This window comes from Halorarius halobius (genome assembly GCF_024298865.1).
In the GTDB taxonomy this organism is placed as follows: Archaea; Halobacteriota; Halobacteria; order Halobacteriales; family Haloarculaceae; genus Halorarius; species Halorarius halobius.
The window spans coordinates 163,591-220,944 of record NZ_CP101161.1 but is presented as its reverse complement, the minus strand read 5'-3'; the positions used below and the strand labels follow the sequence as shown (position 1 = coordinate 220,944).

Sequence of the window (57,354 nt, the reverse complement as noted above, 5' to 3'; positions counted from 1 at the left end):
GGACCTGGAGTCGATAGTCCACTGTTCGGAGTGCGGCGAGAAGACGAGCCACGGCGTCGAGCAACCGGACGAACACGGCATGATGCAGGTGTACTGCAACGAGTGCGGAACCGACCTGTTCTGAAGGCGGGACCCCCTGGTTGCCGGCCCGGAGCAGGACGATTATAATGCCGGAGATACTAGGTGCGCGCCAGAGACGGTGGGGTTGGTTTCGATCGTCCGCGAGCGAGTGGTCCGTCGGGCGGGCCCCAGCCCCGACCGACTCGCCACGAACAGCTCATGGACTCCAACATCCCCGCGACGGAGCAACCACGACTGTACGAGCGCCTGCTGTCGGCCACGCCCGATCTCATCTGGATGTTCTCGGCGGACTGGGACGAACTGCTGTACATGAACGACGGCTACGAGGAGCTGTGGGGTCGCCCCCGGGAGGCGGTGCGCGAGGACACGTACGACTTCGTCGAGGGCGTCCATCCCGACGACCGCGACCGGGTCATCGAGAAGATGGCCCAGCTCTCGGAGGGCGACCCCGCCGAGATCGAGTGCCGGGTCAACGAGAGCGAGGACTACCAACGGTGGGTCTGGGTCGAGGGTCGGCCGCTGGTCGACGACGGCGAGGTGACGGCCGTCGCTGGGTTCTCCCGCGACATCACCGAGCGGAAACTCCACGAGCGCCGGCTCACGGCGCTGAACGACGCCGTCGAGGGGCTCATCGGTGCGAGCTCGGTCGAGGAGGTGGCCGAGACCGCGGTCGCCATCGCCGAGGACGTCATCGACCGACCGCTCACGGCCGTCTGGTGGGCTGACGACGAGCGCGACGGTCTGGTCCCGCTGGCGGCGACCGACGCGGCGGGCGAACTCAGCGAGTCGTCCACCGCGGAGCACGACGCCGTCGGTCCGATTCCGCCGGACACCGCCGAGATGGCGGCGTTCCGGTCCGGCGAGCCCAGGATGCTCACCGACTACGAGACCGCGACCGACCCGGCCCGTCCGGAGACGCCGCTCGGGTCGGTGTATCTCGTCCCGCTCGGCGAGTACGGGCTCCTCGCCGTCGGGACGGCGACCGTCGAGTCGTTCGACACGCCGACCCGGACGCTGATACAGATACTCGCCCGGAGCGTCGAGGCGAACTTCGAGCGGGTCGAACGCGAGCAGGAGCTGGCACGGAAAAACCGGAAGCTCGAGGAGTTCACCGGCGTCGTGAGCCACGACCTCAGGAACCCCCTGAACGTGGCGCTGGGTCGGGTGAATCTCCATCGCGAGGACGCCGACGGCGAAGAGCTCGACCGGGCCGCGGCGGCCCTCGAGCGCATGGAGTCGCTGATAGAGGACACGCTGGTGCTGGCCCGGGCCGGCGACGCCATCGACGAGCGGGAGCCGGTCTCCATCGAGCGGCTGGTCCACGAGAGCTGGGTCCGGACCGCGACCGACCGCGCGGAGGTGCGCGTGGCCGACGACATCCGGGTGTCGGCCGACAAGAGCCGTCTCCGTCTCGTGTTCGAGAACCTGCTCCGGAACGCGGTGGAACACACCGACGACGACGTGGCGATAACGGTCGGTGAACTCTCCGACGGCGACGGATTCTACGTCTCGGATACGGGCTCGGGCATCCCGGCCGAGGAACACGAAGACGTGTTCGAGTCGGGGTACAGCACGAGCGACGACGGGACGGGTCTCGGGCTGAGCATCGTGCGGGAGATCGTCACCGCACACGGCTGGACCGTCTCCGTCCACGACGGCCCCGAGGGGGGCGTCCGGTTCGAGGTGGCGGGCGTCGAGACGCTGTAGCCGTTCGTCGTCGGTCGACTGCAGGACCGACACCGCCTTGGGGCGGACCGCCCGAGTCCCGCCAATGACTCGTCGTGCCGACTTCCTCGAAGGGGTCCGAACCGTCGCGCCCGTGCTCGTCGGGGTCGTTCCGTTCGGGCTCGTCGCCGGAGCGGCGGCGGTTGCCGCCGGTCTCGCACCCGTGCAGGCCGTGGGGCTCTCGGTCGTCGTGTTCGCCGGTGCCTCGCAGTTGGCGGCCATCGACCTGCTCGGGTCCGGTGCGCCGCTCGCGGTGGTCGTCGCCACCGTTCTCGTCGTGAACCTGCGGATGACGATGTACAGCGCCTCCATCGCACCCCACTTCGAGGAGCTGACCGCACGGCTCCGCACGCTCGTGGCGTACCTGCTGACCGACCAGGCGTACGCGCTGTCGGTGACCCGCTTCCGGGGACGGGAGGTGTCACGGGTCGCTTTCTATCTGGGGACGGCCGTGCCGCTGTGGCTCGTCTGGCAGGTCTGTACCGTCCTCGGCGTCGTCGTCGGCGCGAACGTGCCCGGCTGGCTCCCGCTCGGGTTCGCCGTTCCGCTGACGTTCCTCGCGCTGTTGGTGCCGACCATCGAGGACGCGCCGACCGGTGCGGCGGCGGCCGTCGGGGGTGGGACGGCGACGCTCGGAGCCGGCATCCCGTTCGAACTCGGCCTGATGCTGGGTGCGACGCTGGGCATCGTCGCGGGGCTTGCCGTCGAGGAGGTGCGGGCGTGACCGCGAGCGACGCCGTCGTCTGGGGAGCCATCGTCCTCGGGGGACTCGGCACGTTCCTCATCCGGGCGTCGTTCCTCTTTCTCTACGAGCGGCTGGACGTGCCGCCCCGCGCGGAGCGGGCGCTCCGGCTCGTCCCCGCGGCGGTGCTCGCGGCGCTGGTCGTGCCCGCGCTGTTCGAACTCGGCGGGACGCCCGTCGTCGAGACGGAACTCGGACCGGTCGCGGCGGTCCGGGCGCTGGCGACGAGCGACCGGGTGCTCGCGGGCGTCGTCGCCGCCGGCGTCGCGTGGTACACCGAGGACATCCTCGCCACCATCGTCACCGGGATGGCGGTGTTGCTGGTGCTCGGGCTGGTGTGAGAAACTTCTAAAAGTTACAATCTACTGAATTAGGAACTGCTAGTGGTTTCATAACCGTGCGCGTGGTGGGTCGGACATGGCGCTTGCCGACCACGTTCGCGCGCCGGTGCAGGCCCGCCGCCGTGCGGTCGTCAAGACCGCGTGCTACCGGCTGGTGATGGTGGTCGTCTCGGTCACCGTCGCGTACCTCGTCGTCGGCGACGTGACCGACGCCGTCTCCATCGGTCTCGTCACCAACCTCGTGAAGACGGCGACGTACTACGGCTACGAGCGGCTCTGGGACCGCATCGCGTGGGGGGTTTAGCGGTCGGTCCCCGGGAGCGTGCCGACTGCTCCGTGAGGGCTGGTCCGGCGTGAGAGGCCGTGTCGAACCGTCGGTAGCGTTAAGCCCCGCCGCAGACACGGGTCGGGTATGCGTGACCGCACCCGTTCGGTCGCCCGCTCCCGCCCGTTCCCGCCGGGTGGCCCGTAGGCCACCCTTTCCCCTTCTTCCCGCGAGCGAAACGCACCGTGTTTAAACCATCCGTGAGACACAACAGAGTATGAGCGACACAGAGCAGGAACAGGAGCTCGGTATCACCGAGTCGAAGGCGCACAACACCGGCGAGTGGTACGCCGAGGTCGTCCAGAAGGCGGGCCTCGCGGACTACGCGCCGATGGGCGGGTTCATCGTCTGTCGTCCCCGCGGCTACGCGCTGTGGGAGCGACTGCAGAACTACCTCGACGGCTGGTTCAAGGAAGAGGGCGCACAGAACGCCTACTTCCCGATGATGATTCCCGAGTCGTATCTGGAACGCGAGTCTGACATCGTCGAGGGGTTCGACCCCGAGGTGGCGTGGGTCACCCACGGCGGTCACGAGGAACTCGAGGAACGGCTCGCCATCCGCCCCACGTCGGAGTCCATCATCACCCCGTACATGGCCGAGTGGACGCGCTCGCACCGCGATCTCCCGCTGAAACTGAACCAGTGGTGTTCGGTCGTCCGGTGGGAGGCCACCGACACGAAGCCGTTCATCCGCACCAAGGAGTTCCTCTGGCAGGAGGGTCACACAGCCCACGAGACCGAACAGGAGGCGTGGGACGAGACGATGACCCGGCTCGACCAGTATCACCGGCTGTACGAGGAGGTGCTGGCGATTCCGGGGCTGAAGGGCCGCAAGCCCGAGCACGACAAGTTCCCCGGCGCCGACACCACCACGACCGTCGAGGCGATGCTCCCCGACGGGAAATCCCTGCAGGCGTGTACGAGCCACTACCTCGGCACCGGGTTCGCGGACGCGTACGACCTCACTTACCGGGCCGAAGACGAGCAGGAGAAGGTCTGTCACACCACCTCGTGGGGACTGTCCTGGCGCGCGCTGGGCGGGCTCATCATGACCCACTCCGACGACCAGGGGCTCGTCCTGCCCCCGAAGCTCGCACCCGAGCAGGTGGTCGTCGTCCCCATCTGGCAGGAGGAGACGCGCGAGGAGGTGCTGGAGTACGCCGCGGACCTCGCGGCCGAACTCGACGAGGCGGGCGTCCGCGTCGAACTCGACGACCGCGAGGAGCGCAACCCCGGCTTCAAGTACAACGAGTGGGAGCTGAAGGGCGTTCCCGTCCGCATCGAGGTCGGCCCCAACGAGGTCGAGGACGGGGAGGCGACGCTCGTCCACCGGCCCGACGGCGAGAACGAGGTGGCCGACCGCGACGCGCTCGTCGAGGCCACGGAGGACGCGCTCGACTCCGTGTACGCGAAGCTGTACGCCGCCGCGGAGGAGAACCTCGAGGAGCACGTCCACGAGGCCCACGGCCGCGACGAGATTCTCGGCACCATCGGCCGGCACGGCGGCTACGTGAAGACCGGCTGGTGTGGCGACGAGGCCTGCGAGGACGAGATAAAAGAGCAGATTTCCGCCGAAATCGTGATGCTCCCGCTCGACGACGACGAGGAGCCGATTCACGACACCTGCGGGGTCTGTGGCGACGACGCGGCGGAGACGGCGTACTTCGCGAAGAACTACTGACTCCACCGTTCTGCACGGCGGTGTTTGGCCGCCGGCCCAAATCCGGGCCAGGAGACGCGGCGAGTCTCCCGTCGCCGCGCTCCCCCCGTTCTCGGCGCTTCAGGCCGTTCGCATCGAGGGGATCGCGGCGCTCGAACCGAGCCCCGTTCGCTCGACGGATGCTCGTGTAGAATCGTGAAGGCCACGTTTCGTGTCCAGAATCGTGAACGTTCGGTGTGCATATCCGTGCGAAATTTCCGAATCTAGCCTTCTTCGAGCGAAACGAGAAACGGAAGTCCACGACTCCCATCGCGACGCGAACGTTCTTAACCCACTATGGTAGTTGTTGGGAATGATATAAGGGGCCTAATTGGGGGTAAATCGACCCTTAGTCCTTGAGGGGAAGCCTCTTATGTGCTATTCGGCCACGTACCGGTAATGTCTGAGCGCACGCAGGCGTCCGCGGGCGAGATGCTCGCGGACCCGGACGATTCCCGGGCGAACTGCGGCGTCGGTGTCGTCTTCGACCTCGACGGCGTACGCTCGCACGACCCCATCGCGGACGGCCTCCGACTGCTCGAGAACCTCGAACACCGCGGCACGACCGGTGCCGAGGAAGCGACCGGCGACGGCGCCGGCATCCTCCTGCAGATTCCCGACGAGTTCTACCGCGAGGAACTCGACGTCGACCTCCCGCCGGCCCGCGAGTACGCGGTCGGCACCCTGTTTCTGCCGACCGACGAGGAGGCGGGCGCGAAACTCGCCCGCGTCGTCGAGGAGACGTTCGCCGACCACGGCCTCGACGTGCTCGACTGGCGCGACGTGCCGACGGACAACGCCGACCTCGGGCAGACTGCCCTCGACTCGGAGCCACGGGTCGTGCAGGTGTTCGTCGCCCCGGACGGCGAGTTCGAGGCCGACGAGTTCGACCGCCAACTGTACGTCGGCCGCCGCGCCGTCGAGAACCGCATCGACGAGGAGCGGCCACCGGGCGCCGAACGCTTCTACGTCTGCTCGCTCGACCGCAAGACCGTCGTCTACAAGGGACTGCTGAAGGCCGACCAACTGCCGACCTACTACCCCGAACTCACCGACGACCGCGTCGCATCGACGTTCGCCATGGTCCACGCCCGCTTCTCGACGAACACGCTCGGCGCGTGGCATCTCGCGCATCCGTACCGCAACATCATCCACAACGGCGAGTTCAACACCATCAAGGGGAACATCAACTGGATGCGGGCCCGCGAGACGGACATCGCCGCCGAGGAGTTCGGCGACGACATCGAGACCATCAAGCCGATAATCGACGACCCCGAGCAGTCCGACACCGCCTCCGTCGACAACGCGCTCGAGTTGCTGATGCAGGGCGGCCGCGACATGCCCCACGCCCTGCGGATGCTCATTCCGGAGGCGTGGCGCGGCGAGGCGAACCGCGTCCCCGAGGAGCGCCGCGAGTGGTACGACTACCACGCGTCGCTCGTCGAGCCGTGGGACGGGCCCGCCTTGGTGGCCGCGACGGACGGCGACCGCATCGGCGCGGTGCTGGACCGCAACGGTCTGCGCCCGTGCCGGTACGACGTGCTGAAAGACGACACGCTCGTCATGGCCTCGGAGGCGGGTGCGCTCGACCACGACCCCGCCGACATCGAGGAGCGGGGTCGCCTCCAGCCCGGTCAGCTGTTCCTCGCGGACCCCGAGGAGGGTCGGGTCGTCCCCGACGAGGAGGTGTTCGACGGCCTCGTCGACGAGCAGTACGGCGAGTGGGTCGAACAGGAGCAGGTCCACCTCGACGAGGTGGCCGACCGCGACGACGACACCGCCCACGCGGAGGTGCCGGAACTCCGCGCCCACCAGGCGATGTTCGGCTACACCCACGACGAGATGGACCACCTCATCGAGCCGATGGCCGAGAGCGGCAAGGACCCCGTCGGTTCGATGGGCGACGACACGCCGCTGTCGGTCCTCTCGGAGTTCAACCGCCCGCTGTTCACCTACTTCAAGCAACTGTTCGCGCAGGTGTCGAACCCGCCGCTCGACTACATCCGCGAGGAACTCGTCACCTCGCTGGAGACGCGGCTGGGCCACCAGCGCAACCTGCTCGACGAGACGCCCGACCACGCCCGGCAACTCGTCTGTGACTCGCCGGTGCTGTCGGACGCCGAGACGGCGGGCATCAAGCAGTTGGACGGCGACCTCTCGACGGGCGTCGTCGACATCACCTACGACCCCGAAGAGAGCCTCGAAGCCGCCGTCCGGGAGGTCCGCATGGACGCCACCAGTGCCGCTCAGGAGCACGACGTGGTCGTCCTCTCGGACAAGGACGCCGGGAAGAACCGCGTTCCCATCCCGAGTCTGCTCGCCGTGGGCGGCGTCCACCACCATCTCGTGCGCAACGGCCTGCGGAACCGCGTGGACCTCGTCGTCGAGTCGGGCGACCCTCGGGCGGTCCACCACGTCGCCACGCTCGTCGGCTACGGCGCGGGCGCGGTCAATCCCTACCTCGCGTACCGCTCCATCGCGGACCTCGTCGCCGGCCCGGACGGCGCCGACGAGGAGGAGGCCATCGCGGCCTACCAGCAGGCGCTCGAGGACGGCCTGCTGAAGACAATGGCGAAGATGGGCATCTCGACCGTCGAGTCGTACCAGGGCGCCCAGATTTTCGAGGCCGTGGGTCTCGATTCGGACTTCGTCGAAGAGTACTTCGAGGGGACGCCCGCCCGCACCGAGGGCATCGACATCGAGGACCTCGAGCGGGACCTCCGGAACCGCCACGCCGTCGCGTTCGACCGCACCGACGAAGTCGACCTCGAACGCCAGGGCGAGTACGAGAACCGCTCGGACGGCATCTTCCACGAGTGGAACCCCGCCTCGGTCGGCGCGCTCCAGCAGGCGGTCCGGCAGGGCGACTACGACCGCTACAAGGACTTCGCCAGCCAGATGAACGAACAGCACGAGCAGTTACAGAGCCTCCGTGGCCTGCTCGAACTGGAGTCGGACCGTGACCCGGTCGACGTCGAGGAGGTCGAACCCGTCGAGTCCATCGTGAAACGGTTCTCGACCGCGGCGATGAGCCTCGGGAGCCTCTCGCCGGAGGCCCACGAGAACAACTCCATCGCGATGAACCGGCTGGGCGCGAAGTCCAACACCGGCGAGGGCGGCGAGCCGCCCGAGCGGTTCGACACCGAGAAGGAGTGCAACGTCAAGCAGGTCGCCTCCGGCCGGTTCGGCGTCACCTCCGACTACCTCTCGAACGCCGAGGAGATACAGATAAAGATGGCCCAGGGCTCCAAGCCCGGCGAGGGCGGCCACCTCCCCGGCAAGAAGGTCAACGAGATGATAGCCCACGTCCGGTACGCGACGCCCGGCGTGGGGCTCATCTCGCCGCCGCCGCTTCACGACATCTACTCCATCGAGGACCTGAAACAGCTGATTCACGACCTGAAGGCCGCCAATCCGGACGCGAACGTCAACGTGAAACTCGTCTCTGAGGCCGGCATCGGCACCATCGCGGCGGGCGTCGCCAAGGCGAACGCCGACGTGGTCCACATCTCCGGCCACTCGGGCGGCACCGGCGCCTCGCCGAAGACCAGCATCAAGAACGCTGGCCTGCCGTGGGAACTCGGGCTGGCGGAGGCGAACCAGATGCTCCGGTCGACGGACCTCCGCTCGCGCATCCGCGTCAGCGTCGACGGCGGGATGAAGACGGGCCGGGACGTCGTCGTCGGCGCCCTGCTGGGCGCCGAGGAGTACGTGTTCGGCACCGCCTCGCTCGTCACCTCCGGCTGTGTGATGGCCCGACAGTGTCACGAGAACACCTGCCCGGTCGGTGTCGCCACGCAGGACGCGGACCTGCGCTCGCGGTTCCCCGGCGAGCCACAGCACGTCGTCAACTACATGACGTTCATCGCCCAGGAGGTGCGGGAGCTGATGGCCGAACTCGGCTACACCGAACTCGAACAGCTCATCGGCCGGCCCGAGCATCTCCGCCAGCGCGACGACGTCGACCAGGAGAAGGCGAAGAAGCTCGACCTCTCTTCGGTCATCGCACCGCCGCCGGGCGACCAGCGGGTCAAGACCCGCGAGCAGGACCACGATATCGACGAGTCGCTCGACTGGGACCTCATCGACGAGGCGGCCCCCGCACTCGAGGACGGCAAACCCGTTGCCGTCGACACCGACATCGCCAACCACGACCGGGCGGTGGGTGCGACGCTCTCGAACCGCATCTCGAACGCCTACGGCGGCGACGGCCTGCCCGACGACACCATCTCGGTGGACTTCGACGGCACCGCCGGCCAGTCGTTCGGCGCGTTCCTGCAGGACGGCGTGACGATGAGCCTCACCGGCGCCGCGAACGACTACGTCGGCAAGGGGCTCTCCGGCGGGAAGATAATCGTCAACACGCCCGCGGAGGCCACGTACGAACCGGAGGAGAACATCCTCGTCGGCAACGTCGCCATGTACGGCGCCACGCAGGGCGAGATGTACGTCAACGGGATGGCCGGCGAGCGGTTCGCCGTCCGCAACTCCGGCGTGAAGGCCGTCGTCGAGAGCGTCGGCGACCACGGCTGTGAGTACATGACCGGCGGCGTCGTCGCCGTCCTCGGGGAGACGGGGAAGAACTTCGCGGCGGGCATGTCCGGCGGAATCGCCTACGTGCTGGACCGCGAGGGCGAGTTCGAGGAGAAGGTCAACTACGGGATGGTGTCGACCACCCGCGAGTTGGACGAGAAGGACCGCCGGATGCTGAAGCGACTGGTCGAGAACCACGTCGCGTACACCGACTCCGACCGCGCCGAGTACGTCCTCGACAACTGGGAGTCGGAACTGGAGAAGGTCGTCAAGGTGATGCCGGACCCGTACGCCGGCGTGCTCGCGGAGGGCGCCGAGGACGTCCGCGAGGACCTCCCGCCGTCGCCGTCGCCGTCGGCCGCGGCCGACGCCGACACCGGGTTCGTATCGGGCGACGACTGACGGGTGTCGGCGTCGTGGCAACCGGCGACGACTGACGGGTGTCGGCGTCGTGGCAACCGTCGACGACTGACGGGTGTCGGCGTCGTGGCAACCGGCGACGATTGGCCGACCACGCCCCCCGTAGCAACCACCGACGCCGGCCGACCGTTCCTGCCGGATAGCTACAATTCCCGTTGAACTGACTGCAAGACATTTACTTGTTCGCCTGAAAGCTCGGGTGTGGCCGCCCTTCAGGAGCTGTTCGCGACGCCGCTCGGTCTGCTCGCGCTCGCGGCCGTCGTCCCGCTCGTCCTCCTGTATCTCGTACGGCCGGACCCACGCCGACTCCGGCTCCCGACCGTCGAGTTCCTGACGGAGGGCGAGGGCACGGCCAGCGACAGCCCCGCGCTCGCGCGGCTCAAGCGTAGCCTCGTCCTGCTCGTGCAGATACTGCTGGTCGCGGCCGTCGCGCTCGCGCTCGCGGGTCCGTACGTCACGGTCGCTCGCGAGACCAGCGTCGCCGAGACGGTGGTCGTGGTCGACACCAGCGCCAGCATGACCGTCGGCGACGGGGAGACGCGGTTCGACCGCGCGCTCGCCGAAGCGCGGGAGGCCGTCACGGAGACAACCTCCGTCGTGACCGCCGGCGCCCGCCCGCGGGTCCGCCTGCGCGGCGGCGGGCCGCCCGACGCTCGCGAGGCGCTCGACGAGGTGACGACGACGGACGCGCCGGGCGACCTGTCGGCGGCCATCAGACGCGCCGCCGCCGTCGCCGGCCCAGAGTCGCGCGTCGTCGTCGTCAGCGACTTCGCCGGCGTCGACGGCTGGCGCGAGACGGTGGCGACGGCCCGCGCCCGCGGGCTCACTGTCGAGTTGCGACCGGTCGGTGAGAGCGTCGACAACGTCGGCATCGTCGCCGCCGAGTACGGCCGGACGTCGGTGACGCTGTCCGTCCAGAACTACGGCGACGAGCAGGTCACGCGCCGCGTCGGCCACGGCAACGCGACCCGCACCCTCGAGTTGGCGCCGGGCGACGCCGCGACGGTGACGCTCCCGGTGCCCGCGGGCGAGACCCGCATCCGGCTGTCGGGGAGCGACGCGTTCCCCGTCGACGACACGCTGTACGTCGCCGGCCCCGACACCCGGACGGTCGACGTGCTGGTGGTGACCAACGACGAGGACCGGAACTTCCTCACCGCGCTCCGGGTGCTCGACGAGGTGGACGTGACCGTCAAGAACCCGCCGACGACGGTCGGTGGCGACTACGACGTCGTCGTGTTCGGGAGCGTCGCCCCCGACCGACTGCTCCGGTCGACCGTGGAGTCGGCCGGCGACGTCGCCCGCTCGGGCGGCGGGGTCGTCGTCACTGCCCAGTCGGGGCTCGGTGCGGTCGCGTACCGTGACCTGCTCCCGCTCCGGGTGACCGGCAACGCCTCGAACCCCTCGGTTCGGGTGCGAAGCGACCGGCTCACCCGCGGCATCTCGTTCCCGCCACCGAACGAATACGTGACCGCAGAACTCACCCGGGGAGCCGCAGTGGTGCGGGCCGACGGGAGCCCGCTCGTCGCCCGCGCGGGTCTCGGCGATGGGCGCGTGCTGTACTACGGCTACCCCCCCGACTCGTCGTTCCGCTACAACTACCAGTTCCCCGTGTTCTGGAAGCGGGTCGTCTACGAGACGGCGGGCCGTGACCCCCTCCCGGCGACGAACCGTGAGGCGGGCACCACCCTGGAGGTGAGCAACGACACGACCGTCCGGGGCCCCGACGGCGAGACGACCGGCCCCACGTCGCTGGATGCGGTGGGGTTCTACCGCTACGGCGACCAGCGGGTCGGCGTCTCGCTTCTGGACCGCGCGGAGTCGAACGTCTCGGCGCCGGACCTCTCGGCGGACGCGGACGGCCCGGTCCGGGAGCGCACGGAGACCCGGCAGGTGCCGAAGGACCTCTCGATGTATCCGGCGCTGGCGGCCGTCCTGCTGGTCGTCTGTGAGGTGGGTCTGCTCCGCTACCGGGGTGACCTCTGATGGCGGGGGTCACCGTCGCCGGCATCGACCTCGCGGTCGCGCGGCCGCGCTACCTGCTAGCGCTCCCCGTCGCGGTGGCGGTGGTCGCGGCGCTGGCGCTCGTGCGGGCCCGCGGCGACTGGCCGCGACGCAAGCGGGCGCTGTTTCTCGCGGCCCGCATGCTGGTCGTCGTCTGTCTGGTCGTCGCCGCGGCCGGCCCGTACACCGTCCAGACGATGGAGACGGCCGGCGACCCGCGGGTCACCATGCTCGTCGACGAGTCGACCAGCATGGCGGCGACCGACGCCGACCCGGACGCGCTGGCGGCCCGCATCGAGGAGCGGGGCGTCCCCGTCACCAGTCGCGTCGTCGCCTCGGGCAACAGTTCGCGGGTGGGCGACGGCGTCGTCGCCAACGTCGAGCCAAACGGCTCGTTGCTCGTCGTCTCCGACGGGCAGGTGACCGGCGGGCGCTCGCTGTCGTCGGCCGCCGGCGTCGCGGCCCGCGCGAACGCCACCGTCCACGCCGTCGACGTGGAAGCGACCGCGACCGACCGCCGCGTCTCGCTTGCCGGTCCCGCCACCACGAGCGTCGGCGTGAGCAACGCCTTCCTCGTGTCGGTCGGCGGCGTGAACGCCGACGCCTCCGCCACCGTCACCGTCCGGACGAACGAGACGGTCGTGTTCACCGACACCGTCGACGGCACCGGCCGCGCGCAGTTCACCTACGCGTTCGACGAGGTGGGAACCCACCGGCTGACCGTCACCGTCGAGAGCGACGACCGGTTCGGCGTCGACGACACCTACCGGCGGACGGTCCGGGTCGTCCCCCGGCCCCGCGTGCTGTACGTCGCGCAGGGGGAGTACCCGCTGGGCGGCTTGCTCGACCGCCTCTACAACGTCACCCGTCGCGAACGGGTCCCGTCGGACCTCTCGCCGTACCAGACGGTCGTGATGCGTGACGTGCCGGCCGACGCGGCGGGCAACGTCTCGGCGCTCCAGCGAGCGGTCATCGACGGGACGGGGCTCGTTGTGGCCGGCGGCGACGACGCCTACGCGGCCGGCGACTACGGCAACTCCTCGCTCGGGTCGATGCTCCCGGTGTCGACGGGCAACGAGAGCGGGCGCACCGCCCGCATCGTCCTGCTCGTCGACGCCTCCGGCAGTTCGAAGCGTGGAATGGCCGTCCAGAAGTCGCTCGCGCTGGACGTGCTCGACCAGTTGGGCGGCGGCAACCGGGTCGGGCTAGTCGCGTTCGACTACGCCGCCTACGACGTCGCGGACGTCCGGCCGCTGGAGGGCAACCGGACCGAGCTCTCCCGGAAGATACGCCGGCTGAAGAGCGGCGGCGTGACGTATCTCGGCACCGGTCTGCAGGGTGCCGCGGACAAACTCGACGGCCCGGGGACGGTCATCCTGCTGTCGGACGGCGTCACCGACGGGAGCGAGGCCCGCGCCGTGGCCGAACGGATGGCGAGCAACGGCGTCCGAATCGTCAGCGTCGGCGTCGGACAGGACGTGAACGAGCCGCTGTTGCGTAGCATCGCCGGGACGACTGGCGGCACGTATCTGCGGGCCGGCCAGACGAGCCGGCTCCGCCTGCTGTTCGGTGGCCCCTCGCGTACGTACTCGGGCGACACGCTCACCGTCGTCGACGGCTCGCAGTTCATCACTGCTGGGCTCGAGCTCACGGCCGACCCCGCGAAGGCCAACGACGTCGCGGTGAAATCCGGCGCCGACTACCTCGTGGCGACGAGCGACGGCCAGCCCGCAGTCGCGCAGTGGCGCTACGGGCTGGGTCGCGTCGTCTCCATCACCGCCTACGGCGCCGACGGGACGCTCGACGGCCTGCTGGAGCGACCGGACTCGCTGGTCGTCTCGAAGTCGGTCAACTGGGCGGTCGGCGACCCGACCCAAGGCGACGGGGCCACCGCCGCCGACACGCGGGTCGGCGCGGCGACGACGGTCCGCTACACGGGGAGCGAGCGGCCCGCCCCACCCCCGTCGTTCCGCCGGGTCGCCCCCGACACGTACGCGGCGACGGTCCAGCCCGATAGCGTCGGGTTCCAGGAGGTGGCCGGCGCCACCTTCGCCGCGAACTACCCCCGCGAGTACGGGGCGCTCGGGCAGAGCGACGCGCTCGACGCCGCCGTCGAGCGGACCGGGGGGCGCGTGTTCGCGCCGAGCGAGGCCGCCGCGATAGCGCGGACGGTGACCGAGCGGGCGCGGCGGACCCGCGACGTACGCACGGAGTGGGGGTGGGCGTTCCTCCTGGCCGCGCTCGCGGCGTTCCTCCTCGAGACGGTCGCCAGACGACTCTCAGCGATTCGGAGCCAACCATGAACATCGGAGACAGCATCAACGGCGTTCTGCTCGGACTCCTCTGTCTGTCGCTTGTCGGCACCGCCGGCGCGACCATCTACTACCAGGACTCGATGGAGGAGCTCCGCCAGCAGAACCAGAAGCTCGAACAGCGCAACGAGCAACTGCAGGGGAACCTCGACGAGGCCCAGCAACGACTCGACTCGACCCAACAGCGGCTCCAGGAGCTGAACGCCTCCATCCAGACACGGCAGACGGACCTCCAGTCGGTGACCGAGAAGCTCCGGACCACGGAGCGGGAGCTGGCGACGGCGAAAAACCAGCTCGCGGACGCCCGCGACGAGCTGTCGAGCACCGAGCAGGAGCTGGAGTCCGCTCGCCAGCGGGTCTCGGAGCTCTCCGACGAGGTCGACCAGCTCGAACAGCGGCGTCTGGAGCTCGAAACGCGGGTCGAGGAACTGGAGTCCAAACAGGAGGAACTGCTCGACGAGCGCGAACAGCTCCGCGCGGAGGTGGAGATGCTGACCGAAACCGTCGAGGACCTCCGCGAGGAGAACGACCGACTCCGCGAGGAACTGGAGGAGTGCCGCGAGTCGACGCCGACGGGGGGGTCGTCGTGAGCGAGGACGTGCCGGCCGACCCCGCCGAGCGCCGCGCCCGGGTACAGGAGGCGGTGACGGCGGTTCGCCGCGAGGGAGTGAAGGCCGCGGTGCTGTACGCCGTCGTCGACGGCGCAGTGGCCGTGCTCGTCGCCAACCTCCTGCTGTCGGCGGCCAACGGCGTGCCCGTCGTCGGCGGGTTCCCCGAGCGCGCGTTCGTCGCCGCCGGCGTCGGCCTGCTCGTCCTGCTGGTCGAACTCGGCGTGCGCATCCGACGGCCGCTCGTCGAGCGGTTCGAGGAGGCCAACCCCGAGGTGGCCGAGGCGCTCCGGACGGCTCGGGACGCCGCCGACGCCGGCCTCGACTCGCAGGTCGCAAACCGGCTGTACGCCGACGTGCTGAGCGAGTTGCGGGCGGCGTCGAGCCGCGGCCTGCTCGACGGCCGGCGGCTGGCCGGTACGGTCGTCGTCGCCGTCGCCGTCGCCGCCGTCACCGTGCAGGCGACGGTGGCCGGCATCACCGTCGCCGCGCCGCCCGCGCCCGCCCCCGACGGGGGTGGGGTGGGCGATGCGCCTCCCGACGACGATTACGGCGGGCTCCAGGACGGTGACGCCGTGCTCGGGACGCCCACGAACGTCTCCGAGGGGAGTCAAAACGAGTCCGCGTCGGTCGGCGGCCAGGCCGGCGACGGCGAGCGTTCCGGCGGCATCGACGAGAGCTACGACACCGGCGGCTACGCCGGCGAAGGGGCCTACGAGGCCCAGCGTGCGGGCTTCTCCGAATCGGACGACGTGGCGAACGCCGACATCATCCGCGAGTACAACCTCGAAATTCGAGACGATGACGACTGACGACACCACCACCGACCTCGACGTAGAGACCCTGCAACACCGACTCGACGCGGTCCGCGAGCAGGTGGGCCGCCGGCTCATCGGCCAGGAGGAACTGCTCGACCGCCTGCTCGTCTGTCTGCTGTGTGACGGCAACGCCCTGCTGGAGTCGAACCCGGGGCTGGCGAAGACGCTCACCGTCCGCACGCTGGCGGCCGTGACGGACCTCTCCTTCTCGCGGGTGCAGAACACCCCCGACCTGATGCCCTCTGACATCACGGGCACGGAGGTCATCCGCGAGACGGATTCGGGTCGGACGTTCGACTTCGAGGAGGGCCCCGTGTTCGCCAACGTCGTCCTCGCCGACGAGATAAACCGCGCGACGCCGAAGACGCAGGCCGCCCTGCTGGAAGCGATGGAGGAACAGCAGGTGACCGCGGGCGGCGAGACGCGCCCGCTCCCGGAGCCGTTCTTCCTGCTGGCGACCCAGAACCCCATCGAGCAGGAGGGGACCTACCGGCTCCCGGAGGCGCAGGCCGACCGCTTCCTGCTCAAACTGCTCGTCGACTACCCCTCCCGCGACGAGGAACTCGAAATCGTCGACCGGTACACGACCCGCGTGGACGAGGCCATTCCGGTCGAGCAGGTGCTCTCCGCGGAGGAACTGCTCGCGGCCCAGCGGCTGGTCCGGGAGGTACCCATCGCCGACGACATCGAGGAGCACGCGGTCGACCTCGTCAGGGCGACCCGCGAAGCCGACCGCATCGACTTCGGCGCGAGCCCCCGCGCGAGCATGGCGCTTGTCGTCACGGCGAAGGCGCGTGCCCTGCTTGAGGGCCGGTCGTACGTCAGCGAGGACGACGTGGAGGCGATGGCGAAGCCGGTGTTCCGCCACCGCGTCGGCGTCGACTTCCGGGCCGAGCGCGAGGGGGCGACGCCCGACGACGTCATCGACGACCTGCTATGACAATCGACCCGGGGTTTCTGGACGAGTTGGAGCGGTTCGCCAGCGCCGGGCCCGAGGTAGCGGCCCGCCACCGCGGCGACCAGCGCTCCGCGGACCGCGGCGAGGGGCTGACGTTCGCGGACTACCGCCGGTACGCGCCCGGCGACGACACCGGCCTCGTCGACTGGAAACTGTACGCCCGCACCGAGGAACTGTACGTCAAACAGTTCGAGGTGGAGCGGTCGCGCACCCTCCACGTCCTGCTCGACGCGACGGGGTCGATGGGGTACGGCGACCCCCCGAAGTTCGAGCGTGCGGCGAAACTCGGACTGGGGTTCGCCTACCTGCTCGCGCGCGAACACGACGAGTTCCGGGTCGCGCTGTTCGACCGCGGCATCGACCGACTCGACCGCGCCCGCTCCTCCCGGGGCGAGGTTCTCGCGCTCGTGGACCGCTGTAACGACGTGGAGCCGTCGGGCGAGGGCGCGGTCGGCGCGGCCCTGGAGTCGTACGCCGACCGCGTCGGCTCCCGCTCCGTCGTGCTCGTCTGTAGCGACTTCCTGACGGACCCCGACGACCTCGAATCGGGGCTGGCGGCGCTCGCGCGCAACGAACTCCTGCTGGCGCAAGTGCTCACTCCCGAGGAGCGGGAGCTACCGGTGTCGGGCGACGCCCTCATCGAGAACCCCGAGACGGAGTCCCGACTGCGTACCCACGTCGGCCGACGCCGCCGCGAGCAGTACCGCGACCGCCTGGAGGAGCATCTCGACGACGTGGCCGAGCGTGCCGAACGTCTGGGCGCACGGCTCGAACCCGCCGACACCGACGAGGAGTTCTTCGACGCCTTCGCGCGGCTGTGGCGGTAGCCCGACGAGCAACCGTTTTCCCCCCGGCGGCCGCAGGGCGAGTATGTCCGACCACGCCTTGGTCATCGGCGGCACGCGGTTCATCGGCCGCCACACCGTCTCGGAGTTCCTCGAGAACGACTATACGGTCACGGTGTTCAACCGCGGGACCCACGACAACCCCTTCGCAGACGACGACAGGGTCGACCACTTCGAGGGCGACCGGAAGGAAGAAGGCCGCCTGCGACTGGCCCGCGAGCGCGTCGACCCCGACGTGGTCGTCGACTGCGTCGCCTACCAGCCGGTCGACGTGCGCACGGCGACGGACGTGTTCGCCGACGTCGACGCGTACGTCTACGTCTCCTCGGGGGCCTCGTACGGCGCCGAGCGCATCCCCAAACGCGAAGACGAGACGCCGCTCCACGACTGCACGACCGAGCAGGCGACCGACGACACGATGGAGACGTACGGCAACCGGAAAGCCGAGGGCGACCGCGCGGTGTTCTCGGCGGCAGAGCAGGGGGTGAACGCGATGGCGGTCCGGCCGCCCGTCGTCTACGGCCCCCACGACTACACCGAGCGGTTCGACTACTGGATAGACAGAGCCGACAGCCACGACCGCGTGGTCGTCCCGGGCGACGGGACGAACCTCTGGCATCTCGTGTACGTGAAGGACGTGGCGAGCGCGCTCCGGACCGTCGCCGAACGCGGCGAGGCGGGCGAGGCGTACAACGTCGGCGACGGCCACGCGCCAATCCTGCGCGAGTGGGTCGACCTGCTGGCCGAGGCCTGCGACACCTCCGTCGAGATAGTCACCGCCGGCGCGCGGGAACTCGCCGCCGCGGACGTCGAACTCACCGACTTCCCCATCTACCGCGAGTATCCGCATCTCCTCGACACGAACAAGCTCCGTTCGCTCGGCTGGCGGCCGACGCCCCACGAGGAGGCGCTGGCCGCGACCGTCGCGGACCACCGGGCGAGCGACCGCACCGGCCGCGAGAACGGCCCGGACCGCGAGGCCGAGGAGCGCGTACTGGGGGTGCTGGAGACGCTCTAACCGAAAGGGTTTGAACGCCCGGGTCGACTCGGGGGTATGTTCGAGAAGTCGACGTGGATTCGGCTCCCCCGGAACGTCGTCGTGGGCCACGGCGTCCTGGACCGGACCGTCGAGGCCGTCTCCGAGTTGTACCTCGACGGCCGACCACTCCTGGTCACCTCGCCGACGCCGAACGACATCGCGGGCGACCGGCTCCGCGCCCAGTTCCGCGAGGCGGGTCAGGAGCCGGTCACCGAAGTCGTCGAGGAGGCGAAGTTCGAGACGGTCGAGCGCGTCGTCGACACCGTCGAACGCGAGGACGCGGGCTTCCTCGTCGGCCTGGGCGGCGGCAAGGCCATCGACATCGCGAAGATGGCCGCCGACACGACCGACCGGGGGTTCGTGAGCGTCCCCACCGCCGCCTCCCACGACGGCATCGTCTCCGGGCGGGGCTCCGTCCCGGAGGGCGACACCCGCCACTCGGTCGCCGCGGACCCGCCGCTGGCGGTGGTCGCGGACACCGAACTCGTCGCGGACGCCCCCTGGGAGCTGACGACCGCGGGCTGTGCGGACATCATCTCCAACTACACCGCGGTCAAGGACTGGCAACTCGCCAACCGGCTGAAAAACGTCGAGTACAGCGAGTACGCCGGTGCCTTATCGCAGATGACCGCCGAGATGCTCGTCGACCGCGCCGACTCCATCAAGCGCGGCCTCGAGGAGTCGGCGTGGGTCGTCATCAAGGCGCTCGTCTCCTCGGGCGTGGCGATGTCGATTGCGGGCTCCTCGCGGCCCGCCTCCGGCGCGGAACACCTCATATCCCACCAACTCGACCGCATCGCGCCCGACGCCGCGCTCCACGGTCACCAGGTCGGCGTCGCCAGCGTCGTCACCGAGTATCTCCACTCCGGCCAGCAGGGGCAGTGGCGCAACGTCCGCGACGCGCTGGAGAGCATCGACGCGCCGACGACGGCCGCGGAACTCGGCATCGACGACGAGCAGTTCGTCGAGGCGGCGACGACTGCCCACGAGATACGCGACCGCTACACCATCCTGGGCGACGGGCTCAGCCACGAGGCCGCGCTGGAGGCGGCGACGGTCACCGGCGTCATCTAAAACGGGTCGGCGGGCGGGTCCTCGCGCCACTGCGCCGGCGGCCGGACCGACCCCGCCTCGGGCCGGGCCTCGAACAGCGCGTGAAGCTGGTACAACTGGTCGTCCGTCTCGCAGTTGACACAGACGATGGAGACGCGCTCCAGCGAGTCGACGAGCGGCACCACGCCCGTCTCCTCCTCGACGAGCGAGACGGCGGTGTCGACGAGCGGCTGGCTCGTCCCCACCGACCCCCCGGGGTCGGCCCACCCCTCGCCGTCGGGCACCACCAGCGCCCGGCCGTCGTCGTCGCGGACCCGGACCGCCACCTGTGCGACCACGTCGCGGTCCTCGGCGGCGCGCTCGAACTCCGCGGGGTCGACGCTCACCGTCGTCTGGCGGACGTCGAACCCGTCGTAGGCGTCCTGCAGTTGCGCGAGCCGCGCGGTCACGCGCGCTCTCGACGGTCCCGCTGACATGTCTATCTCCAGAAGTGGCCGTGGGATAAACGTACCACATCGTTCACGCCGCTCTCGGACCGAGAATCGCCATACTGCGGTGTGTCACGCGGCGTTTATATGTCGGGATGACACCTCAGTTTCGGCTGGAGTTTCGGACCGCCGACGTGACCGTCTCCGGCAGGTCGGCGAGGCGTGCACGGCGGTCGGCCAGCGGCGGGTGCGGCGAGAACAGCCGGCGGAGGCGGCCGCTCGGTCCCGGCCCGGTCAGCCGGCGAAGTCCACGCGCGAGTGCCGCGGGGTCGGTACGCTCGGCGGCGTACCGGTCGGCCGCGAGTTCCGTGTAGCGCATCAGCCGGAAGACGGCGAGCGAGTACGGGACGGCGAGCAGACAGCCCGCGAGGAACGCGCCGGGGACGCCCTCGGCGGTAGCCGCGAGCCACGGCAGGACGAAGACGGCGACCGCGCCGAGTCGGACGGCGACGTGGTTGTGCCGGTGGTGGCCCACCTCGTGGGCGACGACGGCGCGCAACTCGGCGGGCGGGAGCCGCGCGAGCAGGCCCTCGGTGACGAACACGGCCCGCAGACCGGGCACCAGCCCGGCCGCGAGCGCGTTGGGCCGACCGCTGGACAGCACCCGGACCGGCACGTCGACCTCGCCGATGCGGGCGCGTTCGGCGGGCGTCGGCCGGCGAGCGGGCACGAGTCGCCCTACCAGCAGGGGCGTGCCGGCCGCCAACAGCGCGCCGACCGCGGCGACGCCGGCGACGAGCCACCAGCCGTCGGGCGCGAGCGGGGCCGCCGACAGCGCGGCCAGCGCCGGCCCGACGACCAGCGCGTAGCCGCGGGCCACTCGCCGGAGCGGGAGCCCGCTCGCCGTGCCGGCCGCCAGCACCGCCGCGGGCACCGGCATCGCGTAGACGGAAAGCGTCGCCAGCGTCGTCGCGACCTCCCCCTCGGCGGGGAGCGCGACCGCGATGGCGCCGACGGTCCCGGCCAGCGCCGCGGTCAGTGCGGTCCCGACACCGGCGGCCAGGACGGCCGCGAGCGGCGACACCCGACCACGGCCGGCTCGCGCGCCGAGGAACGCCAGCGGTGCGGGGAGCACGACGGCGACGTACGGGAGCAGGGACACGCCCGTACGTACGACGGGCGCCGTTGTCAACCTTCAGGCCTCAGACGTGCTTCGGCCTTCAGACGTGCTCGTCGAGGAACTCGACGATGCGCGTGTACGCCTCGATTCGGTTCTCCAGCTTCGAGATGCCGTGGCCCTCGTCCTCGAAGACGAGTTTCTCGACGGGGACGTGCTCGCTCGCTTCCTCGGCAATCTGCTCGGCCTCGCCGACGGGGACGCGGGGGTCGTTGGCGCCGTGGAGGACGAACAGGGGCGCGCGGATGCGGTGGGCGCGGTTCAGCGGCGAGATGGACTCGAGGAACTCCCGGTCCTCCTCGAGGGAGCCGTACTCCGCTTCCCGAAGGGAGCGGCGCCACGACCCCGTGTTCTCGAGGAACGTGACGAACGAGGCGATGCCGACGACGTCGACGCCAGCGGCCCACAGTGTCGGGTACTCGGTGAGGCAGGCGAGACAGACGAACCCGCCGTAGGAGCCACCCATCACGGCGATGCGGTCGGGGTCGACGGCGGGGTGGTCGTGGAGCCACTCGACGCCGTAGCGGACGTCCTCGACGGCGTCCATCCGCTTCTCGACGTCGTCGAGGTGGGTGTACGCCTTGCCGTAGCCGGTCGACCCGCGGACGTTCGGTTCGAAGAACGCGTAGCCGCTGGCGACGAAGTACTGCTTCAGCGCCGAGAACGAGGGCCGGCGCTGGCTCTCTGGGCCGCCGTGGACGTCGACGACGACGGGGACCTCGCCGTCGGCGTCCTCGGGGAGCGTGAGGAACGCGGGTATCTCGCGGCCGTCGAACGTGCCGTAGCGCACGAGGTCGCTGTCGACGAACGACTCGCGGGGGATGCCCGCGGTGGCGGCGTGGGTCCAGCGGGTGTCTTCCCCGCTCGATACGTCGACGACGTGGACGTTCGCGTTGTGCGTGTCGCCCGTCGCGGTGACGGCGAACCGCTCGCCGTCGGGGCCGAAGGAGACGCCGCCCGCCACGCCCTCCGGGAGCGCGGGCGTCGGGAACTCGTCGAGGCCACCGTCGAGAGCGGCGGCCGTCAACTCGGTGTAGCCGTCGACGTTGCGCGAGTAGACGAGTCGCCCCGACTCCTCGTCGACGGCGACGCCGTCGATGTTCCAGTCGGGGTCCTCGCGGACGGTCTCGAGGCTCCCGTCGAGCGAGAGCCGCGCGAGATACAGCAAATCGCGGCCCTCGTCGGTGACCAGATACAGGTCGCCGTCGGGCCCCCACGAGAGGCTCTGGTAGCGGACGGTGCCGTCGTGGGGCGTGAGGTGGGTCCGCTCGCCCGTCTCCACGTCCAGCGCGTACACGTCGTGGTCGAAACTGGAGTGAGCCCGGTGGAGCGCGAGCGTCGAGTCGTCGGGCGACCATCCGGCGACGGAGTACCAGCCGTCGGTCTCGTGGATGCGGGTGGCGTCCTCGCCCGTCTCCTCGCGGCCCTGCACGTACACGTCGAACGCCGACTCGTCGCGGCGGTTCGCGGCGAACGCGAACCGGTCGCCCGTCGAGTCCCAGCCGCCCCACCGGTGTTTCGCGCCGGGCCGCTGGGTCCAGTTCGTCACCGTCCCGTCGGCGTCGAGGCGGAACAGCTGGATGCGCTCGTTGCCGCCCTCGTCGGTGCCGAACGCGAGTTCCTCCCGCTCGGGCGCGTACGAGCAGAACGTCACCCGCTCGTCGAAGAAGGTGCGCTGTTCGGGCCACGCGCCCGGCGCGTCGAGCGTCCACACCTGCGGCGTCCCGGTCGTGTCCATGAGGAAGGCGAGCGTCCCCGACGGCGAGAGCGACGCCGAGTGGGCGCTCCGGACGTTGAGATACCGCTCGATGTCGGCCATGCCGGCACCAGGGTCGGGGAGACGTTAACCGTTCCCCGTCGGGTTTTTGAGGCCCCCCTGCGCCGTGCCTGTATGCGCGTCGCCGTCGTCGCCAGCGAGACGACACAGCTGTCGGACCGGCAGGGCGTCGCCCGGACGGTGGCGCTCGCGGAGGCGCTCGCGGCCCGCGGCCACGAGGTGCGCGTGTTCTGCACCCAGTGGTGGGACGGCTACGACACCGTCCGCGCGGAGGACGGCGTCACCTACCACGCCGTCACCGTCGCGCCCGCCCGCACCTCCTTCGTCGCTCGCGTCGGCGCGCTCGTCGCCCGCTTCCGCCCCGACGCCGTCCACGCGACGCCCGCACCGCCGGGCGGGGTGTTGTCCGCGCGACTCGGCGCGTCGCTTGCCCGTGCCCCGCTCGTGGTCGACTGGTACGGCGACGAGCCGCTCGACGACTCGCGGACCCGCGACGCCGCCGCCCGCGTCCCCGACCGGGTGCTGTGCCCCTCCGAGTTCGTCGAGTCGCGGGTGTGGGAGCAAGGCGTCCCCGAGGACGCGACCCAGGTGCTTCCGGAGTTCGTCGACTTCGATGTCGTCCGTGCGACCGACCCCGTCGCGGACCCGCCGGAGGTGGTGTTCGCGCGCCGCCTCGACGACGACTGCAACCTCGAGTCCCTGCTGTTGGCGCTCGCGGAGCTTCGCGACCGGGACTGGACGGCCGCCGTCGTCGGCGACGGCCCCGAACGCGAGGCATACGAACAGCAGGCCGCCGACCTCCGCATCGACGACCGGGTCGAGTTCCACGGCTCGCTCGACCGCGAACGGCGGATTGCGCTGTACCGGGGCGCCCACGTGTTCGTCCACACGGCGCTTCGCGAGCAGTTCGCCAGCGAACTGCTGTGGGGGCTCGCCTGCGGCTGTGTCGGCATCGTCGAGTATCAGGCGGAGTCGGCGGCTCACGAACTCGTCGAGCGCCGCGAGCGGGGGTTCCGGGTGACGACGCCCGAGGAGATAGCCGACGCCATCGTCGAGGCGGGGGAACTCGGCCGCCGAAGCGTCGACGAGACGATGACGGAGTACGGCCGCGAGCAGGTGCTCGGCGACCTGCTCGACTGCTACCGGTCGCTCGGCGCGGGCGGGTAGCTCAGCCCGCTTCCGCGGTTCGCTCGGAGACGAAGAAGAACTCGTAGTCCGCCTCGTCGTCGGCCGGGTCGAGCCCGACCGCGACGCCGTACGTGCCGGCCGGGGTCTCCGGTTCGGCGAGCGCCTCGTGTCCGCCCGCGCCGTAGATGTCGGAGACGGTCGACCCGTCCGCGCGGGTCGCCGTGGCGTCGGTGACGACGACGGCGTGGCCGTCGGTCGACGCGGGCGCGGTGAACGGGCCGAGCGTCCGGGCGCCGTCGGCCGATAGCTCGACGGTCGTGGACTCTGTGCGGTGACACTCCCCGCGCGGCGTCGGGAGCGGCGTCAGCGAGGGCTGGTACGGCCCGGTGAACGCCTCCGGGTAGCAGGGGCCGAGGTCGTCGGGGTGCTCCACGAACACCACCCGCAGGGTCACCGTCACCGACTCGACGCCGTCCGGGAGCGTGCCCGTTCGGAGGTCGTATTCGACGGGCGTCCCTTCGGGTGTCGGAGTGGGGGAGGGCGTCGGGGACTGGTCGGGCGACGAGACGCCGGGGCCGACGGTACAGCCGGCGAGCAGGAGGGTCGCCACTGCGAGGAGGGCGGGGACCGAGCGTCGCATGATCGGGCGTCGGGCGGCCGACGGTAAATGTCTTCTACCGGTCGGGCGACTACTCGCCCTCGGCCGTCACCCGGACGAACAGGAAGTCGCCGCCGAGTTCGTCGTTGACGAGTTCCTCGCGCTCGACGGTGAACCCGGCGTCCCGGAGGAGGTCGCGGTTCCGCTCCGGGCCGTAGAACGACCAGAACATCTCGGTGCCGGTGTCGAGCCAGTCGGGGTTGCGCCCCTCCCAGGCGTCGCTCCCGACGACCACCAGCGCCTCCCCACCCGGCCGGAGGACGCGGTTGAACTCCGCGAACACGTCGCCGTGTCGCTCGCGGGGGACGTGGATGACCGCGAACAGCGACGCCAGCCCGTCGAACGCGCCCGCCGAGAAGGGGAGGTCGGTCAAATCGCCCGCCACCGGCGCGGCCGCGGGGACGTTCTCGCGCAGGTGGCCCAACTGCTCGGCCGAGAGGTCCATACCGACGACGTCGTGGCGCTCCGCGAGGACGGCGCTCGCGGGGACGCCCCCGCCACAGCCGGCATCGAGCACCCGACCCTCGGGCAAGTCGGCGGCGAACGCGCGTACGAGGTCGGTGCCGCGGCCGTCGAGCGTCCGCTGGGCGGCGTAGTCGTCCGCGATGGCGTCGTAACCGTCGCGGACCGTGCGCTTCTCGTCCATCGTCGGCACCGACGCGGGGGCCGTGAAAAGCTCTTGTGTGGCCCCGACAGCCGGTGACAAGGGGCGTCCGCGATGCCGGACCGACGTCAGGCGCCGTCGGGGTCGTCGGCCGCCTCCGCCACCCGGACGGCGGCGACGTTCTCCGCGACGTCGTGGACGCGGAGGACGTCCGCCCCGCGGTCGGCGGCGACGGCGCTGGCCCCGACCGTCGCGTGGAGGCGGTCGTCGGCGTCGTACCCCAGGAGGTCGAACAGCGACTTGTGGGAGTGGCCCACCAGGACGGGACAGCCGAGCGCGTGGAACTCGTCGATGCGGCCCAGCAGTTCGAAGTTCTCGCGCTTGGTCTTCCCGAAGCCGATGCCGGGGTCGACGAGTATCTGCGAGCGGTCCAGCCCCGCCTTCTCCGCGAGGAGGACGCGCTCGACCAGCGCGTCGATGGTGTCCTCGACCACGTCGTCGTACTCGACGGCCGTGGCGGGGTCGACCGGCGTCTCGATGGAGTGCATCACGACGACGGGCACGTCGTGCTCGGCGGCGACCAGCCGCATCTCGGGGTCCTCCAGCCCCGACACGTCGTTGAGGACGTCCGCACCGGCTTCGAGCGCGGCGCGGGCCACCTCCGCCTTCCGGGTGTCGACGGAGACGAGCGCGTCGAGGTCGCGCAGGCGCTCGACGACCGGCACCACGCGCTCCGTCTCCGCTTCGACGGGCACCGGGTCGGCGCCGGGCCGGGTCGACTCGCCGCCCACGTCGACGATGTCGGCGCCGTCCGCGACCATCCGCTCGGCGCGGGCGACGGCGTCCTCGACGGCGTCGTACTCGCCACCGTCGTGAAACGAGTCGGGCGTGACGTTGAGGATGCCCATGACCGCGGTGCCCTCCTCCCATGGGTAGCCGTGGGTCTCGGGGTCGGTCCGGATGTCAAGCGTCTCGCGCAGGCGCTCGCCCAGCGGCTCCAGGCCGTACGGCTGGCCCGCCAGTGTCTCGGTCAGCCGCTTGAACTGGGCGAGGGTGCCCATCAGCACGATATCGACGAGTTCCCGGTCCTGGTCGGAGAGCCCGGAGGTGGCACACTCGCCGCCCTCCGCGAGCATCTCCTGTTTGAGATAGCGGGCCTGCCGGGGCTGGACGCGGGTCCGGAGGACGCGGTGGACGCCCTTGCCGCGCATCCGCCAGACGCCCGCGTCGGTCACGTCGGCGTCCTCGAGGACGGCCTCGGCGGTGTCGAGACCCGGGACGCGTTTCGGCACGTCGACGGCAGTCCAGCGCCGGCGCGCCTCCGCGACGACGAACAGCGACCCCGCGACGACGACGGCGTCGTCCGGGCCGGCGGCCTCGAGCGCGTCCGCGAGCGCGTCCGCGACGTTGCCCGCCGCGCGAACGTCGTCGGCACGTGCCTCGAACGACTCCGCGAGCACCGCCGGCCGTTCGGCGCGGTCGAAGTCCGGCCGGCAGGTGTAGACGGTCGCCGCCTCGGGGAGCGCCGCGGCCATCCCCGCGTGGTCCTTGTCGGCCATCGCGCCGAAGACGAGATGGAGGTCGTCGTAGTCGAACTCCGCGAGCGCGTCCGCGAGGCCGGCACACCCCCCGGGGTTGTGCGCCCCGTCGAGGACGACCAGCGGGTCGCGGTCGAACACCTCGAATCGGCCGGGCCAGTGGGCGTTCCGGAGACCCCGCGCGAGGTCGGCGTCGGAGACGTCCGCGACCTGTCGGGCCAGCGCCGCCGCGACGCCCGCGTTGCGCGCCTGGTGGGCACCGAGCAGTGGGAGCCGCGTCTCGACCGCCCAGTCGTCGGCCGACAGCGACACCGCCCCCTCCAGTCCCTCGCGGCCACCGTACTCGACCTGGAGGTCGCCGTCCTCGCCGACGCGATACACGTCATCGACCGACGATTCGATGGCGTCGAGCGCCTCCCCGGTTGCGGCGGTGACGAGCGGGCGGTCCGCGGCGACGTGGGCCATGTCGCGGGCGATGTCGGCCTCGGTGTCGCCCAGCAGGTCCGCGTGTTCGATGGTGACGGAGGTGATAGCGCCCGCCGCCGGGTCGACCGCGGAGGTGGCGTCGTGGCGGCCGCCGATGCCCACCTCGAGGACGGCGACGTCCACCTCCTGACGGGCGAACTCCCACAGCGCCATCCCCGTCACGGTCTCGAAGAACGTCGGCGACTCGTCGGCGGCCGCGCGGTCGGTGACGTACCCGTCGACCGTCTCGACGAACTCGCAGACGGCGGATTTGGGCATCTTCCGGCCGTTGACGCGGACCCGCTCGCGCACGTCGTCCAGATGCGGGGAGGTGAACAGCCCCACGTCGAGGCCGGCCTCCCGGAGGACGCGCTCGAGCATCCGCGCGGTCGACCCCTTCCCGTTCGAGCCCGCTATCTGGACACAGCGGAACTCCTCGTCGGGGGAGTCGAGCGCGTCGAGGAGGTGGCGGGTGTGCTCGACGCCCGTCCGCGGGGAGTAGCGGCGGAGGTCGAACAGCCAGCTCGCCGCCTCGTGATACTGCATACTCCGAGAACACCCCGGCGCGCGCTTATCGTTGTCGGAACTCGCTACTGTTCCTCGAACCCGCTGGCGTGTTCGGCCAGCTGGACGGCGTCGGTCGCCACCTGCGAGACGGGAACGTCCGTCCGGTCGGCCAGCCAGCGCATGTGGGTGGCGATGAGTTCGAGCTGTGCCTCGACGGCGTCGTCGGTGTGGCCGGTGTTCGCGCACAGCTCCGGCCCGCCGTCGGCGTTGACGAGCGTCGCGCTCGGGTGATCGGCGTCGGCGTCGTACAGCAACTGGATGCCCTCGGCGTGGGGATGGTCGGCCATACCCGGCGTTCCGGGGGGAGGGGGAAAAGCGCCCGGACTCGTCGACACCGAAACGGTTATGCGCGACCGTCGTCGAAGCGTGGATGTGATTCTCCGGACGCACCGGTGGTAGCCATGCAACTGTCCACGGTGCGGCATCGGCACAGGAACGTCCTCTTCGGGCAGGAACCGGACGAGCGAGGGGGTGGCGAGACGTGATTCCGCTCACACTCGATACCCTGCCGGATCACTCCGAGTGGGCGCGGCACCTCCTCGACCCTGTCGGCGACCCGCCCGAGGACCCCGAGGCGTACACCGATGTCGAGACGTACGAGGCGATGTACGGCGGCATCCTCGCGGAACACCGCGAACGCGGAGCCGACCCGGAGACGACGATTCGCCGGGTGTACGCGGCCGGCCGTGACGACCCCGGCGCGGTGTCGGTCCGGGAACGGCTGTTTCTCGCCAGCCCCGACGAGTTGCTCGCGCTCGACCGGTACGCGCTCCGTGCGGCGCTCGCGGGCGTGTCGGCCGACCCCGACACGGTCGTCGACCTCGGCTGTGGCTACGGCGCGGCGCTGGGCTCCCTCGCGGCGGCGTTCCCCGACGCGGCGGTGGTCGGTGGCGAGTACGCCACCAGCGGCGTCGACCTCGCCCGGGCGCTCCACGCGGACGAGGAACGGGTCACCGTCCACGAGTTCGACTTCCACGGCGACTGGACGCTCCTCGACGGCGTGGACGACGCGCTGGTGTTCACCCGGGGTGCCGTGACGACGCTCCCGGACGTCGACGAGGTGGTCGACCGGTTCGCGGCGCTGGCCGCGGCGGGCGACGTGGTCGGCGGCGTCCACCTCGAACCGGTCGACGCCCACCCGGAGACGACGCTCGGACTGCTCCGTCGCCACTACGCCCGCATCCGCGGCTACGGCGGCGAACTGCTGGCGGCGCTCGAAGCACGGGACGCAATCGAGGTGACGAGCGTCGAGTACGACGCCGTGGGTGCGAACCCGCTCCACCCCCACACGCTGGTCCGGTGGCGGCCCGCCTGACTACAGCAACTGCTCCAGTTGGTGGCGGCGCCGCTCCACGTCGAAGTGGAGGCGGACGTTCCCTTGCGAGCGGAGGCGGTCCACGAGCAACAGGGGGTCGACGCCCTCCTGTTCGGCGGCCGTGACCAGCCCCTCGATGTTCGCGCGGTTGAGCGCCAGCGAGTCCAACATGCCGAGCGCGAGCGCCATCGCCGCGCCGCCGGTCCCCTCGGGGAACTCGTCGGAGACCCGCGAGAAGTCGGGGTCGCCGCCCGACTCAGCGGGTTCGAGCGCGAGACACCGGGTGCAGGTGGCGGCGTGGTCGTGGTCGACGTACTCGCGGAGCGACTCGGGGACGGCGTAGGTGACCATCGGGCCACCGCAGTGGGGACAGTCCATACTCGCGGGTCGACGCGGGCGGGGAAGGGCGCTTCGGATTCGCCGAGAAACAGGGTCGTTACACTCCGGTCGAGTACCGCAGGATGCCGGCGACGCCGCCGAACGCGGTCAGCAGTTGCTCGCCTTTCTCGAAGTCGGTGGAGATGAACTTCGCCTCCGTGCCGCGTTGCTCGGCGATGTCGATGAGGTGGTCGATGACGTCCTCGCGCTCGGCCTCTTCGGCCGAGACGGTCGCCCCGCACTCCGTGCAGTCGTGCTCGGGCGTGTTCTTCCGGCGGTCGACGACCTCGCGCTCCTCGTGGCCGTTCTCGCACTCGTAGGTGACGACGTCGCTCCGCAGGTCCTCCGAGAGCAGCAGGCGGTCGACGGAGCCCATCACGAGGTTCTGGCGGGTCTGCTCGAACCCGTAGGTGGCCTTCTCGCCGTCGTGGAGCTCCTTGAAGAACTCCTCCATCTGCTGTTTGTCCTTCATCACCTCCGTCTCGGCGAGCACGTCCTCGGCGGCGTCGACGAGGTCGTAGAGGCCGGACTCGTCGGTGTAGGAGACGTCGAACTTGCCGAGCACGAGGTCCTGGAGTTCGTGGTGGAGGTAGTCGCCGTCGAGGAACTCGTCTTTCGTCGGCGAGGGGCCGCCCACGAGGATGCCGTCGAGTTCGTGGCGCTCCGGGACGAACAGGTCGTCGGCCATCTCCGCGACCTCCTGGTAGAAGTTGTCGATGGCCTCGAGCCGCAGGCGCGCGAACCGCTGTGCGGACTGGCCACCTTTCCGCTGTTTGCCCGGCACGAGCGAGGAGGCGGACTTGACGGGTTCGACCCGCTTGCCCTTCAGCCAGCCGACGTTGGCCTCGCGGCGGTCGAGGACGATGAGCCCGAACAGGCCCTTGTCCGCGAGCATGTGCTCCAGCGGTTCGGTGAGGAACGCCGAGTCGCAGTGGTAGCGGAACGACTCGACGGGGTCCGGCGGCGACTCCAGCACCTTCGTCACCATGTCGGTCTGGCCGCCGCCGGCGTCGATGGCGCCCGAAAAGAGGACCATCCCGTTCTCCGGCGGCGTCTTGTAGTACTTCAGGCGGTCCTTCAGCGACGTGAGCGCGTCCTGGACGGCGGTGCGGGTCTGCTTCGACTTGATGTTCGACGCCTCGGAGTGCTCCTGGGTGATGTGGGCGGCGACGTCCGATATCTGTCGGTCCTCCGGGACGTAGATGCTGACCAGTTGCGTTCCTGATCCCGAGTACTCCTGTAGCTCCTCGATGACGCGTCGGAACTCGTACTTCTGTTTGTCCGACTGTTCGTCCTGCTGTTGACTCATTGGCGGGGCTAAGCCTATGGGAGGTAAGTAAGTGTTGACCGCGTGAGCGTCGGTGTCACTCCGCCCTGAGGCTCCCCGACCGCGGCCGAACGTGGCGACGACGTCCCGGAGACGGGGTCGAACCGCCCGAAATACCGGGGTTCGACGCCGGTTATCGACGGGGGATTTTTACGTTCGTTCCCCCACAGCATCGGACATGGAGGTACTCGGGGTCGTCGGCGCCGCCGACACGGGGACGACGACCACGGCCGTCGATCTCGCGGCCGCGCTCCGGCGTGAGGGCCATCACGCGGCCATCCTCGACGCCACCGGCGACGCCGCCGAGTGGTTCGACGTGACGACGGACGCGACCCTCGCCGCGGCGGTCCGGGGCGACGCCAGCGTCTCCGGGGCGACGGCGACGGTTCGGCTCCCGCACGGCGACGTCGACGACGCGCTCGAGGCGTACATCGACGCACAGCGGCGCGACGAGACTGCGTTCCGGTCGGGAGGGGACGACCTCGACCCCGGCGAGGCGGAACCGGGTGAGCTTCCGGTGGTGGTCGGCGGCGAGCGGTCGGCGTTCGGCGACGCCGACGCGGAGTCGCTGTCGGACGTCCGTGGCGACCTCGCGTTCGCCTACGACTATCTCATCGCCGACGCGGGGACGCTCGGCTCCGCCGTCGCGGCGTTTCTCGACGGCGTCCTCGCGGTGACCGACACCCGCGACGAGGCGGTGGAGACGGGCCGGCAGGGAATCGCGGCCTGCCGCGAGGAGGGGCTCGGCGTCGTCGGCGCGGTGCTCAACCGCGCCCCGGAACACGCCGACGTGACGGCGTTCGCCGACCAACTCGGCGTCGACGTGCTCGCGGTCGTCCCGGACGACGACCGGCCCCCGGCCGTGGAGCCCGTTGCGTTTACCGCGCCGGAGATGCCCGCCGCGCTCGCGTACGGGCGACTCGCCGACGCGGTCCGCGACTGGGAGTCGGACGGCGCCGACGACCACTGGAAACAGCAGGCCGTGGCGGCCGACGGCGACGGCGGCGACGCGCCGGCCGACGCGCATGCGGACGAGGAAGCGGACGACGGCGGCGTACTCGGGCGCCTCGCTGATCGCTTTCGCTAACGTTTAACCGCCGCGGAGCAACCCACCGGTATGAGCAACGCAGAGACGGACTCGTCAGTACCGCTCTCGTGGATCGTCGTCTTCCTGCTTCTGGTTCTGGGCCTCGGAGCGGCCGTCATCGTCGCCGTCGGCGGGGGCCTCGTCGCCGGTGGTGCCGGCGTCCTCACGCCGCTTCTCGGCTGAGCGTCACATCGAGTTCGGCGCCTCGACGCCGAGGATGTCCAGCGCGTTGGCGATGGTGTGGCGCGCGGCCGCCACCAGCGCCACCCGTGCCTGCCGAAGTTCGGGGTCGTCGGCCGCGAGGACGGGACACTCGCGGTAGAACGCGTTGAACATCTCCGCGAACTCGCGGGTGTAGGTGGCGACGCGGTGGGGTTCGAGTTCGTCGGCGGCCGACTCGACGACGCCGGGGAACCGCGCGATGACCCGCAGGAGGTCCCGCTCCTCGGGCGCATCGAGGAGGGAGACGTCGACGCCCTCGGGCACCGCGCCGGCCTCGTCTGCTCGCGGCTCGCCGCCGCTTGCGGGTTCCGAGCCGCTCCGCGCCTCGTCCAGGATGCCACAGCACCGCGCGTGGACGTACTGGACGTACGGTGCCGACTGCGCTTCGAAATCGAGCGCACGAGACCACTCGAAGGTGATGGCCTTCGTCGGCTGTTTCGAGACGATGTCGTAGCGGACGGCGCCGATGCCGACCTGGTGGGCGATGCGCTCGACGTCCTCGTCGGTCAGGTCGTCGTCGCGGATGCGGTCGTCGAGCCGGGTCTCGACCTCCTCGCGGGCGCGAGCGATGGCCTCGTCGAGCAGGTCGTCGAGGTCCACGCCCGTCCCCGCGCGGGTCGACATCTTCCCCTCGGGGAGGTTGACGTACGAGTAGATGACGCTCTCCAGTTGGCTCGTGTCGTTGCCGAGCAGGTCCAGCGCCTCCCGTAGTTGCCCGGCCTGCAGTTTGTGGTCCTCGCCGAGGACGGTGACGGCCCGGTCGTAGTTGTCGAACTTCCACTCGTGGTGGGCCAAATCGCGGGTAGTGTAGAGGCTCGTCCCGTCCGACCGCAGGAAGACGAGGTTCTTCTCGAAGTTCGGGAGGTCGAGTTGCCACGCGTCCTCCTCGTAGACGGCCTCGTCGAGGTCTTTCAGCCGCGAGACGACGTCGTCCGTGGAGCCGTCGCGCATGAACCGCGTCTCCTTGACGAACTCGTCGAACGCCGCGGGGAGACGCGCGAGACACTCCGTCATCCCCGCGAGCACCTGGTCGACCACCTCGCCCACGCGCTCGTACGTCTCCTCGTCGCCGGCTTCGAGCCCCTGCATTATCGACTCGATTTCGGCCTCCGCGGCCTCGACGGCCGACGGTTCCGCGTTCTCCAGGAACTCGTTGCCCTTCCGGTAGTAGCGCACGAGGTCGTACTCGATGCGGTCCCGCTCCGGTTCGGGGAGGTCCTCCTCCTCGAACGTCTCGTAGGCCCACGTGAACACGGCCATCTGCCGGCCGGCGTCGTTGACGTAGTAGTGGCGCTCCACGTCGTTGCCGGCGTACTCCAGTACGTTCGCCACCGCGTCCCCGAGGATTGGGTTGCGCGCCCGGCCGACGTGGACCGGCCCCGTCGGGTTGGCCGAGGTGTGTTCGACGACGACCGATTCACCCGTCGGGTCGAGGCGGCCGGCGTCCTCGCGGACGGACAGCGCCGCGCCGAAGTACGCCTCGCCGGGGTGGAAGTTGACGTACGGCCCCTGCGCGTCGGCGCGGGCGACGTACTCGTACTCCGAGAGGTCGAGTGCGTCGGCGAGTTCGGCGGCAACCTGTGGCGGCGGCGCGCCCGCCTCCGAGGCGAGGCGGTACGCGGCCGAGGAAGCAAGCACCGCGTCGACCCCTTCGGGGGGCTGTTCGATGCCGAGGTCGTCGGTCGGATAGCCGGCCGCCTCGAGGGCGTCGCGGAGGGCGGCCTCGACGTCCGCCCGGAACTGGAGGTACATGGGTCCGGGTTCGAACCCGTCGGTAAAGGGGTTTCTGAAGCCGGGCGTCTCACCCCCATCCGCGGGCGGAGGGTACTCCGCCCGACCTATCAGCCCCGAATACTTAAGCCGCCTCGCCGCACTGCATGGTGCACGCGTCGGGGTGGGGGGTCCGAGTCGGTCAGGAGCGGTCTGGCAGTGAGGTGATGGTCCACATCTCGGCGGTGAACGCGACCCAGAGGAGGCTCGAATGGAGGCCGACCGCCGATGACCGACCCAGACGATAGAGACGGCAGACCGGCCGACAGCGACGCACTCAAGGAGCCGTTCGACCCGCGGACCGTCTCGCCTGACGACGCGTTCCGCGTCCTGGGGAACCGGACGCGCCTGTCCATCCTACGGGCCCTCTGGAACACCGACGAGGAGCCGCTACCGTTCGCCGAACTCGAGCGCGAGACCGCCGTCGAAACGGACAACTTCGCGTACCACCTCGACCAACTCGTCGGCCACTTCGTCCGGCGGTCCGACGACGGCTACGCCCTGCGCTACGCGGGCGAGACCGTGATGCGGTCGATCGTCGCCGGACTGTTCTCCGAGGGGGCGTCGCTCGACTGGCTGGCGGTCGACTCCGGCTGTCCCTACTGCGACGGGTCGATCGAGATGCGCTACCACGACGACCAGTTGACCGTCCGGTGTACGTCGTGTGGCGGCGTCGTCGGGAACGACGAGTATCCCCCCGGCACGTTCATGAGCTACGGCGTCCCGCCGGCGGGGCTGGTCGGTAGATCGCCCTCGGCGGTGCTGGAGTCGGCCCACGTGCTCTACGATTCGAAGATTACGCCCATGATGAACGGCGTCTGCCCGGAGTGTGCCGCGACGGTCGACCACTCGATCCGAATCTGTGACTCCCATTCCGTCGGCGAGGACGGCCTCTGTTCGTCGTGTGATACCCGCTTTTCGGTCTGGGTCGACTACGCCTGCGAACTGTGTGCCTACCGGCGGTCGTCGCCGCCGTGGTTCAGTCTCCTGACCGAGGCGTCCGTCATCGCGTTCTACCACGAGCACAGCGACTTCGACCGCAGCGTCCCGTTCAGCAAGCTGACGCGACGGAACGCGCCGTACGTCAGGTCCATCTCGCAGTCGGTCGTCTCGCGGGAACCGCTCCGTATCCGGATCGAGTTCCCGCTCGAGACTGCGGTACTCCGCGTGACGATCGACGAGACACTCGAGATACGGTCGGTCGAGCGCGTCGACCCGGCGTAACGCATCGCGCGCGGTTCGGTCGGCGCCAGTCGTTCCGGGTGCGGCGTGTTACTCGGACGCCCCGGAATGGAGCGGGCCCCCGTCGTGATTCCAGCCCAGTGGAGTCGTACCCGACGAGTTACCATAATTCCGTAGAGTTCATCTTTTTGATTTGACCCCGGGAACCCCCACTCAGCCCAATGACTGGAGCGTTCAAGCGTCGCCACGGGGTGGTGTCACCGCGGTCCCGCGTCCACCGGACCGGGAGTCCTTCGGATGCAACGGTCCCTCGATTCACGAGGGCAGTCGAATGACGGACCGACGTCTCCGGCTCCTCACTGCCGTCGCCTCAGCGACCGTCTTGTTGCTCTCGGTTTTGGTCGTGGCGACGCTCGTTCCGTCCGCGCTCGCGGAAACCGCCACGGCGCCCGAGGATATCGACTCGTGTGTGCAGATCAACCAGTCCGGCACGTATCAGCTGACCGGCGACGTCCGGCCGACGCACGCCGACAACCTGACCGACGACGCCTGCATCGTCGTGAACAGCAGCGACGTGACCATCGACGGCGCGGGCAACACCCTGGACGGGTCCGGTGTCGACGGAATCCACGGCATCGAGGTCGTCAACACGACCGACGCTACATCCAGCTCCGACCCGGCCGATCAGCTCGATAGGGTCGAGATTCGGAACGTCGAGTTCGCTGACTGGGCAGGGCCGGTCGCGTTCCGGGGGGTCAACGATTCGGTGGTGACGAACGTGGTGGTGCGGGAGACCGGGAACGGCGCCGACGTCTACCACGAGTACGGGAACGGCTCCACGATCTCCGACGTGACGGCCACGACGGGTATCGACGACATCGTCGTCGCAGTTGTTCGCGTGGACGACGCTACCATCTCGGGCGTGACTATCGAACGGACCACGGGAAAGCGAGGTGCGATTTCCGCGTCGTACAGTCCGGACGTGGTCGTCGACAACGTGACCGTCGACGACAGAAGCAACTCCGAGGAGGGACGCGACTTCGGAAGCCCCGCGGCCATCAAGGTCCGGGACTCCCCCCGGGCAGTCGTCAGGGACACCACGGTCGTCGGCGTCGACATGCAGGGAATCAGGCTCACGCACGACAGCGCGGGTCCGGGGAATCCGAACGCGCTCGTCGCGCGAAACGACGTCACCAACGCGACCGACGAGGGGATCGTCGCCCGGCGGTCGGACGGGGGAACGATACGCGACAACGCCCTCATCACCACTGACGGCGTGCTGCTCGACGGCTCCACGAACGTCGGCCTGACCGACAACCTGGTGCGCACCGATTCGTTCGTTCAGTCGGGGATCGAACTGCTGGACACCACCGGGACGACGATTTCCCGAAACCACGTCGATGGCCCCGTGACCGGAATCTATCTCCCCGAGGTAGACCCCGCGCGTCTCGAACATAACCGCGTGTCCAACACGTCGTGGGCAATCGACGTCGAGGGCACGTCGAGCGACACGTACGACGGCTTCCCCATCCGGAACGTCACCATCGAGGGCGGCGACATCCGGCTTCAGAAGTACCACAACGTCTCGATCTCGAACGCCACCGTGACGGACGGGCGGATCAGGGTGGGGTCCCATCTCGGCGACCACCGGAACGTCAGCGTCGTGGACACCGAGATCACCGACGGTCACGAGGGACCGTCACTCCGGGTCGAGGGAGCCCGGGACGTCCGAATCGAGAACGTCACCGCGACCGACGGGCTCGATCAGGCCCTCCGTATTCTGGACTCCAGTCACGTGACCGTCACCGGATTTGCCGCCACGGGGCAGACCGACTCCGGCGAGGAATCCACCGTCCGACTCGTCTGGCTCACCGAGGTCGACAACGCCTCGATCAGCGGACTGAACGTCTCGAACAACCCCGTGGACGGTGACGACGCCAGTAGCTTCCTCGACGGACGCGTCGTGGCCCTCGACGTGCGCCACACGAGGGATTCACGATTCCACGACGTCGACGCCCTGAACAACACTCACGGGGGCGCGGCGGCAATCAGGGTTCGTGGCGACTCGGCGAACGTCACGCTCGACGAGGTCCGGGTGTCGGCCGCCGAGAGCGGGGCTGTCGAAATCCAGGACGGGCCGACCGATGTGACCGCCGAGGCGGTCACGATCGGCGCGAACGGCCCCGCGAACGCCACGCTCTCGTTCGCCGCGAGTGCCGTCGTCGTCAGTTCGGTGGCTTCGCCGCCGGCCAACCCCGACGCCACCGCGGTCGGCCGCTACTTCGACGCGACGAACCTGACGAGCGACGCGTTCCTGAACGTCTCCCTGGCGTACGGCGGCACCGACGCGTCGGGTGTCGACGAGTCGACGCTGTCGCTCTGGGAGCACGACGGCCAGTCGTGGACCGAACTCCAGGGGTCGAGCGTCGACACGGGCGCGCGGACCATCAGCGCCAACGTCACGGAGTTCTCGACGTTCGGCGGGTTCGGGCAGGCGGCGCCGTCTCCGGACCCGGCCAACTTCGCGGTCACCATCGACGACACGAGTTCGCCCGTCACCGAGGGCGAGACCCTGACCGTCACGACGACGGTGGAGAACACCGGCGACGAGCAGGCAACACAGACCGTCTCGCTGTCGGTCGACGACATCGAGCGGGACAGCCAGTCGGTGACGCTCGATGGCGGGGGTTCGACCGTCGTGACGCTCGAGTGGACCACGTCCGATGGCGACGCCGGAACGTACGGCACACAGGTCGCGTCCGCGGACGACGCGGCTACCACCAGCGTCGAGGTCCGCAGTTCGGGTGGCGGCTCGTCGAGTCCGTCGCCGACGCCTCAGTCCCCCACGAAAACGGCCACGCCGTCTCCCAGCCCGCCCCCGTCCCCGACGGTCACAGCGTCGCCGGCGCCCCCGTCTCTCACGAAAACGGCCACGCCGTCTCCCAGTCCGACCCCGACGGTGACCGGCACCATCACGCCGGTGGTGACGCGGACCGAGGTGCCCGGCTTCGGCGTGGGTGTGGCGGTCGTCGCGCTACTGGTGGGCGCACTCATCGCGGCGCGCCGCCGGCCGTAACCCCACCTCGCCGTCCGTCTCGCGCCGTGTGGACTACGGCCGGCGGTCGATGACGTAGCCGGTTGGAGGAGTCCAGTCGCATGGACCGTCGAACGACGCCCCACGTGAGCGACGGGTTTACGCGCCCCCGCCCACTGGCACACGACATGAGCGATTCGGGGCCCAAGCAGGTAGACGACCCGGACTACCACAGCGTCAACCACACCGCGGCCCAGACGTGTGGCTGGACGTCCAGCGCGGTGCGCGGCGAGGGTCGGTGTTACAAGAACCACTTCTACGGCATCCAGTCGCACCGCTGTATCCAGATGACGCCGGTCGTCAAATGCAACGAGCGGTGCGTGTTCTGCTGGCGCGACCACGCGGGCCACGCGTACGAACTCGACGGCGTCGAGTGGGACGACCCCGAGGCGGTCGTCGACGCGTCAATCGACCTCCAGCGGAAACTCCTCTCCGGGTTCGGCGGCAACGACGAGGTGCCCCGCGAGGTGTTCGACGAGGCGATGGAGCCGCGCCACGTCGCCATCTCGCTGGACGGCGAACCGACCCTCTACCCGTATCTGCCGGAACTCATCGAGGCGTTCCACGACCGCGGGCTGACGACGTTCCTCGTGTCGAACGGCACCCGACCCGAGGTGCTCGCGGAGTGTGACCCGACGCAGTTGTACGTCTCCGTCGACGCCGCCGACCGGGCGACGTTCGACGACACCGTCGGCGCCGTCGAGGACGGCGCGTGGGAGAGCCTCATCGACACGCTCGACGTGCTCGCCGACAAGGAGGAGACGCGGACGGTCATCCGCACGACGCTCGTGAAGGGGGTCAACATGCACACGCCGGCGTGGTACGCGGCGATGTGCCAGCGCGCGGACGTGGACTTCGTCGAGATGAAGGCGTACATGCACGTCGGCCACTCCCGCGGACGACTGGACCGCTCGTCGATGCCCGACCACGAGGAAGTGGCGGCGTTCACCCGCGACGTGAGCGAGTTCCTCCCCGAGTTCGACCACTACCGTGAGGTCGAGGAGTCGCGGGTCGCACTGCTCGCACGCGAGGAAGACACCTGGGTGCCGAAACTGAAGGGCGGAAGCGAGTTCTGGAGCGCGGAGCCCTACTCGGCGTAGACGCCGACCGTCCGGACGCTCCGAGGGCGGGACGACGCGTGAACCTCGTTCGACCGGCGCGACGCTTCCCCGACCGGGCGGCCGTCCGCGTCGCCGTGACCGACGGCTTCATGTCGGGTCGGTCCCGACGTGGAACTCCCGACGGTTCCCGCCTCGCACGCCATCTCATTTTTGAGAAGCTTTCCACGTTCGTTACGCTTAAACCGACGAGTTCCGTAGCCCGTGGTATGCAAGAACAGGTGGCGTCGGTCGGTCCCGACGAACTGGCGACTCTCAAGCATCTCGCGCTGGAGGGGGCCGCCGACGCGCCGACGACCGTGACGTGTGCGGCGCTCGCGGAGCGACTCGACGCCTCGAACCAGACTGCCTCCCGCCGGCTCCAGCGACTGGAGGACGCCGGCACCGTCGAGCGGGAGATGGTCGGCGACGGCCAGCGGGTCACCATCACCGACGCCGGCCGCCGGACGCTACGCCGCGAGTACGAGGCCTACCGACGCATCTTCGAGGGCGTCGCGGAGGTGGCGCTTCACGGCACCGTCACCAGCGGGATGGGCGAGGGGCGCCACTACATCTCGCTTCCGGGCTACATGGAGCAGTTCCGCGAGCGGCTCGGTTACGAGCCGTTCGCGGGGACGCTGAACGTCGACCTCGACGCCGAGAGCGTGGAGGCGCGCGCCCGGATGGACGCGATGGACCCCGTCCGCATCGACGGCTGGGAAGGTGACGACCGGACGTACGGCCCGGCGTTCTGCTGGCCCGCCGCTGTCCTCGTCGACGGGGAGACGTACGAGGAGGCCCACGTCATCGCGCCCGAGCGCACCCACCACGACGCCGACCAACTGGAGGTCATCGCGCCCGAGAAGCTCCGGGACGTGCTCGGCCTCGACGACGGGATGGAGGTGACCGTCCGTGTCGAGGAGCAGTGAACTGACCGCCGTGGACGCGGCCATCGAGGCGTTCGCCCGCGGCGAGCCAGTCCTGGTCCACGACGCCGCCGACCGCGAGGGCGAGACGGACCTCGTCTACCCCGCGGCGGCGGTCGACAGCGACGACGTCTGCCGGATGCGCAACGACGCCGGCGGGCTGGTCTGTGTCGCGCTCTCGGATGCGGTCGCCGAGGCGTGGGGCCTCCCCTTCGTGCAGGAGACCATCGACCACCCGGCCGCGGCCGACCACGACCTCGACTACGACGAACGGTCGTCGTTCTCGCTGACGGTCAACCACCGCGACACCCGGACCGGCATCCCGGACGACGACCGCGCGCTCACCATCTCGCGGCTGGGCGACCTCGCGGCCGCTCCCGACCGCGCGCAGTTCGCCGACGAGTTCCGCGCCCCGGGCCACGTCCACCTCCTTCGGGCCGCGCCGGGCCTGCTCGCGGACCGCGAGGGCCACACGGAACTCGGCGTCGCGCTCGCGGCGGCCGCCGACCGCGCGCCTGCCGTCGTCGTCTGTGAGATGCTCGACGACGAGACGGGCGGGGCGCTGTCGCCCGCCGACGCCCGCGCGTACGCCGACCGTCACGACCTCGTGTACGTCGAGGGTGCGGACCTGCTGGCGCGCCTCGGCTGATTTCTCCTCCGGCAAGAACCGCCAACACTCAATACGGGGGCGGTGTTGGCTGTGGGTATGGGCTTCGACGAGATGGACGTCGACACCATCTGGATGGACGGCGAGTTCGTGGACTGGGACGAGGCCCAGATTCACGTTCTCACGCACGGACTGCACTACGGAACGGGGGTGTTCGAGGGCATCCGCTGTTACGACACCGAGCGGGGTCCGGCGGTGTTCCGCTTCGACGAACACCTCGAACGCCTCTACGAGTCGGCGAAGCCGTACGACCTCGACATCGGCTACTCGCTAGAGGAGCTGAAGGAGGCGACGCTGGAACTGATTCGCCGGCAGGAGCTCGAATCCTGCTACATCCGGCCCATCTCCTTCTTCGGCTACGACTCGCTGGGCGTCTCGCCGAAGGACTGTCCGACACGCACCGCAATCGCCTGCTGGCCGTGGGGCGCGTATCTCGGCGAGGAGGCGCTGGAGAACGGCGTCGACGTGATGGTCTCTTCGTGGCGCAAGCACGCCTCCTCGCAGATTCCGACGAACGCGAAGGCGACCGGCCCGTACCTCAACAGCATGCTCGCCGGCGAGGAAGCGCGGGGCAACGGCTACGTCGAGGCCATCGTCCTCAACAAGGAGGGCAACGTCGCCGAGGGACCGGGCGAGAACATCTTCATGGTCAACGACGGCGAGATATACACGCCCGGCCTCGCGCAGTCCATCCTCAACGGCATCACCCGCGAGACGGTCATCACCCTCGCCGAGGAACACGGCTACACCGTCCACGACGACGCCGTCATCTCGCGAGGCGAGTTGTACACCGCGGACGAACTGTTCTTCTCGGGGACGGCGGCGGAGGTCACCCCAATCAAGAGCGTCGACGACAACGAAATCGGCTCGGGGACGCGCGGCCCGGTCACCGAGGAACTCCAGCAGGCGTTCTTCGACCTCGTGGAGCGCCGGACCGACGACCACGACGACTGGTTCACGTACGTCGAGTAGCGTCCGCGCTCACGCCCCGTCGCCGAGGATTTCGCCGACGGCGTCCAGCGTCTCCACCTCGTAGTCCGGCGTGACGCCGAGCGCGGCGTCGCGGTTGTGCTCCCGCCGGACGAACACCGACTCCAGTCCTGCGTTGTGGGCGGCCTGTACGTCGCTCTCGCTGTCCCCGACGTACAGCCCCGAGTCGGCGTCGAGGTCCGCGAGCGCGCGGTCGAGGAAATGCGTGTTCGGTTTCTTCAACCGCAGGCTCTCGACGGTCATCGGCCGGCCGTAGTAGGTGTCGAACCCCAACCCGAAGCGGTCGAGGACGAACTCGACGGTCGGGTGGTGGTTGTTGCTGACGAGGCCGCGTGGCCCCGGAAGCGCGTCGACGGCGTCCACGTCGTCGTAGGTGCTCCGGTGGCCGGCGACGAACGCCTCGCGTTGCGAGCGGTCGTCGTGCCGCTCGCGGGCGTCCCACAGCGTCTCGTGGTCGACGCCGTAGGACGCGGCGATGTCACGGAGGCCGTCCACGGTGACGCCGTGACAGAGGTACTCGACGTGGTCGTCGCGGGGCGACTCGACGCCCACCTCGTGGAAGGCGTCGCGGATGGCGGCCGACTGTGCCTCGGACGACGGCGGGTGGACCAACACGCCGTCGTTGTCGAACAGGACTGCGTCGTAGCGTGACATCGGAGGGCGTCGTCGAGTTCTGGCTACTGCTGTGACAAAGCGTTTGTGGGACCGTAGCGTCCCCGAGCGACCGCAGGGAGCGAGCGGTTCTTCGGCGCCGAGCGAAGCGAGGCGCGTATATTGCCCCGAGTTATTGCCTGAGCGGCGGGCTGACAGCCCGCCGTGCTAAATCGTATCGGCGGAGCCGGCACACAGGCCGAGGCGCGCGAAGCGCGCCGAGGGAGATGCAAAACCTGGGCGTTCAGTCGTGTCTGAAACGCCGTGAGACTCCCTTCCGTCGTCTCACGGGCTTCAGACACTCCTTCGCTGTCGCTCAGTCGTGTCTGAAGCACCGCTGGCCGGTCAGCACCATCGCCATCCCGTGCTCGTCGGCGGCCTCGACGACGTCCTCGTCGTTGACGGAGCCGCCGGGCTGGATGACTGCCTCGATACCCGCCTCGGCGGCGTACTCCACGGCGTCGGGGAACGGGAAGAAGGCGTCCGAGGCCATCACCGCGCCCTCCGCGCTCTTCCCCTCGGCGTGTTCCTCGGCTTTCATCGCCGCCAGTCGGACCGCGTCGACCCGCGAGACCTGTCCCATGCCGATGCCGACCGTCTCGGTTCCGTTGGCGAACAGGATGGCGTTCGACTTGACGTGCTTGATGGTCTGCCACGCGAACAGCATCGACTCGATTTGCTCGTCTGTGGGTTCCCGCTCGGTGACGACCTCCAGGTCGTCGGGCGCGAGTTTCTGCCGGTCGCGCTCCTGCACGAGTCGCCCCCCCGTAATCGGTTTCTCGGTCATCCGCTCGTCGTCGGTCGAGAGGTCGCCGACCGCGAGTACGCGGAGGTTCTCCTTCGTCGTCAGCACGTCCAGCGCCGCGTCGGTGTAGTCGGGCGCGACCACGATTTCCTTGAACGAGTCGACCACCTGCTCGGCGGTGGCGGCGTCACACTCGCGGTTGAGCGCGACGATGCCGCCGAACGCGCTCTGGGGGTCCGTCGAGAGCGCGTCCGCGTAGGCGTCGGCGAGCGTGTCGGCAGTGGCACAGCCCGCCGGGTTGGTGTGCTTGATGACCGCCGCCGCGGGGTCGTCGAACTCCTTGACGAGCCCCAGCGCGGCGTCGGCGTCGTTGTAGTTGTTGTACGACAGCGCCTTCGCGCCCTCGTTCAACTGCGGGGCGGTGACGACGTTCGCCGCCTCGCAGGCCCCGTCGGCGTAGACGGCCGCGTCCTGGTGGGGGTTCTCGCCGTACCGCAGGCCCGTCTCGAAATCCTCGCTGACGACCCGCCGGGCGGGGAACTCCCCGTCGTCGTCGCCGTCGACGTGGACCTCGCCCGCGTCGTGGTCGACCTCGACGCGGTCCTCGGCGAACCACTGGACGGCCCGCGGGTACGCCTTGAACTCGCCCTCGTAGAGGACGCGCTCCTTCAGCGCCTCGGCGTCGTCGCCCTCGAAGACGGGGATGGGTTCCTGCGTGACGATGGGGCCGCCGTCGACTGTCTCGTCGACGACGTGGACCGTACAGCCGGTGACGCGGACGCCGGCGTCGAGCACCTGCTGGTGGGCGTCCCTCCCGTCGAAGGAGGGCAGAAGCGACGGGTGGACGTTGAGCGTCGTCGGCACCCTGTCGAGGAACGACTCGGTGAGCACGCGCATGTAGCCGTCGAGACACAGCAACTCGAAGTCGTAGGTGTCGAGACGGTCCAGCACCCGCCGTTCGTGGGCCTCCCGGCTCTCCCCCTCGTCGCGCTCGACGACTTCGGTGGCGATGCCGCGCTCGGAGGCGGCCTCCAGCACGGGCGCACCCTCCTCGTTCGACAGTATCACCGCGAACTCGACGTCGAGCGTGTCGGCGATGTGTCGCAGGTTCCGGCCACGGTTCGAGGCCATCCCGGCCAGTTTCATGTCCGTATCCGACTCGCGGGAGCGCAAAGTAGTTGCGGTTACTCGCGGGAGAATATGCGAATACGTGTATAGAAATAGGGTACAAACAGGGTTTCGGTGGCGGTGGTGTTCACGACGATGCAACCGGCGACCGACACGCTTTTTCGCGCGGTGACCGCACTCCCGACCATGACGAACAGGGGTCCGCTGTACGCCGTCTCGCCGCTGGACGGTCGCTACGCAGGCTACACGGAGCCGCTCGCGGAGTACGCCAGCGAGGCCGCGCTGATGCGCGCCCGCGTCCGGGTGGAAGTGGAGTACCTGCTCGCGCTGGCCGAACTCGACGCGACGCCGCTGTCGTTCGACGAGGGCGAGCGTGCCCAGCTGTACGCGCTGTACGAGGGATTCGACGAGAACGACGCCGAAATCGTCAAACAGCTTGAGACCGCCGGCTGGCGCGGCTACCCGGCGACGAACCACGACGTGAAGGCCGTCGAGTACTTCGTCCGCGAGCGGCTGGAGCGCATCGACCGCGGGGACGCAACCCCGTTCGTCCACGTCGCGCTGACCAGCGAGGACGTGAACAACCTCGCCCAGCGACTGCTCGTGAAGCCGGCCGTCGAGGACGTGCTCGTCCCCGAACTCCGCGAGCTACGGGACACGCTCGCCGGGATGGCCCGCGACCACCGCGACCTGCCGATGCTGGCTCGCACGCACGGCCAGCCGGCCACGCCGACGACGTTCGGGAAGGAACTCGCCGTCTACGCCGCCCGTCTCGGTCGCGCCGTCGGCGAGGTAGAGCGGGCCGCTGGCTCGCTGGCCGGCAAACTCGCGGGCGCATCGGGCACCTACGCGGCCCACCACGCCGCCTACCCGGACGTGGACTGGCGCGCGTTTTCCCGGCAGTTCGTCGGCTCCCTGGGACTGGAGCACCAGCCGCTCTCGACGCAGGTGAACCCCTGTGACGACCTCCAGTCCGTGTTCGACGCCGTCCGCAACGCGAACAACGTCCTCCTCGACCTGAACCGGGACATGTGGCTGTACGTCTCCCAGCGCTACCTCGGCCAGGAGACAGTCGAGGGCGAGACCGGGTCGTCGACGATGCCCCACAAGGTGAACCCCATCGACTTCGAGAACAGCGAGGGGAACCTCTCGAAGGCGAACTCGGACCTCGTCTTCCTCGGCGACTACGTCACCACCTCGCGGCTCCAGCGTGACCTCTCGGACTCGACCGTGAAGCGCAACGTCGGCGCGGCGCTGGCCCACTGTCTCATCGGCTACGACAAGGCCGCGACCGGCCTCGGGAAGGTCACCCCCAACGAGCAGGTGATGCGCGATGACCTCGAATCGAACCCCGAGGTCATCGGCGAGGCGGTCCAGACGATTCTGCGCCGGGAGGGCCACGAGGACGCCTACGAGCGCATCAAGGCCTTGACGCGAGGCCAGCGCGCCTCGCTCGACGACTTCCGCGAGTTGTTCGACGACCTCGACGTCGACGAATCGGTCCGCGAGGAACTGCGGGCGCTGACGCCCCCGGGCTACACGGGGCTCGGCGCCGAACTGGTCGACGACCTGTAGCTCCGTCACCGAGCACCGACCGGCGGCCGGCGTCTCCGACCCACCTTCTCTTGCCGAGGTGAACGTTTTGCCCCTGCGCGTCGAAGTTCGACGCCATGTTCGAGGACCGCACCGATGCGGGCGAACGGCTGGCAGAGCATCTCCGCGAGGCGGGCGTCGAGGCGGACGTGGTGCTGGCGATACCGCGGGGCGGACTCCCGGTCGCTCGGCCCGTCGCGGACGCGCTCGGCGCGCCGCTGGACGTGGTGGTCGCGCGGAAACTCGGCGCGCCCGGCAACCCGGAGCTCGCGGTCGGCGCCGTCGCTGACGACGGCACCCTCTGGGTGAACGACGACCTCGTGGCGCAACTCGGGGTGAGCGACGACTACCTCGACGCCGAGCGCGACGCCGAGGCCGCCCGCGCTCGCGAGAAGGCCGACCGCTACCGCCAGGGCATCGACCTCGCGGGCAAACGCGTCGTCGTCGTCGACGACGGCGTCGCCACGGGCGCGACGACGGCCGCCTGCCTGCGGCGGGTGCGCGAGGCGGGCGCCGCCCACGTCACGCTCGCGGTGCCCGTCGGCCCGCCAGACACTCTCGACCGGCTCCGCGAGGAGGCCGACCGCGTAATCGCGCTGGAGGAACCGTTCTCGTTCGGGGCGGTCGGCGCCCACTACCGCGACTTCCGGCAGGTTCCCGACGAGGCGGCGCTGGCGTACCTATAGCAGGAACTGGTCGGGGTTCTCGCTCATGTCGATGAACGAGTCGGCCGCGTCCCGGAGCTCCTCGGCGCTCGACTCGCCGAAGCCGAACACCTCGACGCGGACGCCCTGGTGGCGCAGATGCGAGCAGAGCCGCGAGAAGTCGCCGTCGCCCGAACAGAGCGCGACCACGTCGACGTGCTCGCCGAGGGTGACGGCGTCGAGCACCATCCCGACGTCCCAGTCGGCCTTCTTCGAGCCGTCGCCGAACGTCTTGATGTCCTTTATCTTCGTCTCGAAGCCGATGTCGCGGAGCGCCTCGAAGAACCGCTCCTCCTCCGGACTGTCCGCGCGGATGACGTACGCGATGGCCCGGACGAGTTCGCGTTCCTGTACGGCGGTGTCGAGCAGGCCGGTGTAGTCGACGTTCCGCGAGTAGAGGCTGTGGGCGGTGTGATAGAGGTTCTGCGAGTCCGCCAGAACGGCGACCCGCTGGCTCCCGTGGAGCGGTGGCATACTCCAACTGTTTCGGCTCTCTTTGAAAGGGTGTCGCTAGACGGTGTCCCAGTCGTCGGCGGGCCGGTCGCCCCCGGGCCGGCCCACTCGTCCGTTCGTCGGGACGAGTCAGTTGTTCGTCCCGACGCCCGAGGCAAACTTCCCCGACGGACGCAACGCCTAAGTCCGCGCGTCGCAGTTTGACGCACATGAACCCAGTCACACTCGGTCGGCCGCCGACGAGCGACCGGTGTGACGGCCGTTTCTCGAAAGGCAAACGCCCGTAGACGGCTCCCGGCGAGCGTGGCGTCTCGTCGCGGGCCATCCTGGGCATCGCCTTCGAACTACATCGACACCACAGCCACACGCACATGACACACGACACCTTCGCCGGCGTCTTCCCGGCGCTGACGACCCCCTTCCACGACGACGGGAGCATCGACTTCGAGACCCTGCGCGAGAACGTCCGCCGCCTCGAACGCGGCGGCGTCCACGGCATCGTCCCCGTCGGCACCACCGGCGAGTCCGCGACCATGACCCACGACGAACACGTCGAGGTCATCGAGGCAACCGTCGACGCCGTCGACTCGGTTCCGGTCGTCGCTGGCTCGGGCTCCAACAACACCCGCGAGGCGCTGGAACTGTCCGAGCGGGCGGCCGACGCGGGCGCCGACGGCCTGCTGCTCATCTCGCCGTACTACAACAAGCCCGAACCAGCCGGGATGGAGAACCACTTCCGGACCGTCGCAGATGCCGTCGACCTGCCGCAGATAATCTACAACGTTCCGAGCCGCACGGGCCGCAACATCGCCGTCCAGACGGCCGTGAACCTCGCGGGCCACGAGAACGTCGTCGGCTACAAGGCCGCCTCGGGCGACCTGAACCGGGTCGCCGAAGTCGTCGAGCGGACCGCCGACGAGAACTTCACGGTCCTCTCGGGCGACGACCAGTTGACCCTCCCCATCATGTCGATGGGCGGGACGGGCACCATCTCGGTGGCGGGCAACGTCGAACCCGAGCGGACCAGCCGGATGGTCGAGCACGCGCTCGACGGCGACTACGCGGCCGCCCGGGAACTCCACTACGAACTCGGCCCGCTGTTCCGCGCGCTGTTCATCGAGTCGAACCCCATCCCCGTGAAGGAGGCGCTGGCCATCCGCGGGCACATGCCCGCGACGATGCGCTCGCCGCTGTCGCGGATGGGCGAGGAGAACCTCGACCGCCTGCGCGAGGTACTGAGCGAACTGGACGCGGCGGCACCCGAAGCGTGAGAGTCGCCGTCGCCGGCGCCACGGGCCGGACCGGGCGCGAGGTCGTCGCCGAGGCCGAGAGCCGGGGCCACACCGTCCTCCCGGTGTCACGCGACCCCGAGGGCGACCAGCGTGACCGCGCGGAACTGGACGCCCTGCTCCGCGAGGAGGCCGACGTCCTCGTGGACTTCACCGTCCCCGAGGCGACGGTCGAGCACGTCGGCGCGGCCGCCGAGACCGGCACCCCGGTCGTCGTCGGCACCACGGGGTTCGACGACGCGCAACTGGACGCGCTCGCGGACGCCGCCGAGCAGGTGCCCCTGCTGCGCGCGTCGAACTTCGCCAAGGGCGTGCAGGCGCTGCTGCGCGTGGTCCGTGCCGGCGTCGAGGCGCTCCCCGAGTACGACGTCGAGGTGACCGAGACCCACCACAGCGGGAAGCGCGACGCCCCCTCCGGGACGGCAACAACTGTCCTGGACGAAATCGACTCGGCACGGGAGGACGCACTCGAACGCGTGTACGGACGCGAGGGCCACCACGAGCGCGATCCCGGCGAGGTCGGGGTCCACGTCCGCCGAGCGGGCACCGTCCGCGGCGAACACGAGGTGACGCTGGCGGGCGACGACGAGGTGCTCTCGCTCACGCACCGCGCGGAGTCGCGGCGCGTGTTCGCGGCCGGCGCGGTCGACGCCGCCGAGTGGCTGGCCGGCCGTGAGGCCGGGTCCTACGAGTTCAGTGAGGTGTTGGCATGACGCTTCAATCCGACGTACGAGACCTGTGGCACCGCTACCAGAACGGCCTCTCCGCCGAGGACACGACCGAGGACGACTACGCCGTCCTCGGTGAGTTCCTCGACGCGCTGGAGGCGGGCGAGGTGCGCGCCGCCGAGAAGTCCGGCGGCGAGTGGACCGCCAACGACTGGGTGAAGGAGGGCATCCTGCTCAACTTCGGCCTGCGCGACATCGCCGCCCACGAGTACGGCGACGTGACGTACCACGACGTGCTCCCCCTGCGACGGACGGACGACCTGCCGGGACGTGGCACCCGCAACACGCCGGACGGGACGGTCGTGCGCCGAGGCGCGTACGTCGGGAGCGACGCCATCATGATGTCGCCAAGTTTCGTCAACATCGGCGCGCACGTCGGCGACGGCACGCTCGTCGACTCCTGTGACACCGTCGGCTCCTGTGCGCAGATAGGCGAGAACGTGAAACTCGGCGCGAACACGCTCGTCGGCGGCGTGCTCGAACCCGTCGAGGACGCACCCGTCGTCGTCGAGGACGGCGTCTCGCTGGGCGCAGGCTGTCGGGTCACCTCGGGGTTCGTCGTCGGCGAGGACAGCGTCGTCGGGGAGAACACCCTGCTGACGCCCCGCATCCCCGTCTACGACCTCGTCGAGGAGGAAATCGTCTACGGCCACCTGCCGCCCGAGCGCCGGGCGTTCATCCGCTACGTCGAGTCGAGCGTCGGCGACCACGAGTTGTTCGAGGGCGGCGCCTACAAGCCCGCGGTCGTCGCAACCCACGTCGAGGAGGACACCCTCGAAGCGACCCAGCGGGAGGAGGCACTGCGCGAATGAGCGACGACCCCGCGGTGCGCCGGCTCGCGGACTGGAACGCCGAGCGCCTGCGGGACCTCGCGGACCGCCACGCCACGCCCACCTACGTCCTCGATTTGAACCGCGTCCGGGAGAACGCCACCCGTCTCCGGGGGGCGTTCCCCGACGCCGACGTCGCCTACGCGGTGAAGGCGAACACGACCCGCGCGGTGCTCGAAACGCTCGAAGCCGAGGGGGTCGACGCCGAGTGTGCGGCCGCGGGCGAGGTGAAGCGCGCGCTCGACGCCGGCTTCCCCGGCGAACGAATCCGCTACACGGCGGTCAACCCCCCCGACCGCGACCTCGATTACATCGGGGAGGTGGGCCGCGCCCACGACATCGTGGTCACCGTGGGCGCCCGCGACACGCTCGACCGCCTCGCGGAGCGCGGCTACGAGGGGCGGCTCTGCGTCCGCGTCAACCCCGGCGTGGGGGCGGGCCACCACGCGAAGGTGTCGACCGGCGCGGAGCCGAAGTTCGGCGTCCCCTACGACCGCGCGGGGGAGGTGGTCGACGCGGCCCGCGAGGTGGGGGAGGTCGTCGGTATCCACGCCCACGCCGGGAGCGGCATCTCGGGCGACGACCTCGCGGCCCACCGAGAACTCGTCTCGCGGATGGGCGAGTTGGCCCGCGAGGTCGGCGACCTGGAGTTCGTCGCCGTCGGCGGCGGGTTCGGCGTCCCCTACCGCGAGACGGAACCGCCGCTGGACCTGGACAGGGTCGCGGACGCGACCCGCGACGCACTGGGCGAGGTAGACGCCCGCCTCGCCATCGAACCGGGTCGCTACTTCGTCGCGGACGCGGGCGTCCTGCTCTCGACCGTCAACACGGTGAAGGAGACGCCCGAGACCACGGTCGTCGGCATCGACGCGGGGATGACGACCCTGCTCCGGCCGGCGCTGTACGACGCCTACCACGCGGTGCGCTCGCTCGCGCCCGACGCCGACGACCGCCCGACCGAGTCGGTCGAACTCGCCGGCCCGGTGTGCGAAACGGCGGACGTGCTCGCGCGCGACCGGCCGCTGGCCGCCCCGGAACGGGGCGACCACCTCGCGGTCGGCAACGCGGGCGCGTACGGCTACGAGATGGCGTCGAACTACAACTCGCGGCCCCGCCCGGCGGTGGTCGCGCTGGACGGCGGCGACGACCGACTCGTCGCGCGCCGCGAGGACCTGACCGACATCACGGAGTTAGAACGATGGTAGAGGTACGCAAGTTCCACGGCACTGGCAACGATTTCGTAGTAGTCGACGCGGCCGAGGAGGTGCCCGACCGGCGGGCGTTCGCCCGCGCGCTCTGCGACCGGGAGACCGGCATCGAACACCCCGATTCGCCGCGGGTCGGCGCGGACGGCGTCCTGTTTCTGGCGGTCGAGGACCGCTACTCGCCGCCGCGCGTGGTGATGACGCTCGTCCAGCCGGACGGCTCCGTCGCCGCGATGTGTGGCAACGGCGCCCGCTGTGCGGCGGCGTGGGCCGCCGCCGAGACGGGGGCGGACGAGGTGATGATAGACACCCAGAGCGGGACGCGCCACGCCGCAGTCGAGGAGACGGGCGTCACCATCGAGATGGGTGCTCCCTCGTTCGACCCCGCGGACGTCCCGGTCGAGGCCGCCGACCCGCTCGTCGAGACCGACGTCGAGGGGCTGACTGTTACTGCCGTCAACACCGGGGTCCCCCACGCCGTCGCCGTCGTCGACGACGTGGACGCCGTCGACCTCGCGGCGGTGGCGCCCGCGGTCAGGTACGCCGACGCCTTTCCCGAGGGCGCGAACGTGACGCTCGCCGCGGAAGACGGCGACGGGTTCCGCCAGCGCACCTACGAGCGCGGCGTCGAGGGGGAGACCGACTCCTGTGGGACGGGTGCGGTCGCCGTCGCCGCGGTCGCCCACCGCCTCGGCCTGCTCGATACCGGCGACCCGACGCGCGTCTCGCCGCCGGGTGGCGACCTCGAAGTGACTATCGAGGGCGACGGGTCGACGCTCCGGGGGCCGACGGCCGTCGAGTTCCGAACCGACGTGCCGCGCCGTCCCTCCCGGTCGACGGCGACCGGCGACTGATGGCGTTCGACCTCCTCGCGTTCCACGAGCGGGCTGTCCGTACGCCCTCACACGAAGCCGTGAGCGAGATGCGCGACCTGCTGGTCGACACGCTCGCGGCCCACGGCCACGACCCCCGGGTCGACGACGCGGGGAACACTCTCGCCACGAAGGGCGACGGGGACCCGCATCTCGTTCTCAACACCCACATCGACACGGTGCCGCCACACGTCGCGTTCGAGCGCGACGGCGACGTGGTCCGGGGGCGGGGCGCCTGCGACGCGAAGGGGCCGCTTGCGGCGCTCCTCGACGCCTTCCTCGCGTGTGACCCCGACGGCCGCCTCACGCTCGCGGTCACGCCCGACGAGGAGGTGCTGTCGACCGGCGCGGCCGCGCTCGACCTCGATGCGGACGGCTACATCGTCGGAGAGCCGACAGGTCTGGACGTCTGCAATGCCGCGAAGGGCCGGTTCGAGGCTACCGTCGTCGTCGAGGGTGTCGCGGCCCACGCCGCTGAACCTGCGTCGGGAGCCAACGCCGTCCACGGCGCGGCTTCCGTGCTCGACGTGCTCGACGGCTACGACGACGCACACGGGCCGGGAGCTCACGACTCGCTCGGGGTGCCAACCCTGCAGGCGACGACCATCGATGGGGGCGAGGCGACGAACCAGCTCCCTGCGCGGTGTTCGTTCACCGTCGACCGGCGGAGCGTCCCGCCGGAGTCGGCCGAAGAGTTCCGCCAGTCGCTCGAATCCCATCTCCGGAGACACGCTCCCGACGACGTGTCGGTGTCGGTCGCGCTGACCGACCGACCGACGCCGTTCCTGGAGGCGTTCCACACGCCCGCGGACGACCCGCTGGCGGCGACGCTCGCGGCCGAATCGGGCGGTGCGATACGCCCGTTTTCGGCGGCTACGGAGGCGTCGTACTTCGCGTCGGACGCGCCGACCGTGGTGTTCGGGCCGGGCGTGCTCGCGGACGACGAGGGTGCCGTTGCTCACGCCGACCGGGAGTACGTCGCCCGCTCGGAGGTCCGCGCCGCCGCGGACGCGCTCCGGGGGACCCTGTCCCACCTCCTGTAACGTTTTGCGTCGCCGCGTCGAACGCCCTGACGTGTCCCCGAATCGCCGCGAACTGCTCCGTGCGGCCGCGAGTCTCCCCGCCGTCTCCATACCACGAGTGTCGGCGTGGGAAGCGACCACCGAGACCCGGGTGATGACCCGCAACCTCGGTCTCGGAACGGGACTGTTCGGCCTGCTGTCGGCCGACGAAATCGTCCCCGAACGTGTCCACGCGAAGTACCGAGAGGTGCTAGATTCGGGCGCCTCCACGCGGATGCGAGCCATCGCGGGCGAGATAGCCCGTGAGCGCCCCGCAGTCGTCGGCTTGCAGGAGGCGGCGCTCGTCGCCCGCGGTCCCGCCGACGGTGACCCGACCGAGACGCGTGCGGATTTCCTCGCCGCCTTGCAGGCCGGTCTCGATGAGCGGGACGTGCCGTACCGCGTCGCAACTACGGTGTCCAACGCCGACGTGGTGTTGCCCGCTCGGCCGCCCGGTGGCGACCCGTTCACCGTCCGTCTGCTCGACCGAGACGGGCTACTGGTCCGGCGCGATGTCGATGTCGTGGACACGGCGAGCGCCAACTACGCGGTCAACGTGCAGACGACTGTCGGGGACCGGACCCTGACGGCGACCCGGGGGTACTGTCGGGCCGACTGTCTGCTCGACGGCGTGCCCCTGACCGCGGTGTCGACGCACCTCGCGTCGAGTTCCGGCCTCGTCCGGCGGGCACAGGCGGCCGAACTGCTCGACGCGGTCGGGGACGATGCGGGGCCGCTCGCCCTGCTTGGCGACTTCAACAGCGGCCCGAACGTTCCGGAGCCGTCGGCGTACGCAACGCTGTCCGGGGCGTTCACCGACGCGTGGGGAGCCACGGAGGGGGACGGTCCGACCTGCTGTCAGTTGCCGACGCTCCACAACGTCGAGTCGCGGCTCGACCGGCGCATCGATGCGGCGTTCGTCGGCGGGCCGGTCGAACCCCTGGCGGCCCGCCGAACCGGCGAGACGCCGGCGGCGCGAGTCGAGATAGGTGACCGGGAACTGTGGCCGTCCGACCACGCCGGCGTAGTCGCGGACCTCAGGCTGGCGCCGCCGCTCGGCGACCCGCAAGCGGTGGTCCGTGCGCTCCTGTAGGGAACGCGAAAGCCGTATGTCGACCGCCCCCTGAGACGGCCCCATGGACGCCGAGGAACGCCGGACGCTCTCGACGGTCGCGGACTACCAGTTCGGCGCGGGGGTGGGCGAAGCGCTGTTCCCGCCCGGCGAAGAGCCGTCGGTTCAGCGAACGAACTCCGGACGGCCGACGCAGATTCACACGCCGGGCGAGATGGGCGCCGACGGCGCGCCCGGAGGGACGCATATCGTCTCCTACGAGGACGACGGCCGCTTCAGGCTGGGGCTGGCGGGCGGCGAGCGACTGCTCGCGACGCTACCGGCTCCCGCGGGCCGGGTGGTCGTCGGCGACGAGTCCGAGCCGTTCGTCCGCGACGGCAAGAACGTGTTCGCCAAGTTCGTCCGCGCGGTGGGCGAGGCGGTGCGGCCGGGCGACGAGGTGGCCGTCGTTCACGAGGCCGGCGACCTGCTCGCGGTGGGCCGGGCCGAACTCGCGGCGGGGGAGATGCGGGCGTTCGAGACGGGGATGGCCGTCTACGTCCGGTCGGGCGCAGGCGAGTAGGGGCGTACAGGCGGGACGTGACGGTGTACGGGCTTACTGCCCGGTCGTATCGAGGCCGCCTCCCGGTCGGCCTCGGCGGTCGCCGGTGGTGTCCCGCACTCCGGCCTCGACCACCGGCGGCGACGGTCAGGTCACGGCGCCGATGGCCGCGCTATCGCACTTGAACGTTCGGCTGAAAGCGAGCACTTTTCATTTCGGGCACCAACCACACGGGTATGTTTGGCGGAGGCGGCGGACTCAACCCACGGAAGATGAAGCAGATGATGAACCAGATGGGCATCGACCTCGACGACATCGAGGCCGAGGAGGTCATCATCCGTACCGCGGACGAGGAGATGGTGTTCCACGACGCCGACGTCCAGCGGATGGACGCCCAGGGGCAACAGACCTACCAGGTCGTCGGGGAACCGGACGTCCGCCCGCGCGGTGAGGGCGAGACGGCTGACGCCGGGGCCGACGACACCGGCGACGCTGGCGACTCGGACGACGAGATACCCGAATCGGACATCGAAATCGTCGCCGGACGCACCGGCGCCTCGAAGTCGGCGGCCCGCGAGGCCCTCGAGGAGACGGACGGCGACCTGGCGGCGGCCGTCGAGCGACTGGAGTGAGCTACCTCCTCGTCCGCGAGGACCGGGAGTACCTCGTCGAGGCGGGCGACCGCCTCGAGTCGGACCTCGGTGTCCTCGAGGTGCCCGACGACGTCGCGGCCGGCGACCGCCTGGAGACGCACATCGGCGAGGAGTTCGTCGTCCGCACGCCACGCGGTCCCGACCTGTTCGACCACCTCGAACGCACGGGCGCGCCGATGATGCCCCGCGACATCGGCCTCGTCGTCGGCCACACCGGCGTCGCGGCCGGCGACCGCGTGCTCGACGCCGGCACCGGAACGGGCATCCTCGCGGCGTATCTCGGTCGCCTCGGCGTCGATGTCGTCACCTACGAACAGGACGACGAGTTCGCGGAGGTGGCTCGCGAGAACATGCACACCGCCGGCGTCGAAACGCGCGTCGAGGTGCGGACCGGGGACGTGACTGACGACCTCGGGTCGCTGTCGGGGTTCGACGGCGTTACGCTCGACACCGCCGACGCCGCTGACGTGGTCGCGCGCGTCCCGGACCTCGTCGTCCCCGGCGGGTTCGTCGCCGTCTACTCGCCGTTCGTCGAGTCCTCCCGGGACTGCGTCGAGGCCGCACGCGAGGCGGACCTCGTCGACGTGGAGACGCTCGAGACCATCCAGCGCGGGATGGAGTTCGACGACCGGGGTTCCCGTCCCTCGACGCGCGGCGTCGGCCACACCGGCTACCTCACGTTCGCGCGCCGCTCCGTGCTGGAGTGAGCCGATGCGTCTGTCGGCGTACTCGGCACACCGGCACGACGGGGGTTATCGGACGCTTCTGATGAGGTCGAGCAGTTCCTCCCGGTAGGCGCTCGCGTCGACGCCGTCGGTGACGTCGTCGAGTCCGGCTTCGGGGTAGACACCGCCGGCCAGCCGGTAGCCGTCGCCGTTCCAGACCGCGAGATGGCCCGTCACCTGTAGTTCGGTCTCGGCGTCGTCGGCCTCGACCGGGTACGTCGCGCGGTACGTCGTGAGCCGTGCGCGGTTGCCGTCGATGCGGACCCGCTCGGTGCGGCCGCGCTCGACGTTCCGGAACCCGCGCTCCTCGAGGTCCGTGGCGAACTCCTTGCGTGCCTCCCGGGCGACGGTGCTGCTGATGAGCGGTGCGATGCCGGGCGCCAGCGACGGCTGGAACGCCAGCGCCGTGGCGAAAAAGAAGCGCCACGGCCGGTCGAGTCCGGTCGCCTCGCGGACCTGTTCGCGGAGGCCACTGTCCTCGTACAGCAGGGTGTGGCCGGTCACGGTCGCCGTTGGCAACTGGAACACGGTCTCGACGAGGTCGTCGCGCAGTTCCCAACCCCCCTGCTCCAAGCGGTCGCTCGGGACGGTCGGCGCGTCGGCCGACCGGTCTGGTGACATGCCCGGCCCTACGAACCGGAGGCGTAAAAATCGGTCAGTGGTCGTCCTCGCGCCACTTGTGCCCACATTCGACGCAGGTGAAGAACCGCGTCTCCGACTCGTCGGCCGCGCGTATCTGCTTCATCTCGTAGCGAGCGCGCTCGCCGTCACAGTCCGGCTGGGGACACTGCTGTTTCGTCGTGGGGCCGACCTCGGCGTCGTCCACGTCCGACATGTCGACCGGCCCGTCGTCGCTCTGTCCCTGTGTCGTCGTCATCGCCGCCTCCTGTTCGGAGTCGCGGAGCGTCTCGTGGCCACAGGAGCGACAGACCCACGCGTCGCCCTCCGTGTGCATCATCGAACCGCACTCGTCGCAGAATCTCATCTGACTGGGTTCCGTTACTGTATCGGTAGGTGTAAGCCTCCCGCTTTTCCGTCGGCGCCCGCCCCTGCGGCGGACACCGTCAGGTGCCGCGCCACTTGTGCCCACACTCGACGCAGGTGAACAGTCGTACCTCGTAGGAGCCACCCGGCTTGGGCATCATCTCGTAGTCGGCGCGCTCACTATCACACCCCTCCGCCGGGCAGGGTTGGTGCACCGTCT

The 57,354-nt window shown here is 70.1% G+C and carries 53 protein-coding genes (2 of these 53 cut by a window edge); 37 read left to right on the top strand and 16 right to left on the bottom strand.

Annotation, left to right across the window (positions count from 1 at the left end):
* The 15 genes from NL112_RS01130 to NL112_RS01060 form a co-directional block, all read left to right on the top strand.
* On the top strand, positions 1-124 hold the 3' portion of the coding sequence (locus NL112_RS01130; RefSeq protein ID WP_255150786.1) for a cupin domain-containing protein. It extends 392 nt beyond the left edge of the window; 124 of the gene's 516 nt are visible here — the last part of the coding sequence; its start codon lies off the left edge, out of view; its stop codon occupies positions 122-124.
* A 155-nt stretch (positions 125-279) separates the two neighbouring features.
* Positions 280-1,788, top strand: a complete 1,509-nt coding sequence (locus NL112_RS01125; RefSeq protein ID WP_255150785.1) for a receiver/sensor box histidine kinase — start codon at positions 280-282, stop codon at positions 1,786-1,788.
* A 64-nt stretch (positions 1,789-1,852) separates the two neighbouring features.
* Positions 1,853-2,530 (top strand): AzlC family ABC transporter permease, encoded by a 678-nt coding sequence (locus tag NL112_RS01120; protein WP_255150784.1) that lies wholly within the window; start codon positions 1,853-1,855, stop codon positions 2,528-2,530.
* Positions 2,527-2,889, top strand: a complete 363-nt coding sequence (locus tag NL112_RS01115; protein ID WP_255150783.1) for an AzlD domain-containing protein — start codon at positions 2,527-2,529, stop codon at positions 2,887-2,889. Before NL112_RS01120 ends, NL112_RS01115 begins: the two co-directional genes overlap by 4 nt.
* Positions 2,890-2,965: 76 nt before the next feature.
* The gene (locus tag NL112_RS01110) at positions 2,966-3,193 is read left to right on the top strand and encodes a DUF2061 domain-containing protein (RefSeq protein ID WP_255150782.1); all 228 of its coding nucleotides are present in this window, start codon (positions 2,966-2,968) and stop codon (positions 3,191-3,193) included.
* Between the two features lie 238 nt (positions 3,194-3,431).
* Positions 3,432-4,895, top strand: coding sequence for a proline--tRNA ligase (gene proS / locus NL112_RS01105; protein WP_255150781.1), 1,464 nt, complete (start codon positions 3,432-3,434; stop codon positions 4,893-4,895).
* A gap of 417 nt (positions 4,896-5,312) precedes the next feature.
* Positions 5,313-9,848: a glutamate synthase large subunit gene (gene gltB / locus NL112_RS01100; RefSeq protein WP_255150780.1), complete on the top strand. Its 4,536-nt coding sequence runs from the start codon at positions 5,313-5,315 to the stop codon at positions 9,846-9,848.
* Between the two features lie 219 nt (positions 9,849-10,067).
* The gene (locus tag NL112_RS01095; RefSeq protein ID WP_255150779.1) at positions 10,068-11,852 is read left to right on the top strand and encodes a vWA domain-containing protein; all 1,785 of its coding nucleotides are present in this window, start codon (positions 10,068-10,070) and stop codon (positions 11,850-11,852) included.
* A complete protein-coding gene (locus NL112_RS01090; protein WP_255150778.1) occupies positions 11,852-14,173 on the top strand; it encodes a vWA domain-containing protein in 2,322 nt (773 codons plus the stop codon). Before NL112_RS01095 ends, NL112_RS01090 begins: the two co-directional genes overlap by 1 nt.
* Positions 14,170-14,772 (top strand): chromosome partitioning protein, encoded by a 603-nt coding sequence (locus NL112_RS01085; RefSeq protein ID WP_255150777.1) that lies wholly within the window; start codon positions 14,170-14,172, stop codon positions 14,770-14,772. Before NL112_RS01090 ends, NL112_RS01085 begins: the two co-directional genes overlap by 4 nt.
* Positions 14,736-15,602, top strand: coding sequence for a DUF7502 family protein (locus NL112_RS01080; protein ID WP_255150776.1), 867 nt, complete (start codon positions 14,736-14,738; stop codon positions 15,600-15,602). Before NL112_RS01085 ends, NL112_RS01080 begins: the two co-directional genes overlap by 37 nt.
* Entirely contained in the window at positions 15,592-16,548 is a 957-nt protein-coding gene (locus NL112_RS01075) for an AAA family ATPase (protein WP_255150775.1), read from the top strand. The genes NL112_RS01080 and NL112_RS01075 overlap by 11 nt, the downstream gene beginning before the upstream one ends.
* Positions 16,545-17,393 carry a DUF58 domain-containing protein gene (locus NL112_RS01070; protein ID WP_255150774.1) on the top strand — a complete coding sequence of 283 codons (849 nt, stop codon included), beginning with the start codon at positions 16,545-16,547 and terminating at the stop codon, positions 17,391-17,393. The genes NL112_RS01075 and NL112_RS01070 overlap by 4 nt, the downstream gene beginning before the upstream one ends.
* Positions 17,394-17,436: 43 nt before the next feature.
* Positions 17,437-18,429 (top strand): NAD-dependent epimerase/dehydratase family protein, encoded by a 993-nt coding sequence (locus NL112_RS01065; RefSeq protein WP_255150773.1) that lies wholly within the window; start codon positions 17,437-17,439, stop codon positions 18,427-18,429.
* Positions 18,430-18,465: 36 nt separating this feature from the next.
* A complete protein-coding gene (locus tag NL112_RS01060) occupies positions 18,466-19,524 on the top strand; it encodes an NAD(P)-dependent glycerol-1-phosphate dehydrogenase (protein ID WP_255150772.1) in 1,059 nt (352 codons plus the stop codon).
* Here the strand turns inward: NL112_RS01060 and NL112_RS01055 are convergent.
* The 3 genes from NL112_RS01055 to NL112_RS01045 form a co-directional block, all read right to left on the bottom strand.
* A complete protein-coding gene (locus tag NL112_RS01055; protein ID WP_255150771.1) occupies positions 19,521-19,979 on the bottom strand; it encodes an NUDIX hydrolase in 459 nt (152 codons plus the stop codon). The genes NL112_RS01060 and NL112_RS01055 overlap by 4 nt on opposite strands.
* A gap of 115 nt (positions 19,980-20,094) precedes the next feature.
* Entirely contained in the window at positions 20,095-21,093 is a 999-nt protein-coding gene (locus NL112_RS01050) for a M48 family metallopeptidase (RefSeq protein ID WP_255150770.1), read from the bottom strand.
* 58 nt (positions 21,094-21,151) lie between these two features.
* On the bottom strand, positions 21,152-22,927 hold the full coding sequence (locus NL112_RS01045) for a S9 family peptidase (protein ID WP_255150769.1): 1,776 nt from the start codon (positions 22,925-22,927) through the stop codon (positions 21,152-21,154).
* 72 nt (positions 22,928-22,999) lie between these two features.
* On the opposite strand from NL112_RS01045, the gene NL112_RS01040 reads away from it, so the two are divergent.
* Positions 23,000-24,052: a glycosyltransferase family 4 protein gene (locus NL112_RS01040; protein WP_255150768.1), complete on the top strand. Its 1,053-nt coding sequence runs from the start codon at positions 23,000-23,002 to the stop codon at positions 24,050-24,052.
* A 1-nt stretch (position 24,053) separates the two neighbouring features.
* Here the strand turns inward: NL112_RS01040 and NL112_RS01035 are convergent, their stop codons facing one another.
* The 4 genes from NL112_RS01035 to NL112_RS01020 form a co-directional block, all read right to left on the bottom strand.
* On the bottom strand, positions 24,054-24,653 hold the full coding sequence (locus NL112_RS01035; RefSeq protein WP_255150767.1) for a hypothetical protein: 600 nt from the start codon (positions 24,651-24,653) through the stop codon (positions 24,054-24,056).
* A 49-nt stretch (positions 24,654-24,702) separates the two neighbouring features.
* Positions 24,703-25,317, bottom strand: a complete 615-nt coding sequence (locus tag NL112_RS01030; protein WP_255150766.1) for a class I SAM-dependent methyltransferase — start codon at positions 25,315-25,317, stop codon at positions 24,703-24,705.
* An 86-nt stretch (positions 25,318-25,403) separates the two neighbouring features.
* Complete coding sequence (gene folP / locus NL112_RS01025) at positions 25,404-27,824, bottom strand: dihydropteroate synthase (protein ID WP_255150765.1); 2,421 nt, start codon at positions 27,822-27,824, stop codon at positions 25,404-25,406.
* 44 nt (positions 27,825-27,868) lie between these two features.
* Positions 27,869-28,132, bottom strand: a complete 264-nt coding sequence (locus NL112_RS01020; RefSeq protein WP_255150764.1) for a DUF8113 family protein — start codon at positions 28,130-28,132, stop codon at positions 27,869-27,871.
* Between the two features lie 194 nt (positions 28,133-28,326).
* Here NL112_RS01020 and NL112_RS01015 point away from each other — a divergent pair, with 194 nt between their 5' ends.
* The gene (locus tag NL112_RS01015; protein ID WP_255150763.1) at positions 28,327-29,160 is read left to right on the top strand and encodes a methyltransferase domain-containing protein; all 834 of its coding nucleotides are present in this window, start codon (positions 28,327-28,329) and stop codon (positions 29,158-29,160) included.
* Here the strand turns inward: NL112_RS01015 and NL112_RS01010 are convergent, their stop codons facing one another.
* Entirely contained in the window at positions 29,161-29,538 is a 378-nt protein-coding gene (locus NL112_RS01010; RefSeq protein ID WP_255150762.1) for a DUF6276 family protein, read from the bottom strand. It abuts the gene before it with no gap.
* A gap of 58 nt (positions 29,539-29,596) precedes the next feature.
* On the bottom strand, positions 29,597-30,847 hold the full coding sequence (gene prf1, locus NL112_RS01005; RefSeq protein ID WP_255150761.1) for a peptide chain release factor aRF-1: 1,251 nt from the start codon (positions 30,845-30,847) through the stop codon (positions 29,597-29,599).
* Between the two features lie 196 nt (positions 30,848-31,043).
* Here prf1 and NL112_RS01000 point away from each other — a divergent pair, with 196 nt between their 5' ends.
* Both NL112_RS01000 and NL112_RS00995 read left to right on the top strand, forming a co-directional pair.
* Complete coding sequence (locus NL112_RS01000; protein WP_255150760.1) at positions 31,044-31,952, top strand: MinD/ParA family ATP-binding protein; 909 nt, start codon at positions 31,044-31,046, stop codon at positions 31,950-31,952.
* 30 nt (positions 31,953-31,982) lie between these two features.
* Positions 31,983-32,135 carry a hypothetical protein gene (locus NL112_RS00995; RefSeq protein WP_255150759.1) on the top strand — a complete coding sequence of 51 codons (153 nt, stop codon included), beginning with the start codon at positions 31,983-31,985 and terminating at the stop codon, positions 32,133-32,135.
* A 3-nt stretch (positions 32,136-32,138) separates the two neighbouring features.
* On the opposite strand, the gene argS is transcribed toward NL112_RS00995, so the two are convergent.
* Positions 32,139-33,926, bottom strand: coding sequence for an arginine--tRNA ligase (gene argS / locus NL112_RS00990; RefSeq protein ID WP_255150758.1), 1,788 nt, complete (start codon positions 33,924-33,926; stop codon positions 32,139-32,141).
* A gap of 246 nt (positions 33,927-34,172) precedes the next feature.
* Between argS and NL112_RS00985 the strand changes: the two genes are divergently transcribed.
* From NL112_RS00985 to NL112_RS00960, 6 genes are all read left to right on the top strand, one after another.
* Positions 34,173-35,168, top strand: coding sequence for a winged helix-turn-helix domain-containing protein (locus NL112_RS00985; protein ID WP_255150757.1), 996 nt, complete (start codon positions 34,173-34,175; stop codon positions 35,166-35,168).
* A gap of 289 nt (positions 35,169-35,457) precedes the next feature.
* The gene (locus NL112_RS00980) at positions 35,458-38,202 is read left to right on the top strand and encodes a right-handed parallel beta-helix repeat-containing protein (RefSeq protein ID WP_255150756.1); all 2,745 of its coding nucleotides are present in this window, start codon (positions 35,458-35,460) and stop codon (positions 38,200-38,202) included.
* A 146-nt stretch (positions 38,203-38,348) separates the two neighbouring features.
* Entirely contained in the window at positions 38,349-39,320 is a 972-nt protein-coding gene (gene twy1, locus NL112_RS00975) for a 4-demethylwyosine synthase TYW1 (RefSeq protein WP_255150755.1), read from the top strand.
* A 227-nt stretch (positions 39,321-39,547) separates the two neighbouring features.
* The gene (locus tag NL112_RS00970; RefSeq protein WP_255150754.1) at positions 39,548-40,246 is read left to right on the top strand and encodes a CTP-dependent riboflavin kinase; all 699 of its coding nucleotides are present in this window, start codon (positions 39,548-39,550) and stop codon (positions 40,244-40,246) included.
* Positions 40,230-40,892, top strand: a complete 663-nt coding sequence (gene ribB, locus NL112_RS00965; protein WP_255150753.1) for a 3,4-dihydroxy-2-butanone-4-phosphate synthase — start codon at positions 40,230-40,232, stop codon at positions 40,890-40,892. The genes NL112_RS00970 and ribB overlap by 17 nt, the downstream gene beginning before the upstream one ends.
* Before the next feature lie 57 nt (positions 40,893-40,949).
* Positions 40,950-41,882, top strand: a complete 933-nt coding sequence (locus NL112_RS00960) for a branched-chain amino acid transaminase (RefSeq protein ID WP_255150752.1) — start codon at positions 40,950-40,952, stop codon at positions 41,880-41,882.
* A 9-nt stretch (positions 41,883-41,891) separates the two neighbouring features.
* On the opposite strand, the gene NL112_RS00955 is transcribed toward NL112_RS00960, so the two are convergent.
* Entirely contained in the window at positions 41,892-42,554 is a 663-nt protein-coding gene (locus NL112_RS00955) for an HAD family hydrolase (RefSeq protein ID WP_255150751.1), read from the bottom strand.
* Between the two features lie 313 nt (positions 42,555-42,867).
* Complete coding sequence (gene purH / locus NL112_RS00950) at positions 42,868-44,442, bottom strand: bifunctional phosphoribosylaminoimidazolecarboxamide formyltransferase/IMP cyclohydrolase (protein ID WP_255150750.1); 1,575 nt, start codon at positions 44,440-44,442, stop codon at positions 42,868-42,870.
* Positions 44,443-44,610: 168 nt separating this feature from the next.
* On the opposite strand from purH, the gene purB reads away from it, so the two are divergent.
* Together purB and NL112_RS00940 are read left to right on the top strand one after the other, a co-directional pair.
* Complete coding sequence (gene purB / locus NL112_RS00945; protein ID WP_255150749.1) at positions 44,611-45,999, top strand: adenylosuccinate lyase; 1,389 nt, start codon at positions 44,611-44,613, stop codon at positions 45,997-45,999.
* A 95-nt stretch (positions 46,000-46,094) separates the two neighbouring features.
* Positions 46,095-46,703: a phosphoribosyltransferase gene (locus tag NL112_RS00940; protein WP_255150748.1), complete on the top strand. Its 609-nt coding sequence runs from the start codon at positions 46,095-46,097 to the stop codon at positions 46,701-46,703.
* On the opposite strand, the gene NL112_RS00935 is transcribed toward NL112_RS00940, so the two are convergent.
* Complete coding sequence (locus NL112_RS00935) at positions 46,698-47,195, bottom strand: LabA-like NYN domain-containing protein (RefSeq protein WP_255150747.1); 498 nt, start codon at positions 47,193-47,195, stop codon at positions 46,698-46,700. The genes NL112_RS00940 and NL112_RS00935 overlap by 6 nt on opposite strands.
* A 350-nt stretch (positions 47,196-47,545) precedes the next feature.
* Here NL112_RS00935 and dapA point away from each other — a divergent pair, with 350 nt between their 5' ends.
* From dapA to NL112_RS00885, 10 genes are all read left to right on the top strand, one after another.
* A complete protein-coding gene (gene dapA / locus NL112_RS00930) occupies positions 47,546-48,445 on the top strand; it encodes a 4-hydroxy-tetrahydrodipicolinate synthase (RefSeq protein ID WP_255150746.1) in 900 nt (299 codons plus the stop codon).
* Positions 48,442-49,176: a 4-hydroxy-tetrahydrodipicolinate reductase gene (gene dapB / locus NL112_RS00925; protein WP_255150745.1), complete on the top strand. Its 735-nt coding sequence runs from the start codon at positions 48,442-48,444 to the stop codon at positions 49,174-49,176. Before dapA ends, dapB begins: the two co-directional genes overlap by 4 nt.
* The gene (locus NL112_RS00920; protein ID WP_255150744.1) at positions 49,173-50,003 is read left to right on the top strand and encodes a 2,3,4,5-tetrahydropyridine-2,6-dicarboxylate N-succinyltransferase; all 831 of its coding nucleotides are present in this window, start codon (positions 49,173-49,175) and stop codon (positions 50,001-50,003) included. Before dapB ends, NL112_RS00920 begins: the two co-directional genes overlap by 4 nt.
* Positions 50,000-51,226: a diaminopimelate decarboxylase gene (gene lysA / locus NL112_RS00915; protein WP_255150743.1), complete on the top strand. Its 1,227-nt coding sequence runs from the start codon at positions 50,000-50,002 to the stop codon at positions 51,224-51,226. Before NL112_RS00920 ends, lysA begins: the two co-directional genes overlap by 4 nt.
* A complete protein-coding gene (gene dapF / locus NL112_RS00910) occupies positions 51,220-52,080 on the top strand; it encodes a diaminopimelate epimerase (RefSeq protein WP_255150742.1) in 861 nt (286 codons plus the stop codon). Before lysA ends, dapF begins: the two co-directional genes overlap by 7 nt.
* Positions 52,080-53,141, top strand: coding sequence for a M20 family metallopeptidase (locus NL112_RS00905; RefSeq protein ID WP_255150741.1), 1,062 nt, complete (start codon positions 52,080-52,082; stop codon positions 53,139-53,141). The genes dapF and NL112_RS00905 overlap by 1 nt, the downstream gene beginning before the upstream one ends.
* Positions 53,142-53,172: 31 nt before the next feature.
* Positions 53,173-54,252: an endonuclease/exonuclease/phosphatase family protein gene (locus tag NL112_RS00900; protein ID WP_255150740.1), complete on the top strand. Its 1,080-nt coding sequence runs from the start codon at positions 53,173-53,175 to the stop codon at positions 54,250-54,252.
* 43 nt (positions 54,253-54,295) lie between these two features.
* On the top strand, positions 54,296-54,793 hold the full coding sequence (locus tag NL112_RS00895; protein ID WP_255150739.1) for a PUA domain-containing protein: 498 nt from the start codon (positions 54,296-54,298) through the stop codon (positions 54,791-54,793).
* A 215-nt stretch (positions 54,794-55,008) separates the two neighbouring features.
* A complete protein-coding gene (locus NL112_RS00890; RefSeq protein WP_255150738.1) occupies positions 55,009-55,404 on the top strand; it encodes a nascent polypeptide-associated complex protein in 396 nt (131 codons plus the stop codon).
* Entirely contained in the window at positions 55,401-56,132 is a 732-nt protein-coding gene (locus NL112_RS00885; protein WP_255150737.1) for a methyltransferase domain-containing protein, read from the top strand. The genes NL112_RS00890 and NL112_RS00885 overlap by 4 nt, the downstream gene beginning before the upstream one ends.
* Positions 56,133-56,177: 45 nt before the next feature.
* Here the strand turns inward: NL112_RS00885 and NL112_RS00880 are convergent, their stop codons facing one another.
* The 3 genes from NL112_RS00880 to NL112_RS00870 all read right to left on the bottom strand — a co-directional run.
* Positions 56,178-56,771: a DUF6517 family protein gene (locus NL112_RS00880; RefSeq protein ID WP_255150736.1), complete on the bottom strand. Its 594-nt coding sequence runs from the start codon at positions 56,769-56,771 to the stop codon at positions 56,178-56,180.
* A 34-nt stretch (positions 56,772-56,805) separates the two neighbouring features.
* On the bottom strand, positions 56,806-57,135 hold the full coding sequence (locus NL112_RS00875) for an RPA12/RPB9/RPC11 RNA polymerase family protein (RefSeq protein ID WP_255150735.1): 330 nt from the start codon (positions 57,133-57,135) through the stop codon (positions 56,806-56,808).
* Positions 57,136-57,214: 79 nt separating this feature from the next.
* Positions 57,215-57,354, bottom strand: partial view of an RPA12/RPB9/RPC11 RNA polymerase family protein gene (locus NL112_RS00870; RefSeq protein WP_255150734.1) — the end only. 178 nt of this gene lie beyond the right edge of the window; 140 of the gene's 318 nt are visible here — the last part of the coding sequence; its start codon lies beyond the right edge, outside the window; its stop codon occupies positions 57,215-57,217.

Excerpts from the sequence above, each read along its gene's own strand:
- NL112_RS01125 (WP_255150785.1), top strand. The coding sequence starts at position 280 with ATGGACTCCAACATCCCCGCGACGGAGCAACCACGACTGTACGAGCGC.
- NL112_RS01120 (WP_255150784.1), top strand. The coding sequence starts at position 1,853 with ATGACTCGTCGTGCCGACTTCCTCGAAGGGGTCCGAACCGTCGCGCCC.
- NL112_RS01110 (WP_255150782.1), top strand. The coding sequence starts at position 2,966 with ATGGCGCTTGCCGACCACGTTCGCGCGCCGGTGCAGGCCCGCCGCCGT.
- proS (WP_255150781.1), top strand. The coding sequence starts at position 3,432 with ATGAGCGACACAGAGCAGGAACAGGAGCTCGGTATCACCGAGTCGAAG.
- gltB (WP_255150780.1), top strand. The coding sequence starts at position 5,313 with ATGTCTGAGCGCACGCAGGCGTCCGCGGGCGAGATGCTCGCGGACCCG.
- NL112_RS01090 (WP_255150778.1), top strand. The coding sequence starts at position 11,852 with ATGGCGGGGGTCACCGTCGCCGGCATCGACCTCGCGGTCGCGCGGCCG.
- NL112_RS01085 (WP_255150777.1), top strand. The coding sequence starts at position 14,170 with ATGAACATCGGAGACAGCATCAACGGCGTTCTGCTCGGACTCCTCTGT.
- NL112_RS01075 (WP_255150775.1), top strand. The coding sequence starts at position 15,592 with ATGACGACTGACGACACCACCACCGACCTCGACGTAGAGACCCTGCAA.
- NL112_RS01070 (WP_255150774.1), top strand. The coding sequence starts at position 16,545 with ATGACAATCGACCCGGGGTTTCTGGACGAGTTGGAGCGGTTCGCCAGC.
- NL112_RS01065 (WP_255150773.1), top strand. The coding sequence starts at position 17,437 with ATGTCCGACCACGCCTTGGTCATCGGCGGCACGCGGTTCATCGGCCGC.
- NL112_RS01060 (WP_255150772.1), top strand. The coding sequence starts at position 18,466 with ATGTTCGAGAAGTCGACGTGGATTCGGCTCCCCCGGAACGTCGTCGTG.
- NL112_RS01055 (WP_255150771.1), bottom strand. The coding sequence starts at position 19,979 with ATGTCAGCGGGACCGTCGAGAGCGCGCGTGACCGCGCGGCTCGCGCAA.
- NL112_RS01045 (WP_255150769.1), bottom strand. The coding sequence starts at position 22,927 with ATGGCCGACATCGAGCGGTATCTCAACGTCCGGAGCGCCCACTCGGCG.
- NL112_RS01040 (WP_255150768.1), top strand. The coding sequence starts at position 23,000 with ATGCGCGTCGCCGTCGTCGCCAGCGAGACGACACAGCTGTCGGACCGG.
- NL112_RS01035 (WP_255150767.1), bottom strand. The coding sequence starts at position 24,653 with ATGCGACGCTCGGTCCCCGCCCTCCTCGCAGTGGCGACCCTCCTGCTC.
- NL112_RS01030 (WP_255150766.1), bottom strand. The coding sequence starts at position 25,317 with ATGGACGAGAAGCGCACGGTCCGCGACGGTTACGACGCCATCGCGGAC.
- folP (WP_255150765.1), bottom strand. The coding sequence starts at position 27,824 with ATGCAGTATCACGAGGCGGCGAGCTGGCTGTTCGACCTCCGCCGCTAC.
- NL112_RS01020 (WP_255150764.1), bottom strand. The coding sequence starts at position 28,132 with ATGGCCGACCATCCCCACGCCGAGGGCATCCAGTTGCTGTACGACGCC.
- NL112_RS01010 (WP_255150762.1), bottom strand. The coding sequence starts at position 29,538 with ATGGACTGTCCCCACTGCGGTGGCCCGATGGTCACCTACGCCGTCCCC.
- prf1 (WP_255150761.1), bottom strand. The coding sequence starts at position 30,847 with ATGAGTCAACAGCAGGACGAACAGTCGGACAAACAGAAGTACGAGTTC.
- NL112_RS01000 (WP_255150760.1), top strand. The coding sequence starts at position 31,044 with ATGGAGGTACTCGGGGTCGTCGGCGCCGCCGACACGGGGACGACGACC.
- NL112_RS00995 (WP_255150759.1), top strand. The coding sequence starts at position 31,983 with ATGAGCAACGCAGAGACGGACTCGTCAGTACCGCTCTCGTGGATCGTC.
- argS (WP_255150758.1), bottom strand. The coding sequence starts at position 33,926 with ATGTACCTCCAGTTCCGGGCGGACGTCGAGGCCGCCCTCCGCGACGCC.
- NL112_RS00985 (WP_255150757.1), top strand. The coding sequence starts at position 34,173 with ATGACCGACCCAGACGATAGAGACGGCAGACCGGCCGACAGCGACGCA.
- NL112_RS00980 (WP_255150756.1), top strand. The coding sequence starts at position 35,458 with ATGACGGACCGACGTCTCCGGCTCCTCACTGCCGTCGCCTCAGCGACC.
- twy1 (WP_255150755.1), top strand. The coding sequence starts at position 38,349 with ATGAGCGATTCGGGGCCCAAGCAGGTAGACGACCCGGACTACCACAGC.
- NL112_RS00970 (WP_255150754.1), top strand. The coding sequence starts at position 39,548 with ATGCAAGAACAGGTGGCGTCGGTCGGTCCCGACGAACTGGCGACTCTC.
- NL112_RS00960 (WP_255150752.1), top strand. The coding sequence starts at position 40,950 with ATGGGCTTCGACGAGATGGACGTCGACACCATCTGGATGGACGGCGAG.
- NL112_RS00955 (WP_255150751.1), bottom strand. The coding sequence starts at position 42,554 with ATGTCACGCTACGACGCAGTCCTGTTCGACAACGACGGCGTGTTGGTC.
- purH (WP_255150750.1), bottom strand. The coding sequence starts at position 44,442 with ATGAAACTGGCCGGGATGGCCTCGAACCGTGGCCGGAACCTGCGACAC.
- purB (WP_255150749.1), top strand. The coding sequence starts at position 44,611 with ATGACGAACAGGGGTCCGCTGTACGCCGTCTCGCCGCTGGACGGTCGC.
- NL112_RS00940 (WP_255150748.1), top strand. The coding sequence starts at position 46,095 with ATGTTCGAGGACCGCACCGATGCGGGCGAACGGCTGGCAGAGCATCTC.
- NL112_RS00935 (WP_255150747.1), bottom strand. The coding sequence starts at position 47,195 with ATGCCACCGCTCCACGGGAGCCAGCGGGTCGCCGTTCTGGCGGACTCG.
- dapA (WP_255150746.1), top strand. The coding sequence starts at position 47,546 with ATGACACACGACACCTTCGCCGGCGTCTTCCCGGCGCTGACGACCCCC.
- NL112_RS00920 (WP_255150744.1), top strand. The coding sequence starts at position 49,173 with ATGACGCTTCAATCCGACGTACGAGACCTGTGGCACCGCTACCAGAAC.
- lysA (WP_255150743.1), top strand. The coding sequence starts at position 50,000 with ATGAGCGACGACCCCGCGGTGCGCCGGCTCGCGGACTGGAACGCCGAG.
- dapF (WP_255150742.1), top strand. The coding sequence starts at position 51,220 with ATGGTAGAGGTACGCAAGTTCCACGGCACTGGCAACGATTTCGTAGTA.
- NL112_RS00905 (WP_255150741.1), top strand. The coding sequence starts at position 52,080 with ATGGCGTTCGACCTCCTCGCGTTCCACGAGCGGGCTGTCCGTACGCCC.
- NL112_RS00895 (WP_255150739.1), top strand. The coding sequence starts at position 54,296 with ATGGACGCCGAGGAACGCCGGACGCTCTCGACGGTCGCGGACTACCAG.
- NL112_RS00890 (WP_255150738.1), top strand. The coding sequence starts at position 55,009 with ATGTTTGGCGGAGGCGGCGGACTCAACCCACGGAAGATGAAGCAGATG.
- NL112_RS00880 (WP_255150736.1), bottom strand. The coding sequence starts at position 56,771 with ATGTCACCAGACCGGTCGGCCGACGCGCCGACCGTCCCGAGCGACCGC.
- NL112_RS00875 (WP_255150735.1), bottom strand. The coding sequence starts at position 57,135 with ATGAGATTCTGCGACGAGTGCGGTTCGATGATGCACACGGAGGGCGAC.